Annotated in this window: 54 protein-coding genes and 2 pseudogenes (2 of these 56 running past the window's edge); 14 read left to right on the top strand and 42 right to left on the bottom strand. The window is 65.7% G+C overall.

All coding sequences use genetic code 11. The features are described 5' to 3' along the window. Both IPK20_11135 and IPK20_11130 read left to right on the top strand, forming a co-directional pair. A protein-coding gene (locus IPK20_11135) for a matrixin family metalloprotease (protein MBK8017207.1) crosses the window boundary here: on the top strand, positions 1-946 show its 3' portion. 299 nt of this gene lie to the left of the window's left edge; 946 of the gene's 1,245 nt are visible here — the last part of the coding sequence; the start codon falls outside the window, past its left edge; the stop codon is at positions 944-946. A gap of 117 nt (positions 947-1,063) precedes the next feature. Continuing rightward, a complete protein-coding gene (locus IPK20_11130) occupies positions 1,064-1,840 on the top strand; it encodes a M15 family metallopeptidase (GenBank protein MBK8017206.1) in 777 nt (258 codons plus the stop codon). Positions 1,841-1,861: 21 nt separating this feature from the next. Here the strand turns inward: IPK20_11130 and prsT are convergent, their stop codons facing one another. From prsT to IPK20_11075, 11 genes and pseudogenes are all read right to left on the bottom strand, one after another. Then, complete coding sequence (gene prsT / locus IPK20_11125; protein ID MBK8017205.1) at positions 1,862-4,633, bottom strand: PEP-CTERM system TPR-repeat protein PrsT; 2,772 nt, start codon at positions 4,631-4,633, stop codon at positions 1,862-1,864. Between the two features lie 131 nt (positions 4,634-4,764). Then, a complete protein-coding gene (clsB, locus tag IPK20_11120) occupies positions 4,765-5,934 on the bottom strand; it encodes a cardiolipin synthase ClsB (GenBank protein ID MBK8017204.1) in 1,170 nt (389 codons plus the stop codon). After that, the gene (locus tag IPK20_11115; GenBank protein ID MBK8017203.1) at positions 5,931-6,725 is read right to left on the bottom strand and encodes an endonuclease/exonuclease/phosphatase family protein; all 795 of its coding nucleotides are present in this window, start codon (positions 6,723-6,725) and stop codon (positions 5,931-5,933) included. The genes clsB and IPK20_11115 overlap by 4 nt, the downstream gene beginning before the upstream one ends. Positions 6,726-7,035: 310 nt before the next feature. Further along, positions 7,036-8,208 (bottom strand): polyphosphate kinase 2, encoded by a 1,173-nt coding sequence (gene ppk2 / locus IPK20_11110; protein ID MBK8017202.1) that lies wholly within the window; start codon positions 8,206-8,208, stop codon positions 7,036-7,038. Positions 8,209-8,338: 130 nt separating this feature from the next. Then, positions 8,339-8,800 (bottom strand): dihydroneopterin triphosphate diphosphatase, encoded by a 462-nt coding sequence (nudB, locus tag IPK20_11105; protein ID MBK8017201.1) that lies wholly within the window; start codon positions 8,798-8,800, stop codon positions 8,339-8,341. 6 nt (positions 8,801-8,806) lie between these two features. Next, positions 8,807-9,556 carry a hypothetical protein gene (locus IPK20_11100; GenBank protein MBK8017200.1) on the bottom strand — a complete coding sequence of 250 codons (750 nt, stop codon included), beginning with the start codon at positions 9,554-9,556 and terminating at the stop codon, positions 8,807-8,809. A gap of 138 nt (positions 9,557-9,694) precedes the next feature. After that, positions 9,695-11,605: a hypothetical protein gene (locus IPK20_11095; protein ID MBK8017199.1), complete on the bottom strand. Its 1,911-nt coding sequence runs from the start codon at positions 11,603-11,605 to the stop codon at positions 9,695-9,697. Then, positions 11,598-12,455 (bottom strand): hypothetical protein, encoded by an 858-nt coding sequence (locus IPK20_11090; GenBank protein ID MBK8017198.1) that lies wholly within the window; start codon positions 12,453-12,455, stop codon positions 11,598-11,600. Before IPK20_11090 ends, IPK20_11095 begins: the two co-directional genes overlap by 8 nt. A 200-nt stretch (positions 12,456-12,655) precedes the next feature. Further along, entirely contained in the window at positions 12,656-14,431 is a 1,776-nt protein-coding gene (gene aspS, locus IPK20_11085) for an aspartate--tRNA ligase (protein ID MBK8017197.1), read from the bottom strand. A 28-nt stretch (positions 14,432-14,459) separates the two neighbouring features. Next, positions 14,460-15,069, bottom strand: a pseudogene (locus IPK20_11080) (DUF502 domain-containing protein). A gap of 90 nt (positions 15,070-15,159) precedes the next feature. Beyond that, complete coding sequence (locus tag IPK20_11075) at positions 15,160-15,465, bottom strand: zinc ribbon domain-containing protein (protein ID MBK8017196.1); 306 nt, start codon at positions 15,463-15,465, stop codon at positions 15,160-15,162. A 94-nt stretch (positions 15,466-15,559) separates the two neighbouring features. Between IPK20_11075 and ugpQ the strand changes: the two genes are divergently transcribed. Beyond that, positions 15,560-16,333 (top strand): glycerophosphodiester phosphodiesterase, encoded by a 774-nt coding sequence (gene ugpQ / locus IPK20_11070; protein MBK8017195.1) that lies wholly within the window; start codon positions 15,560-15,562, stop codon positions 16,331-16,333. A gap of 15 nt (positions 16,334-16,348) precedes the next feature. On the opposite strand, the gene IPK20_11065 is transcribed toward ugpQ, so the two are convergent. The 14 genes from IPK20_11065 to urtA (IPK20_11000) form a co-directional block, all read right to left on the bottom strand. After that, the gene (locus IPK20_11065) at positions 16,349-18,637 is read right to left on the bottom strand and encodes a nitric oxide reductase activation protein NorD (protein MBK8017194.1); all 2,289 of its coding nucleotides are present in this window, start codon (positions 18,635-18,637) and stop codon (positions 16,349-16,351) included. Positions 18,638-18,698: 61 nt separating this feature from the next. After that, positions 18,699-19,529 carry a CbbQ/NirQ/NorQ/GpvN family protein gene (locus IPK20_11060; protein ID MBK8017193.1) on the bottom strand — a complete coding sequence of 277 codons (831 nt, stop codon included), beginning with the start codon at positions 19,527-19,529 and terminating at the stop codon, positions 18,699-18,701. An 18-nt stretch (positions 19,530-19,547) separates the two neighbouring features. Then, positions 19,548-20,393 (bottom strand): urease accessory protein UreD, encoded by an 846-nt coding sequence (locus tag IPK20_11055; GenBank protein MBK8017192.1) that lies wholly within the window; start codon positions 20,391-20,393, stop codon positions 19,548-19,550. 10 nt (positions 20,394-20,403) lie between these two features. After that, on the bottom strand, positions 20,404-21,063 hold the full coding sequence (gene ureG / locus IPK20_11050; GenBank protein MBK8017191.1) for an urease accessory protein UreG: 660 nt from the start codon (positions 21,061-21,063) through the stop codon (positions 20,404-20,406). Positions 21,064-21,157: 94 nt separating this feature from the next. Then, on the bottom strand, positions 21,158-22,870 hold the full coding sequence (gene ureC, locus IPK20_11045; GenBank protein MBK8017190.1) for an urease subunit alpha: 1,713 nt from the start codon (positions 22,868-22,870) through the stop codon (positions 21,158-21,160). Between the two features lie 4 nt (positions 22,871-22,874). Continuing rightward, positions 22,875-23,570, bottom strand: a complete 696-nt coding sequence (locus tag IPK20_11040; GenBank protein MBK8017189.1) for an urease subunit beta — start codon at positions 23,568-23,570, stop codon at positions 22,875-22,877. Positions 23,571-23,658: 88 nt separating this feature from the next. Beyond that, positions 23,659-24,339, bottom strand: coding sequence for an urease accessory protein UreF (locus tag IPK20_11035; protein ID MBK8017188.1), 681 nt, complete (start codon positions 24,337-24,339; stop codon positions 23,659-23,661). Further along, positions 24,336-24,779, bottom strand: coding sequence for an urease accessory protein UreE (gene ureE, locus IPK20_11030; protein MBK8017187.1), 444 nt, complete (start codon positions 24,777-24,779; stop codon positions 24,336-24,338). The genes IPK20_11035 and ureE overlap by 4 nt, the downstream gene beginning before the upstream one ends. A 115-nt stretch (positions 24,780-24,894) precedes the next feature. Beyond that, on the bottom strand, positions 24,895-25,935 hold the full coding sequence (locus IPK20_11025; protein MBK8017186.1) for an aliphatic amidase: 1,041 nt from the start codon (positions 25,933-25,935) through the stop codon (positions 24,895-24,897). 190 nt (positions 25,936-26,125) lie between these two features. Further along, positions 26,126-26,815 carry an urea ABC transporter ATP-binding subunit UrtE gene (gene urtE, locus IPK20_11020; GenBank protein MBK8017185.1) on the bottom strand — a complete coding sequence of 230 codons (690 nt, stop codon included), beginning with the start codon at positions 26,813-26,815 and terminating at the stop codon, positions 26,126-26,128. 10 nt (positions 26,816-26,825) lie between these two features. After that, complete coding sequence (urtD, locus tag IPK20_11015) at positions 26,826-27,563, bottom strand: urea ABC transporter ATP-binding protein UrtD (GenBank protein MBK8017184.1); 738 nt, start codon at positions 27,561-27,563, stop codon at positions 26,826-26,828. Further along, entirely contained in the window at positions 27,560-28,759 is a 1,200-nt protein-coding gene (urtC, locus tag IPK20_11010; GenBank protein ID MBK8017183.1) for an urea ABC transporter permease subunit UrtC, read from the bottom strand. The genes urtD (IPK20_11015) and urtC (IPK20_11010) overlap by 4 nt, the downstream gene beginning before the upstream one ends. Further along, positions 28,759-29,661, bottom strand: a complete 903-nt coding sequence (gene urtB, locus IPK20_11005; protein ID MBK8017182.1) for an urea ABC transporter permease subunit UrtB — start codon at positions 29,659-29,661, stop codon at positions 28,759-28,761. The genes urtC (IPK20_11010) and urtB (IPK20_11005) overlap by 1 nt, the downstream gene beginning before the upstream one ends. Before the next feature lie 174 nt (positions 29,662-29,835). Continuing rightward, positions 29,836-31,026, bottom strand: coding sequence for an urea ABC transporter substrate-binding protein (urtA, locus tag IPK20_11000; protein MBK8017181.1), 1,191 nt, complete (start codon positions 31,024-31,026; stop codon positions 29,836-29,838). Positions 31,027-31,666: 640 nt separating this feature from the next. On the opposite strand from urtA (IPK20_11000), the gene IPK20_10995 reads away from it, so the two are divergent. The 3 genes and pseudogenes from IPK20_10995 to IPK20_10985 all read left to right on the top strand — a co-directional run bounded on the left by IPK20_10995 (position 31,667) and on the right by IPK20_10985 (position 35,123). Continuing rightward, the gene (locus tag IPK20_10995) at positions 31,667-32,827 is read left to right on the top strand and encodes a transporter substrate-binding domain-containing protein (GenBank protein ID MBK8017180.1); all 1,161 of its coding nucleotides are present in this window, start codon (positions 31,667-31,669) and stop codon (positions 32,825-32,827) included. Next, positions 32,824-33,441, top strand: coding sequence for an ANTAR domain-containing protein (locus tag IPK20_10990; GenBank protein MBK8017179.1), 618 nt, complete (start codon positions 32,824-32,826; stop codon positions 33,439-33,441). The genes IPK20_10995 and IPK20_10990 overlap by 4 nt, the downstream gene beginning before the upstream one ends. Positions 33,442-33,513: 72 nt before the next feature. After that, positions 33,514-35,123 (top strand): annotated as a pseudogene (locus tag IPK20_10985) (cation:proton antiporter). 27 nt (positions 35,124-35,150) lie between these two features. On the opposite strand, the gene ureC (IPK20_10980) reads toward IPK20_10985, so the two are convergent. The 12 genes from ureC (IPK20_10980) to IPK20_10925 all read right to left on the bottom strand — a co-directional run bounded on the left by ureC (IPK20_10980) (position 35,151) and on the right by IPK20_10925 (position 45,695). Next, positions 35,151-36,857 (bottom strand): urease subunit alpha, encoded by a 1,707-nt coding sequence (gene ureC, locus IPK20_10980; protein ID MBK8017178.1) that lies wholly within the window; start codon positions 36,855-36,857, stop codon positions 35,151-35,153. Positions 36,858-36,860: 3 nt separating this feature from the next. After that, complete coding sequence (locus IPK20_10975) at positions 36,861-37,169, bottom strand: urease subunit beta (protein MBK8017177.1); 309 nt, start codon at positions 37,167-37,169, stop codon at positions 36,861-36,863. Between the two features lie 21 nt (positions 37,170-37,190). Next, the gene (ureA, locus tag IPK20_10970) at positions 37,191-37,493 is read right to left on the bottom strand and encodes an urease subunit gamma (GenBank protein ID MBK8017176.1); all 303 of its coding nucleotides are present in this window, start codon (positions 37,491-37,493) and stop codon (positions 37,191-37,193) included. A 138-nt stretch (positions 37,494-37,631) separates the two neighbouring features. Continuing rightward, positions 37,632-38,330: an urea ABC transporter ATP-binding subunit UrtE gene (gene urtE / locus IPK20_10965; GenBank protein MBK8017175.1), complete on the bottom strand. Its 699-nt coding sequence runs from the start codon at positions 38,328-38,330 to the stop codon at positions 37,632-37,634. Positions 38,331-38,405: 75 nt separating this feature from the next. Further along, on the bottom strand, positions 38,406-39,236 hold the full coding sequence (gene urtD, locus IPK20_10960) for an urea ABC transporter ATP-binding protein UrtD (protein MBK8017174.1): 831 nt from the start codon (positions 39,234-39,236) through the stop codon (positions 38,406-38,408). Next, entirely contained in the window at positions 39,233-40,336 is a 1,104-nt protein-coding gene (gene urtC, locus IPK20_10955; GenBank protein MBK8017173.1) for an urea ABC transporter permease subunit UrtC, read from the bottom strand. The genes urtD (IPK20_10960) and urtC (IPK20_10955) overlap by 4 nt, the downstream gene beginning before the upstream one ends. 1 nt (position 40,337) lies before the next feature. Further along, complete coding sequence (gene urtB, locus IPK20_10950) at positions 40,338-41,960, bottom strand: urea ABC transporter permease subunit UrtB (GenBank protein ID MBK8017172.1); 1,623 nt, start codon at positions 41,958-41,960, stop codon at positions 40,338-40,340. Positions 41,961-42,074: 114 nt separating this feature from the next. After that, entirely contained in the window at positions 42,075-43,331 is a 1,257-nt protein-coding gene (gene urtA, locus IPK20_10945) for an urea ABC transporter substrate-binding protein (GenBank protein ID MBK8017171.1), read from the bottom strand. Between the two features lie 571 nt (positions 43,332-43,902). After that, a complete protein-coding gene (locus IPK20_10940) occupies positions 43,903-44,178 on the bottom strand; it encodes a hypothetical protein (GenBank protein MBK8017170.1) in 276 nt (91 codons plus the stop codon). Between the two features lie 82 nt (positions 44,179-44,260). Further along, positions 44,261-44,593, bottom strand: coding sequence for a DUF3301 domain-containing protein (locus tag IPK20_10935; protein ID MBK8017169.1), 333 nt, complete (start codon positions 44,591-44,593; stop codon positions 44,261-44,263). Continuing rightward, a complete protein-coding gene (gene ybaK / locus IPK20_10930; protein ID MBK8017168.1) occupies positions 44,590-45,096 on the bottom strand; it encodes a Cys-tRNA(Pro) deacylase in 507 nt (168 codons plus the stop codon). Before ybaK ends, IPK20_10935 begins: the two co-directional genes overlap by 4 nt. Continuing rightward, positions 45,096-45,695 (bottom strand): CoA pyrophosphatase, encoded by a 600-nt coding sequence (locus tag IPK20_10925; protein ID MBK8017167.1) that lies wholly within the window; start codon positions 45,693-45,695, stop codon positions 45,096-45,098. The genes ybaK and IPK20_10925 overlap by 1 nt, the downstream gene beginning before the upstream one ends. Before the next feature lie 163 nt (positions 45,696-45,858). Between IPK20_10925 and IPK20_10920 the strand changes: the two genes are divergently transcribed. Both IPK20_10920 and IPK20_10915 read left to right on the top strand, forming a co-directional pair. Next, positions 45,859-46,104 (top strand): hypothetical protein, encoded by a 246-nt coding sequence (locus IPK20_10920; protein MBK8017166.1) that lies wholly within the window; start codon positions 45,859-45,861, stop codon positions 46,102-46,104. A gap of 45 nt (positions 46,105-46,149) precedes the next feature. Then, on the top strand, positions 46,150-46,425 hold the full coding sequence (locus IPK20_10915; protein MBK8017165.1) for a hypothetical protein: 276 nt from the start codon (positions 46,150-46,152) through the stop codon (positions 46,423-46,425). A 77-nt stretch (positions 46,426-46,502) separates the two neighbouring features. On the opposite strand, the gene IPK20_10910 is transcribed toward IPK20_10915, so the two are convergent. After that, a complete protein-coding gene (locus tag IPK20_10910) occupies positions 46,503-48,776 on the bottom strand; it encodes an NADP-dependent malic enzyme (protein ID MBK8017164.1) in 2,274 nt (757 codons plus the stop codon). A gap of 97 nt (positions 48,777-48,873) precedes the next feature. Here IPK20_10910 and IPK20_10905 point away from each other — a divergent pair, with 97 nt between their 5' ends. From IPK20_10905 to IPK20_10895, 3 genes are read left to right on the top strand one after another with little or no spacing between them, the layout of a single operon-like run. Then, positions 48,874-49,770 carry a TraB/GumN family protein gene (locus tag IPK20_10905; protein ID MBK8017163.1) on the top strand — a complete coding sequence of 299 codons (897 nt, stop codon included), beginning with the start codon at positions 48,874-48,876 and terminating at the stop codon, positions 49,768-49,770. Positions 49,771-49,821: 51 nt separating this feature from the next. Then, positions 49,822-50,796 (top strand): prolyl aminopeptidase, encoded by a 975-nt coding sequence (pip, locus tag IPK20_10900; protein ID MBK8017162.1) that lies wholly within the window; start codon positions 49,822-49,824, stop codon positions 50,794-50,796. Positions 50,797-50,804: 8 nt separating this feature from the next. After that, the gene (locus IPK20_10895; GenBank protein MBK8017161.1) at positions 50,805-51,245 is read left to right on the top strand and encodes a nuclear transport factor 2 family protein; all 441 of its coding nucleotides are present in this window, start codon (positions 50,805-50,807) and stop codon (positions 51,243-51,245) included. 405 nt (positions 51,246-51,650) lie between these two features. On the opposite strand, the gene IPK20_10890 is transcribed toward IPK20_10895, so the two are convergent. The 4 genes from IPK20_10890 to IPK20_10875 all read right to left on the bottom strand — a co-directional run bounded on the left by IPK20_10890 (position 51,651) and on the right by IPK20_10875 (position 54,293). Continuing rightward, the gene (locus IPK20_10890) at positions 51,651-51,950 is read right to left on the bottom strand and encodes a hypothetical protein (protein MBK8017160.1); all 300 of its coding nucleotides are present in this window, start codon (positions 51,948-51,950) and stop codon (positions 51,651-51,653) included. 64 nt (positions 51,951-52,014) lie between these two features. Next, positions 52,015-52,347 (bottom strand): hypothetical protein, encoded by a 333-nt coding sequence (locus IPK20_10885; protein ID MBK8017159.1) that lies wholly within the window; start codon positions 52,345-52,347, stop codon positions 52,015-52,017. Next, positions 52,344-52,607 (bottom strand): hypothetical protein, encoded by a 264-nt coding sequence (locus IPK20_10880; protein MBK8017158.1) that lies wholly within the window; start codon positions 52,605-52,607, stop codon positions 52,344-52,346. The genes IPK20_10885 and IPK20_10880 overlap by 4 nt, the downstream gene beginning before the upstream one ends. Positions 52,608-52,769: 162 nt before the next feature. After that, complete coding sequence (locus IPK20_10875) at positions 52,770-54,293, bottom strand: altronate dehydratase (GenBank protein ID MBK8017157.1); 1,524 nt, start codon at positions 54,291-54,293, stop codon at positions 52,770-52,772. A gap of 236 nt (positions 54,294-54,529) precedes the next feature. On the opposite strand from IPK20_10875, the gene IPK20_10870 reads away from it, so the two are divergent. The 3 genes in view from IPK20_10870 to IPK20_10860 are tightly spaced (at most 50 nt apart) and all read left to right on the top strand, a layout consistent with a single transcriptional unit that may run on beyond the window. After that, positions 54,530-55,270: an SDR family oxidoreductase gene (locus tag IPK20_10870; protein ID MBK8017156.1), complete on the top strand. Its 741-nt coding sequence runs from the start codon at positions 54,530-54,532 to the stop codon at positions 55,268-55,270. A gap of 26 nt (positions 55,271-55,296) precedes the next feature. Next, positions 55,297-56,142 carry a fumarylacetoacetate hydrolase family protein gene (locus IPK20_10865; protein MBK8017155.1) on the top strand — a complete coding sequence of 282 codons (846 nt, stop codon included), beginning with the start codon at positions 55,297-55,299 and terminating at the stop codon, positions 56,140-56,142. Between the two features lie 50 nt (positions 56,143-56,192). Then, positions 56,193-56,795, top strand: partial view of an ion transporter gene (locus IPK20_10860; protein MBK8017154.1) — the 5' portion only. Its footprint extends 300 nt past the window's final position; only the first 603 of its 903 coding nucleotides appear in the window; it begins with the start codon at positions 56,193-56,195; its stop codon lies beyond the right edge, outside the window.

Below are 56,795 nucleotides of genomic sequence, written 5' to 3'. Positions count from 1 at the left end.
TCGATACAACGCCGAGGTCACCCGCTACAACGCCGACCCCGCGCCGAAGCCGGCCGACTATCCGGAGATGGCCAAGCTGCAGGCGAAGCAGAACACGGTCAGCGTGTACTGGGACACCACCGAGAACATCGTCAGGAGACGCGGCGGGGAAAACACCGGTGCCATGGCTGCGAACGTCTGGGATCGGGATGCTTCAGGCAAGGCCGGCACGATCGATCTTTCCGACGTGTTCCTGCCCACCGATCCGAAAGGCGGAACCGAAGAGATTGCCCGGCTGATGATCCACAACCTCGCCATGCACGAGTTCGGCCACGTGGCAGGCCTGGATCACTACTCGCCCACGCAACAAGGCGAGGTCATGCGGCTCGATGCCACCCTGTCCACGGCACGTTTCACGCTGGGTGCGGAAGACATCAAGGGGCTGGACCGGATCTACGGAACGCCGCCGAGAGTCGACGCCCGGTCCGGCGCCTTTCTTCGCGAGGCCGACGAACTCTCTGCGGAAATTCGCAGCCTGCTGCCCGTGGGCACCGGTGAGGTGTGGGAGTACTCCTATGCGCTCGCGTTCCTGGGTGGACTGCCGGCAAGCTACGTTCAGGTGGAGGTCGGCAACGCCCCCATCTACGCAGCGCGAGGTTCGGCGGGGCTGTACGACTGGATCGCCGAGGACCGGGAAAGCGGCGACCGCTATCTCGCGTTTCACGCGGACTCGAACTACCTCGGGGAGCAGACACTGTCCGGCGTGCTGTCCTTCCTGTCCACGCAAGGACCTTCGAGCGGACTGATCGCGTACGCCGGCGGAGTCATCTCCACGGACTACGTACCCCGCTCCGTACCCGAACCTCGCGGGCCGCTCCTGCTGTGCGCGGCCGTGGTCGCATACCTGCTGGCAGCTGGACGCGGGATCGAAGCGCGACCGCATGGATCCCGCCGACGCGAGGCGTGACACGGGAGTCCGCGATGACCCGGCAGGCGTTTGCGTGCGGACCTATCTCCAAGCTCGTATGGCGATGTGCTGTGGCGTGGCGCACACTCGAAAGCAGCGTCCAATGAGAATCCCGTCATGAAAGTCCTCCGGCTCGGCTCCACCGGACCCATCGTCTCGCAGTGGCAGATGTTCCTGCGCGGTCAGGGCCACTTGATCAACGCCACGGGCACCTTCGATGCTGCGACGCGCGATGCCACCATTGCGTTCCAGAAAAGGCACAAGCTCTCGCCCGATGGCGTGGTCGGCAACCAGTCGTTCGGCAAGGCGGCAATGCTGGGTTTCGAACTGGTGGATTTCACGGAGATCGACCGGGAATTTCCTCCGGCGCCGGACTTTCAGCCGCTGGTGAGCACGGCACAGCGGCAGGAGCTCTTCGGGCCCATGCAGTTCCGGGCCGCTCCGGTGGCGGGCAACCCCGAGGCGATCCGGATCACCAACGGATGGGACCGGGAGAACGTGGTGAAGGTGTTCGTGCCGCAGCTGGCGGGCATCAAGGGCGCCCGGGCAGACGGTGCGATATGGATACACAAGGCCATGGCCGCGCCGATGCAGAAACTGTGGCGCGCATGGGAACAGAAGGGCGTTCTGCCGATGGTGCTCACCTTCGATGGCGCCTACAACCCGCGCTTCGTGCGCGGTCGCGCCCACGACCAGGTGCTGTCGAATCACGCGTTCGGCACGGCCTTCGACATCAACGCGAGATGGAATCCGCTGGGCGCGGAACCGGCTTCGCCGGACGCGCCGGGATGCGTCTATCGCCTGGTGCGCATCGCCCACCAGTGCGGGTTCTACTGGGGCGGCCATTTCGGCCGCCGGGACGGCATGCACTTCGAACTGGCGCGGGTCGCCTGAAGCTTCCGGCTCCGCGCTGCGTCAGATCGACTTGCGCAGTTCCTCGATCTCCCTCGCCAGCGGCTCGCCCACGCCGTACTTGGACGCGCTGTCCAGTTCCTTGAGGGCTTCTTCCTTCTTGCCGGCCTTGGCCAGCGCCCGGGCCAGGTTCACCCGGATCGACACCGCACGAGGCGACTGCGCCACGGCAGACTGAAGCTGGCGGATGCCTTCGTCGACCTTGCCGAACTGCACATTGAGCATGCCGACGGTGTCGAGCAGCGCGGCACTGCGCGGCGCCTTTTCCAGCGCCTTCCGCCCGAATTCGAGCGCCGACGGATCGTTGAGCTTGCCCAGCACCCACGCCATGTTGTTCAGCACCACCGGGTGATCGGGCTTGCGTTCGAGAACGCGCCTGTACCACTGCTCGGCGGGCTTGTATTCCTCCCGAGCGAGACGGGTGTCCGCCGCTGCCAGCATGGCGCGCAGGTCGCCGGGGTGCTTGCCCAGCCAGGCGTTCATCTCCTTTTCTGCCTCTTCCGCACGGCTCTGCGCCAGAAGATTGCGATAGAGCGCGCCGATCAGGTCCGCATCGGCGAGTTTCGCCATCGCCGCCCGCAGGATCTTCTCTCCGCCCATCGCATCCTTGCTGGCGGCCAGGACCTGCGCTTCGGCGACGTATCCCGTGGTTCTGTCCGGCCACTTCCTCTGGATGGCTCGCGCATCTTCGCGTGCGGCGTCGAAGTTGCCGGCACGCACGCTCACGTCGACCATGGCGAGATACGCAGGAAGGTGCTCCGGCTTGATTTCGATGGCCTTGCGCAGTGACGTTCGAGCCGCCTCCCAGTTCTTGTCCGCGACCTGCACTTCGGCCAGCCCCATGTGTGGCACGACCGAATCGCCGCTCAGGCTGGCCAGCTTGTTGTAGGTCACGGTGGCCTGGCGCAGTTCGCCCGCCATCTGCTGCGCCCGGGCGAGGGCGAAGACGACCGTCGTGTCGTCCGTGATGGACGCCTGCGCTGCGGTGGCTGCCTCCAGCGCGGCCTTGTTGTCCCCCGTGGCCATGAGGTAGTCGATCTTGGCCATGCGCAGTGGCACGGAGGTGAGATTGATCGCGATGGAATCGTCGAGGGTCTTCAGGACGTCCGCGGCCGGGGACCCGGTGCGCTGCATGACGGCCGCCAGCAGCAGCGCTGCTTCGGCCTGCTTCGGATCGCGGGACAGCACGGCCCGATAACGTTCCTTGGCAGCGTCGGGCTTGCCTTCTTCCAGATCCATCGCCGCCAGATTCTTGGCGGCGGGAAAGAAAGCGGGAGCGACGCTCAGCGCCTTCTCGAAGGCGGCACGTGCCTCGCGCATCTGGCGGGACGCCAGGTGCGCGAGTCCCAGGGCGTTGTGACCCTGGGGCTGCTCCGGCTGTCTTTGCGACAACGATGCCGCGGTGGAGCGTGCACGGTCCGGCTTGCCCTGCTTGATGAAGTACTCGACGAGGAGCAGATCCGGCGTCGGGTCGGTGGGGTTCGCCTTGCTTGCCGCCTCCAGGTCCGCGATGCCCTGTTCGGCCCGTCCCATGCGAATCCGGGCGCGCCCCAGCGCGATGCGGGACGCCACGTTCTTCTGATCCAGCGAGGCTGCCTTCTCGAGGTACGCGAGAGCCTTCTGCGGCTCGCGCAAGGCCTCGGCGATCTCGGCGGCGAGCAGCAGCACGCCCGGATCGTTCGGCGCGGCGTCGAGCAACGGACCCAGGGTCTGCTTTGCACGCGCGGCCTGTCCCGCCCGAAGCTGCGCGGAGGCGAGCAGACGGCGAAGTTGCTGCTCCGAAAGCGCGGCATTGACGACGGCACTCAGGAGCTTCTCGGCCATGGCGTAGTTGCCCAGATCGTGTTCGATGGATCCGCCGAGGAGTTGTGCGCGGATGTCGTCCGGGACGGCCTTGAGGGCGAGCTGGATCGAACCGCGCGCGCGCAGCTTGTCACCCTTGGCGAAGGACACCAGTGCGTCGAGATAGGCAGTCGCCGGAGTGGTAGGTGCCGCCTTGGCGAGGCGCGCCAGGACTTTTCCTGAGGCCTCCGGGCCATCCAGGCTGAGGATGATCGGCACGAGCCCGGTGAACGCCCTGACGTCGGCCGGCCGCAGTGCGATGACCTTCTCGTAGGCTTCCGCCGCCTCGCGCATCTTCCCCTGCCGGGTGAGGATGCCCGCCTTGAGCGCCCAACCGTCCGCCGTGTCGGGCCTCGACGAGAGGACCTCGTCGAGCGCCGCCTCGGCCTGCGCGGTGTCGTTCCCCACCAGGGCAAGGCGTGCCATGCCGACCTTCGCCACCGGATTGCCGGCTTCCAGGGCAAGGGCTTCCTGGTACGCCGCCCGTGCCTCCTCGATCTTTCCCTTGCCGGCCAGGGCCTCGCCCTTGAGGGCGGTCAGTTCCGCCTTGACCTTGGCATCGGTGATCGAAGCCCCTTCGATCTCCTGCATCGCCTTGTCGTACTGGCCCATTTCCAGGAGGACATGGGAAAGATGCGGGAGCACCGCATTCGCGTCGTACCCCAGCGCCAGCGCCTTCCTGAGCTCGATCTCCGCGGCGGATGGATCGGAGGCATCCCGCAGCGCCGCGCCGAGCAGGTAACGCACTTCGGCACTCTCGGGCTGTTCGCGCACAGCGTTCTTGAGCTGGATGATGGCCGCTGCGTTGTCCTTCCGCCCCAGATAGTCCCGGGCCGACTGCAGGTAATCCTGAGCGGGCTCCTTGCTGCAGGCGGCGATCGACAGGGCGATGACCAGGGCGGCGACCGGGAAGCGATGGCGGATCATGGGCATGAAGGGGGTTCCGTGAGATGTTCCGCGATGCCGCCGGCAACAGCGCAAGCCGAAGGCGGAGGAGGGTGATTTTCTGCGTTCGGGGCGAGCAAAAGCGAGCCCTGTGCCCGGACCGGCAGATCGGCGGCCGGTCAGAGGTCCTCCCGACGGGCGTAACCGGTGAAGCCGATGAACAGGCGGCCGAGTTGCAGCGCGAGCCAGGACTTCACCTGTTCGAGCCAGGGGCGGTGAACGAGATCGCCCGCCTGGATCGCGACCGCCCCTGCGGCCAGAGCCCGTTCCAGACTCCTTCTCAGTTCCCGCCCGAAATCCGCGTCCCTGACGATGACGTTGGCTTCGCGCGAGAGCATCAGGCTGAAGGGGTCCAGGTTGGACGATCCGACCGTCGCCCAGTGCTCGTCCACGACCGCGACCTTGGCGTGGAGGAACGTCGCGCGGTACTCGTGCACCTCCACGCCGGCATCGAGAAAACCCTGATAGAAGGCGCGCATCGCGTACAGCACGAATGGATACTCCGGCAGGCCCTGCAGCAGCAGCCGCACCTGCACGCCACGGGACACCGCGTCGCGCAACGCTTCCCGGAAACGGCGGCTGGGAAGGAAGTAGGCATTGGCGATGAAGATTTCCCTTCGCGCCCGGCCGAACGCGCGGAGGTAGGCCTCCTCGATGGCCCTGCGGTTGCGCAGGCTGTCACGAGTCACGAACTCGATGTGCCCGTTGCTTTCTTCCGGACGGGTCGAAGGCGACCGGACTTCGACCGGGGCCTTCTTGCGGCCACCGAAGGTCGTCCAGCGGACCAGCATCCAGAGCCGGTGGACGGCGTGGTGCATCTGCGCCACCACCGGACCGGTCACGCGCACCGCATAGTCGAAGCGCGGCGGCCCCTCGGAGCGGCCGTCCCGGTCGTCCAGCACGTTGATGCCTCCGCAGAAGCCGACATTCCCGTCGATGACCGCCAGCTTTCGATGCATCCTGCGCAGGCGGTGGCGGCGCAGCCGGAAACGGGCATATTCGGGCCGGTAGACAAGGATCTGGACGCCCGCCGGTTCGAGGACGGCCCGGATGGACGGCAGGAGATTCGCGGCGCCGAAGCCATCCACGAGCACGCGCACGCGCACGCCCCGGGTGGCGGCGGCCGCAAGCGCCTGGGCGACACGCTGGCCGGTGGGGTCGTCCGCGAAGATGTAGGTCTCGAGATGGATCTCGCTCGCGGCGCTTCCGATGGCTTCCAGCAGTGCCGGAAAGTATTCGTCACCCGTCTCGAGCAGCGTGACGTCGTGGCCATCGGCGAACGACGTCATGAACCGGCGGCCACCTCGTCCTCGGCGGACTCTTCCCGGAGGGCCGCCGGCGCGAGCAGTGCCGACAGGGCCACGTGATCGGAAAGCCGGTGCGAGTGCCGGTTGTGGTGCACGTGCGCGAGTTTCACCCGGAATCCGCGGATGTAGATGCGATCGAGGTTCAACATCGGCAAGGCGGCCGGATAGCTCCGCGCCGGCCGGCCGTGCGTGTGCTCGAAGACCTCGGTGAGGCCCAGTGTCTCGCGCAACGGCAGACCGGCACGGCGCGTCCAGTCGTTGAAGTCCCCGGCCACGATGAGCGGGGCCTCCGGCGGCACCAGTCTTTCGATGCGCTCCTTCAGACGCGCCACCTGGCGATGACGCCACATCGCGATCAGGCCGAGGTGGACGTTGATGCAATGCAGGCGGCTCGGCCAGCCCGGCACGTCGATCTCGCAGTGGAGCATCCCGCGGCTCTCGAAGCGAGACTGCGAGATGTCCTCGTTGTCCCACTTCAGGATGGGAAACCGCGACAGGATGGCATTGCCGTGATGACCTTCCTCGTACACGGCATTGCGGCCATAGGCGAAATCCGACCACAGCGTGTCGGCGAGGAATTCGTACTGCGGCGCCTCGGGCCAGTTGCGATGCCGCAGCGCATGCCGGTGCGACAGTCCCTGGACTTCCTGCAGAAAGACCAGATCCGCCCCCACCGCCCGAAGCGCGTCGCGCAACTCGTGCACGGCGATTCGTCCGTTCAGCGGCGAGAAGCCCTTGCGGATGTTGTAGGTGACGACGTGCAGAGTGTTCATGCGGGTACGGTCAGCCCGAGTGATCATGTGAGGACGCTCTGGGTGACGGGCCATGTCGCAGGGCGGACGTGCGCCAGCTTGGCATACCGGCGGATGGCTCGCATCCCAGAATCTCCCCGGGCGTCCTTTTTACCGTGAATCGCGCTGGCGGGCCACCTTTCCCGCAGGCGTCCGGTCCGGCACGCGCACGAGCCTCGAACGCCACGATCGCGACGCTGCAGGCAAACGCCTTGCCCGCCCCGCCGATGAGCGTCCGGGACTGCCGGAAGCGGCGGAGAGCGACCGCCCGCGCCCGGCATGCACTCCCGAATCAGAGGATGGCCGTCACCTGCCGTTCTCCATGCTCGAACACCACATGTGCCCGGCCGACGATGAGCGGGTCGAGCGCACCGATCTGCTCGGCGTCCTTCGACCGATACGGCAATTTATGCAGGATGTACCGCATGGCGTTGAGACGCGCCCTCTTCTTGCAATCCGACTTGATCACGGTCCATGGAGAATCAGCGGTGTCGGTGTGGAAGAACATCGCTTCCTTGGCCTTGGTGTAGTCGTCCCACTTGTCGAGGGACGCCATGTCGATGGGCGACAGCTTCCACTGCTTGAGCGGATGGATCTCGCGTTCCTTGAACCGCCGGCGTTGCTCCTTGCGGCTCACGGAGAACCAGAACTTGATGAGGAAGATGCCGCTTCGTACCAGATTGCGCTCGAACTCAGGCGCCTGGCGCATGAACTCGTCGTACTCCTGCGAAGAACAGAAGCCCATGACGTTCTCCACGCCGGCACGGTTGTACCAGGACCGGTCGAACATCACGATCTCGCCCACGCTCGGCAGATGCTGCACGTACCGCTGGAAATACCACTGCCCGCGTTCCTGCTCGGTGGGCTTCTCCAGGGCAACCACGCGCGCGCCGCGCGGATTCAGGTGTTCCATGAATCGCTTGATGGTGCCCCCCTTGCCCGCGGCATCTCGACCTTCGAAGAGGATCACGACGCGCTGGCCGGTCTCCTTCACCCACGCCTGAAGCTTCAGCAGTTCCACCTGCAGGCGGTACTTCTGCTTCTCGTAGGTGCGGCGCTGCATGAGGTTGCGGTACGGATACCCGCCCGTGCGCCAGTCCTCCGACAGCTCGTCGTCGGGGCTCACGGGCAGGCGATCGACCGGACCTTCCCGTTTCAGAAGCACTTCGCGCAGGGCCTTCACGTCGTCCGCCGAAGCCCCGGACACGACCGCTTCGAGACGGGAGACGAGGCCGTCGGGATCGTTGGAGGCTCCTTGAGCGAGGATGTCCTGCAGCGCCTCGACCTTGGACATCTCGGCCGCCTTCACCGCCTCGGATACTGTAAAGCGCTCGATGGAGTCGGCGGTATGGGACGGCGCGACGTCCCCAGCCGAAGCACGCCGGGATGGGGCAGGTCGAGACCCCCGGGGAACCAGGGCCTTCTTCGCTCCACCACTGCCTGTGCGTCTCGCAGACTTTTCCATCACCCGCTCCCGTAGTCCGAAAAGAATCTACTGTAAGGAGCCTGCAACACGGCCGATCTGACGCAAGTCAAGTCAAGGCAAGCCAGGACCCGGAGGTGTCACCCCTGGGGTCTGCCGACGACAAGGGGATTCAGGGAGCCGTCCGCCGGAAGGGCAGCTTTTCGATGGCCGCGGCGTTGCTGGGGGAGAAACACAGTTCGGCCGCCTGCCGCCACGGCAGCCACTGATGGGCGGTGTGCTCGCGAGGCGAGAGCCGCGGTGTCACCCGCTGCGGGATCTCCAGACCGAACACGTGTTCGGTGTTGCGGGTCACGCCGGGTTCGTAGCGCCAAAGCCACTGGGGATAGATGTCGTAAACGTTCTGCATGTGCCAGTCGGTGAGCACATGGGAGGCGGCATCGATGCCGGTTTCCTCCAGGACCTCCCGGCGGGCGGCATCCGCCGGGTCCTCGTCCCTTCGATCCAGGCTTCCGGTCACGGACTGCCAGTAACCTGCCCGGTCGGCACGTTCTATGAGCAACACGTCCAGTTCCGGCGTGTGGATCACGACCAGAACGGAAACGGGAATCTTGTAGGGACGGGGCGCGGGCATCCGGATTCAGAAAGACTGGATGAGAACCGCTCCTGCGCCCCAGTCGGAGCTCGAGTCGGAGAATCCTCGGACCGCGTAGATCTGGACCTTGGTGGAGTCACCCAGCTTCACGGCGATGAACGGCGTGAGTTCGCGGATGGGATCGCGTCCCGAAATGATCGGCTGCCGATAGTCGAACGACGCGCCGGCAGACACGCGCGGACCGAACTTGTAGACCCCCCCTGCGCTGGCGAAAGCGACGTTGCGCAGATCGGAACCGGGGGGGTCGCCGTACCAGCGATAGCCGATTCCGGCGAAGACCGTGAATGCACCAAGAGGCTTGTAGACATCGGTCTGCAACGCATAGTCATTCTTGCCGGTACCGAGCCCCACGGATTCGTCCGCGGTCCCCCATTTGATCTTCGCTGTCAGATCGAGGAACAGACGGGAAGTCGCGATGGCACTGTAGGTCACCGATGTCCCGACGTCGCCCAGGCCCGATTCCGTGCGTCGCTGCGGGCTTCCCCCCGCGTCGATCACGATGGGCCGGTCGCCCCCGACCACCGTTCCCGGGCCGGTGATGCGAACGTAAGGCACGGTGAGCTTGACCAGCCAGCGGTCCGTCTCGTAGCGCGCCATCACGGGAAAGTACGCGACATCGGTGGACTGCGTGCCGCCGTACTTGCCGGTGCTGTAGTCCGCCCCCAGGGCGATGCCGAACCGGCCCGGCGGTGAACCCTCATCCGCCAAAGATGGACAGGCAACAAGCACCAACATCGTCGCTGCTGTTCCTCGAACAAGCATTCCGAACATGAATCCGTACTCCCCGCATCCGGATTTCGGGGCGTTCTGCCACACCGGAACCCGCTTTCGCCCTACTTCGCCTTTTCGATCTTCTCGGGCTTCTCGACTTTTTCAGGCTTCTCGACTTTCTCGGGCTTCTCGACTTTCTCGGGCTTCTCGACTTTCTCGGGCTTCTCGACTTTCTCGGGCTTCTCGACCTTCTCGACCTTCTCGACTTTCTCGGGCTTCTCGACCTTCTCGACCTTCTCGACTTTCTCGGGCTTCTCGGGCTTCTCGACCTTCTCGACCTTCTCGACCTTCTCGACCTTCTCGACCTTCTCGACCTTCTCGACCTTCTCGACCTTCTCGACTTTCGACCTTCTCGACCTTCTCGACCTTCTCGACCTTCTCGACTTTCTCGACCTTTTCCGGCCGGGCCGAGATCCCCATCTTCTCCACGCGCTCCGTCTTGCTGCCGTCCGGATACTCCACCTTTTCCGCGCGCTCTGTCTCGGTCCTTCCGTTCTCCGTCTCGACCTTCTGCGTCACTACGCCGATGGAGGACAAGGAACCCTCCTCCTTTTCGGAATCCGAACCCTCGTCGTCCTCACGGACCGAGGACTCGGCACGACCGGTCGTCGGCGACGACGTCCCGCGCTCCGCATCGGATTCGGATTCCTCTGCAGCCTCTGACCGATCCAGGCCGCTGCCGGTCCGCGAGGAGGAAGACGCCCCCCCGGCGTTTCCAGCTGACGCGTTGCCCGTTGCCTTGCCGCCAGGCCGGGCAGCAGAGCCCGACGAACCGCCGGGACTCTGCGGTCCTGCGGGCGCCTTGCGCAGGACATCGACCTTCTCGGCACGCAGGGTAGCGCCCTGCCTGGTGGCGACGACTACGACCCGCTCTCCTAGTGCCAGTCCCTTCGGAGATCCGGCCGCCACCACGGTGGCCGCCTCCACCTGCACTTCCTGGGCGCCCACGCGCACACGACCGTTCGACTTGCTTCCGACGAACCCCTCCAGCACGTAGCGCTGCGGTTTGCCGAAGAAGGGGATCTCCGGACGCACGACCAGAGCGTCCGCACGCAGGACGGCACCGTCGGCAAGGCCGCGCACGTCGATCTCCTGGCCCACGCGCACCGAAGCGCGTCCCAGCCCTCGAAGATCGACGGGCTGGCCGTTGATTTCCGCCCCGCCTTTGAAGACCCGTGTCACCGATCCGGCCAGGCGTGCCGGTTCGTTGGCCGAGGCCTGCTCCAACCTTGTGGCCATCACCTCCCCGTTCGGCAGGCGAAGACCGCTCACGCGAACGGCCTGACCGCCCTTGACCGCGCCATCGATGACCGCCCGCTGGCCCGGCGGAATGGCAATCTTCTGACCCAGAATCGTTGCCCGGCCGGCCGCCCGGTCGAACTTCTGCACGGGGCCGACCGCGACATGGAGCAGTTCCACGCGGCGGGCCACGACCCGGTCGACGTGCCCCACGGCGTCCACCGCCACGACGTGGCCGACCGCGAGATGGCTGTGGTGCAGGGGCTGCCCGCCGACGCTCATCGGGGTCGAATCGTCGTATTCGATCTCCACCCCTCCCACGCAGATGGAACCGAATCCGGTCACCATGCCGACGATGCCCGTCCCGCCGACGCCGCTGTCCGCCGATTTTCCCGTCCCGCCGATTCCCTTGTCTGCCGATTTGCCGGTCCCGCCTATGCCACCTTCGGCCGACTTTCCTGTGCCGCCGACACCCCCTTCGGCCGACTTTCCTGTGCCGCCGACACCCCCTTCGGCCGACTTTCCTGTGCCGCCGATGCCGCCTTCGGCCGACTTGCCCGTACCGCCAATGCCGCCTTCGGCCGACTTGCCCGTACCGCCGATGCCGCCTTCGGCCGACTTTCCTGTGCCCCCTACACCTCCGTCCACCCGCGGTGAACCGGTGCCTCCGACGCCCCCTTCGCTCAACTGGGCGATGCAGGGATTCGCCTGCGCCTGTGCCGCGGCGGCGCACAGGGCGAGTGCGATCAGGCAGGCACTCAGCCGCTCAAGCATCTTTGTCCGAGGGGTCCATGGATTCGGCGAAGAAGTACACGCCGAACGTGATGCGCATGCGGGCATCGGCCGAAGCGGCGTCCTCGTCCCCGAGTTGCGCTGCGCGACGGTTCGCGGTCTTGAGCGCCTGCATGCCCGCCTTCTCGGCCAGCGCCGCGAGTTCCCGCGCCGACTCGGGAGTCAGCGTGTCGTAGTGGACGCTGCGTTCGAGAAACGGGGCGCGACCGCCGATCACGTTGGAAGCCGCTGCCGCCAGGTGATCGTGCACGTTCTGGCCGAAGTAGTGCACCTTCTCCTCGAACCCCTGCGCCGGAACAAAGGCATCCACGTTCAGCGCGACCCGTTCATCCTCGTCCAGCCTGACGACGCCCAGACGCAACCACTCGTCGAGCACCGCGCGCGCGCGGATGTCCTTGCTGACACTCGCGACCAGCGCATCAAAAGACAGATCGCCGCCCTTGCTGGCCAGCCGGGGAAGCGGAAGAGGATTGCCTCCGGCGTCTTGAAATCGGGAGTCCGACAGCCACCGGCCCACCAGTTGCGCGCCCAGCGAAACCGAGGGCGGTGCCGGTTCGCGCGTGGCGGCCGCGACGGACCGCAGGCGGCGGACGTCCTTCCGGTGAACGCCCGTGAGCAGGCTGATGCGGCTGTCCGTCTGGCGTTTCCGGTCGAGCTGGAATTCCTTGTCCGCGACCTCCACGAAGATTTCCTTGAGGAGATCGGAGAGCCACGGATAGGTGAGGCCATGCGAGAGCAGCAGGCGGATGAGGGGCCGGAGAACCCGGCGTACCGCGGCGACCAGTTTTTCCGGTGCCGCAACCGAGGAGGGGATCTGCTCTGAGTCGTTCATGGCAGTGACTTATAGCACGTGACCCGCGCTGCGTGGGAAACGTTTCCACCTCAACGATCGCTCCAGGGCTCCGCTGGTCCCCGCTCATCCGGGCTGACCGTGGCCCCCAGGGGAAGACGGGGCACCGCGCGCCGCCCGGCCGGCCGCCACTCGGCCCGGCACAGGGCAGTCCAGGCCCCGGACCGGAACCGCGGCAAGCGTCAGCGCACCTTGATGTGCAGTTCCCGCAACTGCTTCTCGTCGACGGGACTGGGCGCGCTGGTGAGCAGGCACTGCGCGCGCTGGGTCTTGGGGAAAGCGATCACGTCGCGGATGGATTCGGCGCCGGTCATCATGGTGACGATGCGGTCCAGGCCAAACGCGATGCCTCCGTGGGGAGGCGCGCCGTACTGCAACGCATCGAGCAGGAAACCGAACTTGAGCCGGGCCTCCTCCTCGCCGATCTTGAGGGCACGGAACACCTTGCTCTGGACGGCTTCACGGTGGATCCGCACGGAGCCGCCGCCCATCTCCCAACCGTTCAACACCATGTCGTAGGCCTTGGCGAGCGCGGCGCCCGGATCGGTTTCCAGGAGATCCTCGTGACCATCCTTGGGACTTGTGAACGGATGGTGCATGGCGGCCCAGCGATCGTTTTCCTCGTCGTATTCGAACATGGGGAAGTCCACGACCCACAGCGGCTTCCATGTGCCGTCGATGAAGCCGTGCGCCTTGCCGAACTCGGAGTGGCCGATCTTCGCCCGCAGGGCGCCCATCGCGTCGTTGACGACCTTGGCCTTGTCCGCGCCGAAGAACACGGCGTCGCCGGTCTGCGCACCGGTACGCTCGAGAATGGCTTCGAGCGCGCGGTCGTGAAGGTTCTTGACGATGGGCGACTGCAGCCCCTCGCGCCCCTTCGAGCGGTCGTTCACCTTGATGTAGGCCAGTCCCTTCGCGCCATAGACCCCGACGAATTCCGTGAATCCGTCGATCTCGCCCCGCGAGAGCTCGGCGCCGCCGGGCACCCGCAGCGCAGCGACACGTCCGCCGGCGGAATTCGCGGGACCGGAGAACACCTTGAAATCGACGTCCTTGACCAGGTCGGTCACTTCGGTCAGCTCCAGCTTCACTCGCAGGTCGGGCTTGTCCGAACCGAAGCGGTGCATGGCCTCACCGAAGGTCATGACGGGGAACGGATCGGCCAGCTCCACGTCGATGGCGCTCTTGAACACCTTGCGGATCATGTCCTCGAAGATGCCGCGGATCTCCTGCTCGGTGAGGAAACTCGTCTCGCAGTCGATCTGCGTGAACTCGGGCTGCCGGTCGGCGCGGAGGTCTTCGTCGCGGAAGCACTTGGTGATCTGGTAGTACCGGTCGAAGCCGGACATCATCAGCATCTGCTTGAACAGCTGGGGCGATTGCGGAAGCGCGAAGAACTCGCCGTGATGAACGCGCGAAGGCACCAGGTAATCCCGCGCGCCCTCGGGCGTGGATTTCGTGAGCATCGGCGTCTCGATGTCGATGAAGCCCTGCGCGTCGAGAAAGCGGCGCACGTCCATCGCCACGCGATAGCGCAGCATCAGATTCTTCTGCATCTGCGGGCGGCGCAGGTCGATCACGCGATGCTGCAGACGGACGGTCTCGGAAAGGTTGTCGTCGTCCAGCTGGAAAGGCGGCGTGAGGGCCGCGTTGAGCAGCTCGATCTCCTTGGCAAGCACCTCGATCTCGCCGCTCCTGAGATTGGAGTTGAGCGTGCCTTCGACGCGCCCGCGGACCCTGCCCGTCACCCGCACCACGAATTCGTTGCGCAGGCGGTCGGCCGTCGTGAAGGCCTCCGGGGTGTCCGGATCGATGACGATCTGGACGATGCCTTCACGGTCGCGGAGATCCAGGAAGATCACGCCGCCATGGTCGCGGCGCCGGTGCACCCAGCCGTACAACGTGACCGTCTGGTCCAGGTAGTTCTTGTCGATGAGTCCGCAGTAGTTGGTGCGCATGATGTGTTCGAAGCGATGAAATCGGTGATCAGGGACGCCGCGTCGCGGGGCTTCCCGGCGGCGCCACGCCCATGGAGATGATGTACTTGAGCGCCTCGTCCACGCTCATCTCCAGTTCGATGACCGAAGAACGCGGCAGCATGACGAAATAGCCGCCGGTGGGGTTGGGCGTGGTCGGGACGTAGACGCTGATGTAGTCGCCCTTCAGATGGCTGGAAACGTCGCCGCCCGGGGCGCCCGTGAGAAAGGCGATGGTCCACATGCCGGGACGGGGGCCACTCCACGAGCAGCGCCTTGCGAAAGGCCTGCCCGCTCGAGGAGAACAGCGTGTCGGACACCTGCTTCACGCTGTTGTAGATGGACTTCACGACGGGGATGCGGCCGAGCAGCGATTCCCAACCCTGCACGAGCCGCTGGCCCAGGACGTTCGCCGCGAAGAGGCCGGTGACGAAGACGATCAGGAAAGTGAGCAGGACGCCCAGACCAGGAACGTCGAATCCCAGCAGCTCGCGCGGGCGCCAGGACGCGGGCAGCAGCACGAGGCTCTGGTCCATGGTCGTCACGATGGCCTTGAGCACCCAGAAGGTGATACCCAGGGGCACCCAGATCAGCAGGCCGGTGATGAGATAGCGTCGCACGGATAAAACGAAGCGGACCGCACCCTGCGGTGCGGTCCGCAATCCTGTCCCTGTTCAAGTGCGGCCGTCAGGCCGCGGATTCGATCGTGTTCAGCTGCAAGCCGGGCACGGGCCGTTGGCGCAGCCCCCGCCCGCCGTGGCGGTCGCAGTGTCTCCCGAGCTTTTCGATTCCCCGCCGCCACTGTCTTCCTTCTTGGCGGCCGCCTTGGCGCCGCTGTTCTTGAAGTCCGTGGCGTACCAGCCACTGCCTTTCAACTGGAAGCCTGCGGCGGAGATGAGCTTGGTCATGGACGTCTCGCCGCAGGACGGGCAAACCGTGATCGGGGCGTCGCTCACCTTCTGCAGGAATTCCTTCTCGAGGCCGCACTTGTCGCAGCGATACTCGTAAATCGGCATGATATCCCTCGAAAATCGAAACGGAATTATACGCCCGCAACCTGCGCGAGCCACGCTCGAAAATGGTGTTCGCGCCCTGATTTCTCAAGATCCCATGCTCACGAAGACCCGTTGGCCCTATCCGCGCATCCTCGCCCACCGCGGCGCAGGCGTGCTGGCTCCCGAAAACACCCTCGTCGCGCTCAGGCTTTCCGCTTCCCTGGGCTTCGGCGGCGTCGAAGTCGATGCCCAGGTCGCCGCGTGCGGCACGCCTTTTCTCCTGCACGACGACACCCTCGACCGCACCACTGACGGCAGCGGTCCGGCGATCCGGTCGACGCTCGAGGCGTTGCGCGTGCTGGATGCTGGCGTCTGGTTCGGCAACGAGTTCGCCGGTGAGCGCGTACCAACCCTGGAAGCGGCCTGTGCCCTGAGCCGATCCCAGGGCCAGTGGATGAACATCGAGATCAAGGTGGCTGCGGATGCCGACCCGGCCAGGACCGGCGCGGTCGTCGCGGCCGAGACGGCGCGGCGCTGGGCGGACGCGAGCCCGCCGCCACTGCTCTCGTCATTTTCGGACCTGGCCCTGGCCGCCGCCGCCCGCAATGCCCCCGGATTGCCCCGTGGCCTGCTGGTGGACGCCATCCCGCCGGATTGGCTCGAACGGGTCCGGACGCTCGGATGCCGCTCCGTTCATGTGGCCCAGCAGCACCTCACGGCCGAATGGGTGGAGACGATCCACGGGGAAGGCATCGCGGTGCTGGCCTACACGGTCAACGAACCGGGGCGCGCGATCACGCTGTTCGAGTGGGGAGTGGACGCCATCGTGACCGACGAGCTGCGCGAGATCCGGCCGGATTTCCTGGCGGTCTACGGCTTGGGCCGCTGAAACGATCGGGGAGAATCAGCGGGTGAGGCGCAGGTAGAGCCCCGGGAGCTTCTCGGGCAGCCGGTTGATGTGGTCGACGACCATGTAGTTGCGGGCACCGAAGATGCGCGAGACGTACTCGTCGGCTTTGGGGTCGAGGCTCATGCAGTAGGTGTAGATGCCGGCGCGGCTCGCTTCCTCCACGGCCTTCTTGGCGTCGAACTGAAGATATTTGGGATCGTGGACGTCGATGTCGTGCGGCTCGCCGTCGGTCACGAGCAGGATGAGCTTCTTGTCGCAGGCACGGTAGCGCAGCCAGTTGGTGGCATGCCGCAAGGCCCCGCCCATGCGGGTGGAAAGCTGTCCCTTCATGCCCGACAGCCGGGCCTTCACGTGGTCGTCGAAGGGCCAGCCGAAGTCCTTGAAGCGGTAGTACTGCACTTCCGACCGGCCGTTGGAGCAGAAGCCGTGGATCGCGAACTGATCGCCGATGCGTTCCATCGCGGCCGCAAGCAGCACGGTCGCCTCGCGGGCCAGCGCCAGAACGGTCTTGCCGCTCGCCTTCACCACGTCGTTGGTGGATTCGGAAAGATCCAGCAGCACGAGCACGGACAGATCCCGCTCGCGTCTGTCCACCCGGATGTGGAACCGCGGATCGGGCGTACGGTGCGAACGCACGTCGATCATGGCATTCACCACCTGATCAAGATCGAAGCGGTCGCCGTCCATCTGCTTCTTGAGCCGCACCGGCTTGCGCAGTTCGCTTCCGCGGATCAGCGAATCGATGCGGTCGAGCAGGTCCTGGTTGCGATGCATGATCTCCGCGACCGTTGCCGGGTCGGCCATGTCCGGCCGTTTCTCCTGCACGGTGCACCACTGCGGCCGGACCATGCCGATGAGGTAGTCCCACTCCGGATACTGGACGATGCGCAGCAGATCGCCCGCCATCTGCAACTCCTCGTCCTCCTCTGCGCTTCCCGCGCCCACCGGTTTGACGCCTTCCACCTGCTCGGCATCCGGATCCTCCAGCGTGTCCCCGGTGCTGCTCTCGACGGTTTCGGGCTGAACGAGCATCACCTCCTCTTCCATCATGAGGCCCTTCTCGTTCTTGTCGGGCTCCCACAGGACGGTGTTGTCGTCGCGGTAGAGCGGCTCGATCACCCAGGTCTTCGCATTGAACTGCAGTCGCATCTGTCCGATGTCGTTTCCCAGCAGAGAGCCAAGGGGCCGGACGAACGAGGGATCCGTGAGGTCGTTCTCGAAGAACAGGCGCCGGGCCTTCTGCACCCAGGGGCTGTCGTCGGGATGTCCCGGGTCCAGCAGCGCATGCGCAAGCCGCACGGCGAGCCCCGCGAACGTGACGGCACCGCCCGACGACCCTTCATGGAACTGCAACCATAGCCGCCTCAGCCCCGGCATCTCGCGGCAGGCCAGGGCCTCGACGCGCGCATCTTCGAGCAGGCCCACCAGCACAATCTGGATCGGCTTGAGGCCGGAACGGGGCTGTGGCGCGGGCGAGAACGCAAGATGCGCGGCTGCATGCGCGCAGGCGGCGCGATAGAGCGCGACCGCCGAAGCGCCTTGCACCGCCCGGTAGGCATCGGGAAGATGGATGCCCAGCGGCGTGACGAACGGGCGGCTCTGCTGCAAAGTGGACGAGAAGCTGCGAAGCTCCGTGCCCCGCGCCCACAGCGCGCGCAGGTAGAAGCCCAGACGCTTGCGCACGTCCGTGAACATGACGCCCGTCCGGTCTGAGCGCAGAAAGGCGCGCGATTCCGTCGTGCGCAGATCGAAGTAGCTCTCCTGGTCAAGCGGATCGGCGCTGTGCGATTGCACGCCCAGCAGCGCCCAGTTGCGCAGGTCCTCGATGGCGAGATGCTCCAGCAGCGCGTCCGTGTGCTGCAGCATGGGACCCACGCCACGCGGCGCGCGCTCGGCAAGGTCGGTGACGAGCGCGAAGAACGTCCGCACCCGGCGTGGTTCGCGCAATCGCCTCGCGGCGATGGGAGCCGCCGAGAACAAGGCATCCATCGACTTCTGCTGGGTGCGCGCATAGACCTTGAACGCCGCCTCGAGCATCTCCGCCACGGCCTGTTCGCCCACCTCGCGCGCCAGACGCGGCGCCTCGCGCAGAAAGGTGACCACCGTCGACCACGTGACGCCCGCGGCCTCCAGGTTCCGGATCGCCCGCAGATACCGGACGAGCCCTTCGTCCGAAAAGACCTTCCGCGCCTCCGGCCAGCCTGCCCGCAGAAGCGCGAGCCGCTCCCGTGGCATGCCCGCGACGAGGTCGGCGTATCGATCGAGGTCGTCGGCGTTGGACATGGAAGCGCTTACCGGAGAAGGCCGCTGTGACGATTCGCGCTCAGGCGGGGATGCCCGGTGCTCAGAAGTAGGTCGTCACGACAGCATCCAGTGCGTCGCGCATGTCCTGATCGTCCGTGATCGGCCGCACCAGAGTGACTTCGCACGCCGCGACGGGGTCGATGCCGCGCGCGATGAGGTGGCCCGCATGGATCAGCATCCGGGTGGACACGCCTTCCTCCAGTCCGTGGCCCTTGAGGTTGCGCGTCTTCTCGCCGATGGACACCAGGCGGCCGGCGATCTCCCCGGAGACACCGGCCTCGTGCGCCACGATCTCGATCTCGATGTCGCGTGCCGGATAGTGGAAGTCCAGCGCCCCGAAGCGCTGCTTCGTGGACTGCTTCAGGTCCTTGAGGATGCTCTGGTACCCGGGGTTGTAAGAGATCACGAGCTGGAAGTCCGGGTGCGCCTGCACCAGTTCGTTCTTCTTCTCCAGCGGCAGGCAACGGCGCGCGTCGGTAAGCGGATGGATCACGACGGCGGTGTCCTGCCGCGCCTCGACCACCTCGTCCAGATAGCAGATCGCGCCGTGGCGGGCAGCGAGCGTCAGCGGCCCGTCCTGCCAGCGCGTGCCCTCCGCATCCAGCAGGAAGCGTCCCACCAGGTCCGAGGCCGTCATGTCCTCGTTGCACGCGAGCGTCACGAGCGGCTTGCCCAGACGCCAGGCCATGTACTCGATGAAGCGGGTCTTGCCGCATCCCGTGGGCCCCTTGAGCATCATCGGCAGCCGGGCGGCGTACGCGGCCTCGTACAGCGCGATCTCGTTGCCGACCGCACGGTAGTAGGGCTCGGACGCGAGTCTGTACTGGTCGATGACCCCGGCAGTGCCGGCGGTCGCGGTGGAATCGTTCATGACCTCATCTCCGTGAAACTATTTGCGCCGTGTGCCCGGCTTCGCTCCGGTGAACCGCTCGCGGGCGGCGCTCCAGGCATCCTTGAGCGTCTGCCTCAGGGCCACGGCGTCGGCGGACAGCAAGCGGACCCAGGCTCCGGCATCCCCCGGCAGGAGCGACGCGCCGGCGTAGACCGGGCCGTCCGCGGGAAGTGCGGATCGCAACGCTTCCAACGCAGCCGCGGGATCGGCGCGATGAATGACCATGAGCGATGCCTGGATCGTGTGCGGACCATGAATTCCCTCGCGCGGCTCCAGCAGTTGCCGACCCTCGATCGCGAAGCGGTCCACGGCCAGCAGTCTTCCGCCTTCGTCCTCGATCCGCGTTTCGGTACGCAGCCAGCCGAAGGGCCGCCGTTTCGCCTCGGGATCGTGCGCGAGAAAGGCATCGCACACCATGACCGTGGATTCGCGGTGCGCCCTGACGGTGAGCGTGTTGCGCAGCCGCGAATCCGGAAACAGGATGAGCGGATCGGGCAGGTATTCCACCAGCGCATCCCGGTCCGCACGGATGAGCACGTGCTGTTCCGCATGCCCGTCCGGCATCGAGTGGACCACTGTGGAGGCGGCGGTCGTGACGTGTGCCCTCGCGCCGGACGCGCCGGTCAGCGCGATGCCGAGACGGTCCTTCTGGAACAGGCCCCCGGAGCAGGACTGCAGATAGACGGTGCAGAGCTCCGCCGGGTCGCCCGGCAGATAGAGTGCGCGCCCCACGTGAAACGGATACGCCACCCGCTGTCGGCGAAGAAAGGTCCGCGTCCCGGCGGCGCCGGCGAACGCGATCTCGACCTGCCGTTCCGCAGCCGCCGCGGCGGCGGTCTCCACGAGAAGACGGTCACCGGTCAAACAGCACCTCGCGCGCGATGTGATCGACGATGGCATCCACGCCTTCGCCTGTCTGGCAGTTGGTGAGCAGCACCGGCCGGCCGCCGCGGACTTCGTTCGCTTCCCGGATCATGCGCGGCAAGTCGCAGCGGACATGAGGCGCGAGATCGGTCTTGTTGATCACCAGCAGGTCGCAGGACAGCACGCCGAGCCCGCGCTTGCGCGGAATGTCGTCGCCACCGGCCACATCGATCACGAACATCCAGTAGTCGACGAGATCCAGCGAGAACGACGAGGCCAGGTTGTCGCCCCCGGATTCGATCAGGATCAGTTCGAGGCCGGGAAACCTGCGATCGAGGTCGTCCGCCGACTGCATGTTGAGCGTGGGATCCTCGCGGATGGCCGAGTGAGGGCAGGCGCCCGTCTCCACGGCCAGCACTCGCTCGGGGGCGATGAGCCCGCTGCGGCGGACGCGCTCGGCATCCTCTTTGGTCGCGATGTCGTTGGTGATGACGGCGATGTTCGTTCCGCGCGCGATGAAGCGCGGGATGAGCTGTTCCAGCAGGGCCGTCTTGCCCGAGCCGACGGGGCCGCCGATTCCCACGCGAGCCGCACTTGTGGGGCGGGCCGAGCCGGCCACTTCCGGGAATCCCGGCACGATCTCGTTCATGTCAATTCATCCTCGAGTGACCGCGCGGCACGGGCCGGGGCGTCCCCGGGGCAGCGGCCCTTCCGGACCGCCGGACGCGCAGTGCATTTGACGTTCAGCGAAGCATATACCGCTGTGCGAGCGGTACCACCTTCGCCGGCTCGCAGGTGATCACGTTGCCGTCGATCATCACGTCGAACGTCTGCGGATTCACCGTGATGTTCGGACACGCCCAGTTGTGCAGCATGTGCGACTTGTTGAGCTTGCGCGTCCCCTTCGCCCCCAGGATCTGTTTCTTGAGACCCAACTGGCCGGCGATGTCCGCGGCGAGGGCCGCCTGGTTCACGAAGCACGCCGACAACGGCTTCTTCGCTTCGCCGAACGCGCCCCATTGCGGCCGCATCATCAGCGGCTCGCAGGTCATGAGCGACGCTGCGGAATCGCCCATGGCCGACCAGACGATGAAGCCGCCCTTGACCACCAGTTCCGGCTTCACGCCGAAGAACGCCGGACGCCACAGCACGATGTCCGCGAGCTTGCCCTTCTCGAGGGAACCGAAGTGCGCATCGATGCCGAAGGTGCGCGCGGCGTTGATCGTGTACTTGGCCACATAGCGCTTGATGCGCTCGTTGTCGCCGATGCGGGTGGTCTCGGTCGACAGGCGCCCGAACTGGTCCTTCATCTTGGACGCGAGCTGCCAGGTGCGGCAGATCACCTCGTTGATGCGCCCCATGCCCTGGCTGTCGGAGCCCAGCATGGAGATGGCCCCCATGTCGTGCAGCACGTCCTCGGCCGCGATGGTCTGCGCCCGGATGCGGCTTTCCGCGAAGGCCACGTCCTCCGGCACGGCCGGATTCAGGTGGTGGCACACCATGATCATGTCGAGGTGCTCGTCGAACGTATTCACCGTGTAGGGGTTGGTCGGATTCGTCGACGAGGGCAGACAGTTCATCTGGCCCGCCACGCTGATGATGTCCGGCGCGTGGCCACCGCCTGCGCCTTCCGTGTGATACATGTGGATGGTGCGGCCGCGGATCGCCGCCAGCGTGTCTTCCAGAAAGCCGGACTCGTTCAGCGTGTCGGTGTGGAGCTGCACCTGGAAATCGAGATCGTCCGCCACCGCGAGGCAGGTGTCGATCACGGACGGCATGGCGCCCCAGTCCTCGTGGATCTTGAGGCCCAGGCAGCCGCCTGCCATCTGATCGAGCAGCGAGCGCGGCTTGGACGAATTGCCGCGGCCGAGAAAGCCGAAGTTCATGGGCCACTGCTCGGCCGCCTGCAGCATCTTGCCCACGTTCCAGGCGCCACCGCAGTCGATGCCGACCGTGATCGGTCCGAGCGAACCGCCGATCATCGTGGTGAGCCCGGAAGCGATGGCGTGCTCCACGAGCTGCGCGGAGTCGAAGTGCACGTGCACGTCGATGCCGCCCGGCGTGGCGATCAGGCCTTCGCCGTCGCGGACGGTGGTCGCCGCGCCGCATACGAGGTCCGGGTGCACGCCATCCATGATCGCGGGGTTGCCGGCCTTGCCGATGCCCACGATCTTGCCGTCCTTGATGCCGATGTCGCCCTTCACGATGCCGATCACCGGATCGATGATGACGACGTTCGAGATCAGCATGTCCAGGGCGCCGGCCGCGCTGTCGTATCCGGGCACCAGGCCGATGCCGTCGCGCAGCGTCTTGCCGCCGCCGTGCAGGCATTCGTCGCCGGGAACCGCATAGTCGTGTTCGATTTCCGCAATCAGTGACGTGTCCCCCAGGCGTACGCCGTCGCCCTTGGTCGGTCCGTACAGCTGCGCGTATTCCTTGCGGGTGATCCTGGCCATCGCCTTACGCTCCCTTGTAGCCGCGGCTGCGCGCAAGCTGCAGCGCCTGTTCCCGGATGATGTCGCTGCGGGTGGATCCGTTGGTGAGCCCGTTCAGGCCGTGGATCTCCCCGGTGCCGCCGAACGACACGAGATGGACCTCCTTCTCCTCGCCCGGCTCGAAGCGCACGGCCGTGCCGGCCGGGATGTCCAGGTGCATGCCGAACGCGGTCCCCCGGTCGAACTCGAGCGCCCGGTTGGCTTCGAAGAAGTGATAGTGGCTGCCGATCTGGATCGGCCGGTCGCCTGTGTTACGAGCCCTCAGAGTCGCGCGTCGCCGGCCCGCGTTGATCTCGATGTCGCCGTCGGCGGGAATGATCTCGCCGGGCACATGGGCGAGTTCCGCCGGCTTCCTGCCGGGCCGGATCGGATCGTGAACGGTCACGAGCTTCGTTCCGTCCGGAAATGTCGCTTCCACCTGCAGCACCGGCATCATGTCGCCGACACCGGGCATGACGTCATCGGTGGACAGGAGCGTGGAGCCGAAGCCGATGAGGTCGGCGACGGAACGGCCCTCGCGCGCGCCTTCGAGTATCTCGTCGGCGATGATCGCCGTCGCTTCCGGGTGGTTGAGCCTCAGCCCCTTCGCCCTCCGCTTGCGCGCAAGCTCCGCCGCGGTGTAGATGGTCAGTCTCTCGAGTTCGGTCGGTGTCAGCAGCATCTTCCCTTTCTCCTCGTTTCGTCTGCCGGCGCGACGTCGCGGCGCGCGAACCGCGCGCGCCGGACACAGCTGTCGGCAGGCCGCACGCTCAATTCGCGAACAGCCGTCCGCTTCCGGTTTCGTGTCGCATCATCGCGATCTCGGTCATGGGCACATAGGCGTGCAAACCGTCTTCTTCCGCCGTTGCCGACGATGCGAGACCGTCCGCCCGGTCGCGCTGTGCGGCCAGGATTCTCTGCGCATCCATGTGGCCGATCAGGCCGACGCGCAGCGCAGCGCTCACGATTCCGACGGCCACTCCGTAGGCAGACAGCGCACACACAGCCGGTCCGCTCAAGCCCGTGGCACGCCCGATCAGTCCCTGCATGGCGGCCATCTGGCCCGGCACCTCGCCACGCTGCACGCGTTCGCGGTAGGCGGCCGCTCCTGGCGTGCCCAGCTCGGCGTGAACCTTGAGCAGCGCGGCGCCGATCCGCCGGCCGCCTTCGCGGGCTTCACGCGCGAGCGTGCCGGCCTCTACCTCTTGATCCACGGCCGCGACGCGGTCGAGATCGCCGTTCGCGCGATAGGCGGCCATTACGGCCGGCCGGTCGAAGGTCGACCAGCGTTGATCGATCTGCCCGGCCACGAATCCGGCAACGTCCTGCGCGTTGCGCAGACGGCCATCTGCCCGCAGCGTCTCGAGCCCCCACGAGAACGACGCAGCGCCGGTGGGGAAGAAACTGTCCCCCCATTGCAGCAGCGCGAACGCCTCGGCCATTCCCGTCATCGGATCTCCGCGACGCGACCGTCGGCCAGCAGATGGTCGAGGCGGGTCAGGTAGTCTTGACGGGGGCCTTCCATGGACACGTGCAGATATTCGCCGACGAAGCGCACCTTCCAGTGCATGTTGCCGCAGAAGTAACCGAGTTCCAGCGCGGCGGCGGCGTCCCGTGGTGCGAGCGCGAGCCATTGCGGCTCGTCCAGCCGCACGACGATCGCTCGATCTTCCTCCAGCAACAGCACGGCGCCGTTCGACAGGGCTTCGGAACGGTCCAGCATGATGCCGACTTCCGTGCCCCCACTGGTGAACGCGTGCAGCCGCTTGCGCGCGATGTCGGCCCGCTTCAGCACGAGTGTCTCGACCTTGCCCGAATGCTCGAGCCGGTGCAGCGCCTCCGCCAGCTTCCCGTCGCTCGCATTGCCAAGTACCTGCGTGAGACGCAGCATCTGGAGCAGATCCTTCCTGTTCGTTGACGGCAGCACCCTGCGTGAACCGGATGCTCCCGTCAAGGCACACGGGCACAACGGCAGGCCCGCCCGCCGTTGTGCCTTCCGTCCGCTGTTACTTGTGGACCGTCGTCTTCGGATTGGGAATGCCGTCCATCGGACATTCCTCGGTACCCACGGTCGAGCGGGTGATCGCCTCGACCATCTCCCTCGTGCCTTCCGGATCCGTGATCCACTTCTTGTAGAAGTCGTAAGGGCACTGCGCCACGCCCTCGTCGCCTTCGCGCGAGTTGATCTTGCCGGTGTAGCCGCGATGCAGGAGCTTGAAGAGGTGGTTCTCGGACTGGCCGTTCTTGCGCGCGTCCCGGATCAGGCTCTTGGACAGCGCCGCGTACTGGATTCCGTACTCCTCCTCGCCGCACTCGCCGAGTGTCCGGCCATCGAAACCGATGATCGCCGAGTGACCGAAGTACGAGTACACGCCGTCGAAGCCGGCCGCATTGGCCACGGCCACGTAGGAGTTGTTGGCCCAGGCCATGGCTTTGGCCATGATCACCTGCTGATCCTTGGCGGGATACATGTAGCCCTGGCAACGCACGATCAGTTCCGCGCCCTTCATGGCGCAGTCCCGCCAGATCTCGGGATAGTTGCCGTCGTCGCAGATGATGAGCGAGATCTTGAGACCCTTGGGTCCTTCCGACACGTACGTGCAGTTGCCCGGATACCAGCCCTCGATGGGCACCCAGGGCATGATCTTGCGGTACTTCTGCACGACCTCGCCCTTGTCGTTCATGAGGATCAGCGTGTTGTAGGGCGCCTTGTTCGGATGCTCCTCGTGGCGTTCGCCCGTCAGGGAGAACACGCCCCACACCTTGGCCTTGCGGCACGCGTCGGCGAAGATGGCCGTCTCCTCGCCGGGGCAGGTCGAGGCGGTCTCGTACATCTCCTTGCTGTCGTACATGATCCCGTGCGTGCTGTACTCGGGGAAGATCACGAGATCCATCCCGGGCAGGCCGACCTTCATGCCCACGATCATGTCGGCGATCTTGCGCGCGTTGTCGAGCACTTCTGCCTTGGTGTGCAGCCGAGGCATCTTGTAGTTGACGACTGCCACGCCGACGGCGTCGTTACTGCTGGAAATATCTCCGTGCATCATTTCGCATACTCCTCAAACGTCGTTGGTCGGAACCGGAGAACCCCTCCCCCGGTCACATCGCGCTTCACCTTTCGCCACCCGGCCGCGCGAGGCCGGCCTGCCGCTCACCGGCAGGGGCGCTGCTCCTTGAAACCGGTCGAGCCGCCGCGTCTCGCGGCTCCCGGCACCGCCGCCATCGCAGGTGGCGTCTTCAGACCGTGAGATAGCGGTGGATCTTGTCCTGGTCCGCCGTCTCCTTCGTTTCCTCGTAGACGAACTCGCCCTTCTCGATGATGAGGAACCTGTCGGCCACCTCCATGGCGAAGGACAGCACCTGTTCGGACACCACCAGCGAGAAGCCCCGATCGCCCTTGAGCTTGTTCAGCGCGCGTGCGATGTCCTTGATGATCGAAGGCTGGATGCCTTCGGTGGGCTCGTCGAGGATCAGCACCTTGGGGTTGCTGACGAGAGCCCGCGCGATGGCGAGTTGCTGCTGCTGGCCGCCGGACAGGTTGCCTCCCCGGCGGCCCTTCATCTCGTCCAGCACCGGAAACACTTCGTAGATGTACTTCGGCACGCGTTTGTCTGCGACGTTCTCCATGCCGGTGAGGATGTTCTCCTCCACCGTCAGGTACGGAAAGATCATCCGGCCCTGCGGCACGAAGCCCATGCCGGCGGCCACGCGGCCGTAGCTGGGAAGACGCGAGACATCGCTTCCGGACAGGGTGACCCTCCCGGCACGCGCAGGGAGCATGCCGATCAGCGACTTGAGCAGCGTGCTCTTGCCCATGCCGTTGCGGCCCATGATCGCGACGGTCTCGCCGTCCTTCACCCCGAACGAGACGTTGCGGATGACATGGCTTTCGCCGTAGTAGACGTTCAATGCTTCGACGTTCAGCACGGCAAGCCTCTCAATGGCCCAGATAGACTTCTTTCACCCGCTCGTGGGCCTGGACCTGGTCCATGCTTCCTTCGGCGAGCAGCTTGCCCTGGTGCAGCACCGTGACCTTGTGGGCGATCATGCGGACGAATGCCATGTCGTGCTCGATGACGACGATGGACCGGCCCTTGGAGATTCCGTTCAGCAACTCCGCGGTCTGCTCGCGCTCCCTGGGGCTCATGCCCGCCACCGGTTCGTCGAGCAGCAACAGCTCCGGGTCCTGCATGAGGAGCATGCCGATCTCCAGCCACTGCTTCTGTCCGTGGCTCAGCTGGCCCGCCTTGTGGCGCAGAACCTCGTGCAGGAAGATCTGCTCGGCCACCTGATCGATCTTGGCCATGAGGTCGCCGTCGCGCCTGAAGAAGAGCGAACCCATCAGGCCCCGCTTCTTCGGGTACGAGATCTCCAGGTTCTCGAAGACGGTGAGGTCCTCGTACACGCTCGGGTTCTGGAACTTGCGGCCGACGCCCACGCGGGTGATCTGGTACTCGATCATGTGGGTCAGGTCCAGATTCTTGAACTTGACCGTCCCGCCGGTCGGTTTCGTCTTGCCGCAGATCATGTCGAGCAGGGTCGTCTTGCCTGCGCCGTTGGGGCCGATGACACAGCGAAGCTCATCCTTCTCCACGTAGAAGTTGAGCCCATCCACGGCCTTGAAGCCGTCGAACGAAACGGTCAGGTCCTCGACCGCGAGAATGTTCTCGCTCATTTGCCGCTCCCTGTCTGGTCAGCCAGCGCCGCTCCGGTCGCAGGCGTGGCCGCGATGTCGCCGTGAAGCGCGGGGGCGGCCTGCTTGTGCTTGCCCCGGATGCGGTCGAGCAGCCCCGCCAGTCCGTCGGGCAGGAACATGACGATGATCACGAAGAGCAGCCCGATGAAGTACATCCAGTACTCCACGAAGTTCTCCGAGAAGAAGGTCTTCGCCGACCCCACCAGCACGGCGCCGTACACCGCCCCCACGAGGGAAAGGCGCCCGCCGACCGCGGCGTAGATCACCATCTCCACCGAGGGCACGATCCCCACGAGAGACGGCGACGCGAGCCCGACCTGGATGGTGAACATGGCGCCACCCAGCGACGAGAACATCGCGGCCACGGCGAAGATGAACGCCTTGAACAGGGCCGGGTCGTAGCCGGAGAAGCGCACGCGGTCCTCGCGGTCGCGAATGGCCACCAGCACCTTTCCAAGGCGGCTGCGGAGGATGAAAGTCCCCACGATCACGCACAGGAGCAGCAGGACGCAGGTGATGTAGTACATCGCCACCTTCACCTTGTCCTCGTCCAGGTTGACTCCCATGAAGGTGCGGAAATCGTTGATGCCGTTCACGCCGCCTGTCACGCCCTGCTGTCCGATGATGACGATCGCCAGGATGGCGGACAGCGCCAGCGTCACGATGGAGAAGTACACGTCGCCGATGCGGCGCCGGAAGTTGGCATAGGCCAGCACGAAGGCGAGCAACGGCGGGAGGAGCACGATCGCCGGGATCGTGAACCACACGTGATGGAACGGCTCCCACCACCACGGCAGCGATTCCACGCTGTTCCACACCATGAAGTCGGGCAGGTTCGATCCGAAGAACGCCGAGAGCGCCTGAGCCGAACTGTCCGCCGATGTGGACTCGAGCTTGAGGAACATGGCCATCATGTAGCTCCCCAGCCCGAAGAACACGCCCTGGCCCAGGCTCAGGATCCCGCCGTAGCCCCAGATGAGCACGATCCCCACGGCACAGAACGACAGCGACAGATACTTGGCCGCCAGGCCGAGCCGGAAGATGTCGAGGGACAGTGGAACCACGGCCAGCAGCAGCACGGCCAGGATGAGAATGGCGTACTTGTCGAGAAAGCCGCGGCTGACCGGCGCGGTGGCCGCGGCGAACGCGGCACCCTTGTCGATGGACGGTCTCATCAGCGTCTCACCTTGGTGGCGAAGAGTCCGTTCGGACGGAAGTACAGCACGACGATCACCAGCAGCAGAATGCTCGCTCGTGCCATGGATCCGCTGATCCCGTATTCGAACCAGGACTGCATCTGGCCGATGATGAAGGCCGAGGAAATGGTGCCGAGCAGGCTCTCCACGCCGCCGAACACCACGACGATGAACGTGTCGACGATGTACTGCTGGCCGGTGGTGGGCCCGGTGGAGGCCAGCATGGTGAAGGAGCTGCCGGCAATGCCTGCCAGTCCGCAACCCAGGGCGAACGTGTAGGCGTCCACCTTGGTCGTGTTGATGCCCGCTGCGCCCGCCATCGCGCGGTTCTGCGTCACCGCACGGATGCGCAGGCCCTGCCGCGTGCGGAACAGGAGCCAATACACGGCAGCTGCGGTGACGATGGCCAGTCCGATGATGAACATCCGCGACAGCGGAAGCGCGATGCCTTCGCTCGCCTGCCACGCGCCCTGCAGCCAGGACACCGTGGGCACCTCCACCTCCTTGGAGTTGATGAACTGCCGGTAGATCTGCTGCAGGATGAGGCTCAGCCCCCAAGTGGCCAGCAGCGTGTCCAGCGGCCGCTTGTACAGGAAGCGTATGAGGCCCCGCTCCAGAACGAAGCCGAAAATGCTGGTGACGACGAAGGCCAGGACAATTCCGACGAAGATGTAGATGCCCATGAGTTCCGGCATGTACCGCTGGAAGAACAGGGACACGCCATAGCTCACGTATGCCCCCATGGCCATCAACTCGCCGTGCGCCATGTTGATGACGCCCATGAGACCGAAGACGATCGCGAGCCCCAGCGCCATCAGCATGAGGATCGTGAAGATGGACAGGCCGGTGAATGCCTGCATGGCCAGCATGTCGAGATTCATGACGTCAGTCTTCCCCGAAGCGATCCGGTGCCGCTCAGTCATATGCGTTCGGTGGGTCGGTGAGTCGCGCACGCCGGACGAACGTCTGGCGTACGCAGCCACCGCCGTTCACTACCGCCGCGGACGCACCCGTCGGGTTGCGTCCGCGGCACTGCCTTTACAGCAAGACCGGCATTACAGCTTGGGGAACGGGTTCGGCTCGATGAGCGGCGATTCGTAGATCATGTCCACCTGGCCGTCGGGACGGAACGCACCGATGCGTGCGTGCTTCCACAGGTGGTGGTTGGAGGCGTGGAACTTGATCTTGCCTTCCGGACCATCGAACTCGAGGTTCGACGAGGCGGCGACGACCTTCTCCACCTCGAAGCTCTTCGCCTTCTCGGCAGCCATCTTCCACAGGTACACGGAGGTGTAGCCGCAGGACAGCGTGTCGCCCGTCACGCGGCCGGCGCCGTACTTGGCCTTGAAGGCCTTCACGAACTTCTCGTTCGCGGGATTCTTCAGGCTCTGGAAGTAGCCCATGCAGGTGAGCGTGCCGGCCGTGTTGTCGGCGCCGATGCCGGAGACTTCCTCCTCGGACACGGCAAGCGACAGGATCGTCTGGTTCTTGCCCGTGATGCCCGCGGCGGTGAGCTGCTTGAAGAACGCCACGTTCGAACCGCCCACGACGCAGTTCAGGATGACGTCAGGCTTGGCCGCCTTGATCTTGTTGATCTCGGACGAGAACTCGATGTGGCCGAGCGGGTAGTAACCTTCGCCGGCGAGCTTGCCGCCCAGGCGAGCGAGTGTCGCCTTGGCGATCTTGATCGTGGTGCGCGGCCAGATGTAGTCCGACCCGATCATGTAGAAGCTCTTGCCCTTGTTCTTGGTCAGCCATTCCATGGCGGCGATCACGGACTGTGTCGCTTCCTGGGCCGTGTACATGATGTTGGGCGACTGCTCCAGGCCCTCGTAGTACGTCGGGTAGTACAGCAGACCCTTCAGCTTCTCGAACACCGGCAGCACGGCCTTGCGCGATGCGGACGTATAGCAGCCCATCACCGACGCGACCTTGTCCTTCTCCAGCAGCTTGCGCGCCTTCTCCGCGAACGTCGGCCAGTCGCTGGCGCCGTCCTCGACGACTGCCTCGATCTTCGCGCCCATCACGCCGCCCGCCTTGTTGATCTCCTCGATCGCCAGCATTTCGGCATCGACCACCGACTTCTCGGCAATCGCGATGGTGCCCGTCAGCGAGTGGAGGATACCCACCTTCACGCTGTCTGCCGCACCGGCCGACCGGATGTTGATCATCGGGAATGGCAACGCGCTCGCGGCCGCGATCGCGGTGGACGTCTTGATGAACTTCCGCCTGTTCAGATTGCTCACCGTTCTTCCCCTTTCCTGGTTGGATGGATGAAACACTTGCCTGCTTGCCTGCCTGCAACGCACGGAACCGGATTGCCCACCCGCCGGACCGCAAAAAAACCCGCACACCGAACGCGTCGGTGTGCGGGCTTTGCCGGTGCGCCGACCAGACACCTTTGTCTCGATCAGCACGAATTCCAAACTGCATACAGACTTTCATGGCACGTAAACCTTGTCAAGCTTCGTGCCTTCCGACGCACTTCCATTGCAAGAGGCGGACCTGCAGTTGCTGCGACGCGACGAAATTCCGGACAGCCCCGGGGCAACGGCAGGCGCGCGCTCGCAATGCGTTATGCCGAGGGCACTTTCGTCTCGGAGCGTCCGGCATGGCTGTTCCCGCGGCTCTCCTGCTCAGCTCTTTTGTGCGGCACGTCATTGGTGCATCATCCCGTTCGAACGCCCCACGATCGAGCCGCGGCGCGGGGAGAGGACGAGTGCGCGAGACCCGCCACGAACGATTCGCCGGCACGTTCGGCAACTCGACAAACGGACCGGCTCTTGCTAACAATTGCGGCACGCACGGACACCATTGCCCACCCGCCCGCCCTGCGCAAAGACGCGCATCGGGCACATGCCGCGAGACTCCAATGAACAACGGCACATGACTTCATCCCATCACGACCCGATTCGCATCGGTGTCCTGTTCTCGGAAACCGGGGTCACCTCGGTCATCGAGACCTCCCAGCGGATCGGTACGATGCTCGCCGTGGAAGAGATCAACGCGGCGGGCGGCGTTCAGGGCCGCGAACTCCAGGTGCGGTCCTACGATCCGCAGTCGCGTCCGTCGCTCTACCGGGCGCTCGCCGAAAAGCTGATCATCGACGACGGCATCCGCGTCATCGCCGGCTGCTACATGTCCAGCACGCGCAAGGCCGTCATTCCGGTGCTGGAGCGCTGGAATGCACTGCTGCTCTATCCCACGCTGTACGAAGGCTTCGAGTATTCGCGCAACGTCTTCTACACCGGTGCCGCGCCCAATCAGAACAGCGTCCAGCTCGCCGAGTACATGACGCGCAAGTTCGGTTCGCGCGTCTTCATGGTCGGCTCGGACTACGTGTATCCCTACGAATCCAACCGCATCATGAGCGACCTCGTGCTGGAGCGCGGCGGAGAGAAGATCTCGGAGCACTATCTTCCGCTCGAGGCGACGCAGGCCGACTACGACGCAATGATCCGGCTGGTGAAGAATGCCGGTCCGGACTTCATCTTCTCGACGGTCGTCGGCGAGGGCACCGCCATGCTCTATCGGGCGTATCGCGAGGCGAAGCTGGATCCCTCGCGCATGCCCATCGCGAGCCTCACGACGTGCGAGGCGGAGGTCCGGCAGATGGGTGCCGCGCTCGCCGAAGGCCACATCACGTCCGCGCCGTACTTCCACAGTCTGGAGACGCCTGCGAATCAGCGCACGACGGGGGCGCTGCAGCGGCGGTTCGGGGGCGAACAGATGGCGAACCAGTGCCTGGAAGCAGCGTACTTCCAGATCCATCTGCTGGCCGATGCCATGAGCCGCGCGGATCCCGACGACATCGACTCGCTGCAGCGAGCGTTGCCCGGTTCCGAGTTCGACGCTCCGCAAGGCCGCGTGCGCATCGACGAGCAGAACCATCACACGCATCTGTATCCGCGCATCGGACGCGTCAACGCCAGAGGGCAGTTCGACATTCTGGAAGAGACCAGGGAGCGTGTCCGACCCGATCCATATCTCGTTTCCCACACGCTGCAGGACTGGTCGGTCAGAACCGGCCTGAGATCGAGCGCATGAAGACGCCTCCGACCGGCACCTCCCGTCTGCTGCGGGATCTGCGGTCGCTGAATGTCGTGGTGTTCCACCCCGACGATACGGACGGGCAGGAACTCATTGCCCAGCTGCGCCGCATCGGCTGCCGGGTGAAGGCCTTCTGGCCTCCCCGGGAGCGGCTTCCCGAGGACGCGGATCTCGTGTTCCTGGCCGTGCGTCCCGAGGTGGCTTCGTTCGAGCCCGGCTGGGTCAAGCGCGAGGACTCGCCCCCGGTCATCGTGGTGGTCAACTACGAGAACCCCACCATGGTGGAAAGCGTGCTGCGGATGAACGCCTCCGGCGTCGTCGCCTCGCCCGTGAAGTCCTTCGGCCTGCTTACCGCCATCGTCGTCGCGCGCAGCCAGGCGGAACGGGAACGCGATCGTCTGCGCTACATCTCCAAGCTCGAGCAGCGCCTGGCGAGCCAGCGCAAGCTCGCGAAAGCCAAGACCATCCTCATGCAGACCCGTGCCGTGAGCGAGGAAGAAGCCTACCGGCTCATCCGGGAGCAGGCCATGACCAAGCGCGTCACGACCGAGGAGATCGCGGACGCCATCATCAACGCCAACGACATTCTCTCCTTCGAAGGCAAGGCTTGACCGGCGCCCTGCCGGCCGCAGAACACTTGTGCAACGTCCGCCGCCGCGTCGAATGCGGACTGCGCCGGTTCCATTCTTGACCGTCCCGCCGTCCCCTCCCGTTTTCGCGGGCAGCCAGGCGGGCCCGGATCTCCTCCCATCGCCACGATTCTCCGTTTCCCTTGCGGGCGGCCCCGCGGCGTTCGCGAACGGTGTGCCATTCCCGCGGATTGCGATGGAAACTGCCAGGAACATCGAGGGGGCTCGGCAGTCGAACGCGGGCTCACCGCGTTGGGTGCCGTCACGGCGCTGTGGTGGGGATGGACCAGTGGCGGAGCGCTGGTCTTCGGCCTGGCCCTGTCGGTCGCCAGCACGGTGGTGCTGCTTCGCGCGCTCGAGTCGCGCGGACAGATCGATTCCGTCAACGGGCGCATCGCCGTCGGCTGGCTGGTGGTCGAGGATCTCGTGATGGTGCTGGTGCTGGTGCTGCTGCCCTCCGTTGCAGCCATGACATCGCCGGGCGAGTCCACCGGCAGCGTGGAAGACGGTGAGCCCTGTGGCTCCTTCTGGCGATCACTCTCGGCAAGGTGGCGGCCTTCGTCGTCCTCATGCTGGTGGCGGGCAAGCGTCTGCTGCCGCGTCTGCTGTGGATCATCGCGAAGACCGGTTCGCGCGAGCTCTTCACGCTGTGCGTGATCGCCGCTGCCGTGGGGGTGGCCTATGGTTCGGCGCATATGTTCGGCGTTTCGTTCGCGCTCGGCGCGTTCTTCGCCGGCATGATGATGCGCGAATCCGAGCTGAGCCACCGCGCTGCGGAGGAGTCGCTGCCGTTGCGGGATGCGTTCTCCGTCCTGTTCTTCGTCTCCGTCGGCATGCTGTTCGATCCGATGATTCTCCTGGACGAACCGCTCCGCGTGCTGGCCGTCGTGGCGATCATCGTCATAGGCAAGACACTGGCTGCCATCGCACTCGTTCTGGCCTTCCGCTATCCGCTCACGACGGCGCTTACCGTGGGGGCGAGCCTGGCGCAGATCGGCGAGTTCTCGTTCATCCTCGCGGGGCTCGGTACCACGCTCGGATGGTTGCCCCCCGAGGGCAACAGCCTGATCCTGGCAGGCGCCCTGATCTCGATGTCGCTGAACCCCTTCCTCTTCTCGGCGGTGGAGCCGGTGCAGGCCTTCATCCGCCGCAATTCCGCGTTCGCGCGCAGACTGGAGCAGCCTGACGATCCGCTCGCGACACTGCCTTACACCGTGGACGAGCGGCAATTGACGGGTCAGGTGGTCCTCGTGGGCTACGGTCGAATCGGCCGGCGTGTCGCGAGACTGCTGGACGAGGCTCGCGTTCCGCACGTCATCGCCGAGCAGAAGCGCGACGCCGTGGAGGAACTGCGCAAGGCCGGAAAGCCGGCGGTGGCAGGAGATGCTGCCGAAGCCGGGGTGCTCATCCAGGCCCACATCGCGCGCGCGGCGGTGCTGATCATCACCACGCCGGACACTCTCGCGTCACGCCGCATGGTGGACACGGCCCGGGCACTCAATCCGGGCATCGAGGTGGCGCTGGTCGTGCCAAACGGAGAGGAAGCGCGCAGGATCTCCCGCGACGGCACCGGGGAAGTCTTTCTCGCCGAGGAGACACAGGCGCGCGCGATGACGGATCACGTACTCGCGCGCATGGGGATCGCCGCAGACGCTCGGGCATGACGCACGAGCGCCGCGGACATATCGGCCTCAGAAGAGGAAGTACCGCTGCGCCATGGGCAGCACCTTGGCGGGTTCGCACGTGAGCAGCTGCCCGTCCGCGCGCACTTCGTAGGTCTGCGTGTTCACTTCCATGCGGGGCATGGCACCGTTGAAGGGCAGGTCGCGCTTGCCGATCGCCCGCGTGCCGCGGACGGCGACGAGCCGCTTGCCCAGACCCAGCTGCCGTCCCACGTCCGCCGCCAGCGCGGCGCCCGAGACGAAGGTCACGCTGGTCGTGTTCAGCGCCCGGCCGAAGGCGGCGAACATCGGCCGGAAATGCACGGGCTGTGGCGTGGGAATGGAGGCATTTGGGTCGCCCATGGCCGCGGCGGCAATGGCGCCACCCTTCAGCACCATGCTGGGCTTCACGCCGAAGAACGCGGGCTTCCACAACACGAGATCCGCGAGCTTGCCCGGCTCCACGGAACCGACTTCGTGCGCGATGCCGTGCGTCAGGGCTGGATTGATCGTGTACTTCGCCACGTAGCGCTTGATGCGCACGTTGTCGTTGCCGCCCGTTTCCTCCGGCAACGCGCCGCGTTGCGCCTTCATCTTGTGCGCGGTCTGCCAGGTGCGGATGATGACCTCGCCCACGCGGCCCATCGCCTGCGAGTCCGACGACATCATGCTGATCGCGCCCATGTCGTGGAGGATGTCCTCCGCCGCGATGGTCTGCGCCCGGATCCGCGATTCGGCAAAGGCGACGTCTTCCGGAATGCCTGCGTCCAGGTGATGGCACACCATGAGCATGTCGAGGTGTTCCTCGAGCGTGTTCACGGTGAACGGGCGCGTCGGATTGGTGGACGAGGGCAGGACGTTGCCCTCCCTCACCACCTTGATGATGTCCGGCGCGTGACCGCCTCCGGCGCCTTCGGTGTGGAACGTGTGGATCGTGCGCCCCTTGAACGCGGCGATGGTCGTCTCGACGAAGCCCGATTCGTTCAACGTATCGGTATGGATCGCCACCTGCACGTCGGTCCGGTCCGCCACGGCCAGACACGCATCGATGGCCGCCGGGGTGGTGCCCCAGTCCTCGTGCAGCTTGAGCCCCATGGCACCCGCCGCGACCTGCTCTTCCAGGGGGCCTGGGAGGCTGACGTTCCCCTTGCCCATGAAGCCCAGGTTCATGGGGAACGCCTCGGCCGCCTCCAGCATGCGGTGGATATGCCACGGTCCGGGTGTGCACGTCGTCGCGTTCGTGCCCGTGGCAGGCCCCGTGCCTCCGCCAAGCATGGATGTCACGCCCGACATCAGCGCTTCTTCGATCTGTTGCGGGCAGATGAAGTGGATGTGCGTATCGATACCGCCCGCCGTGACGATCATGCCTTCGCCGGCGATGACTTCCGTCGCGCCGCCCACGGGAATCGTCACGCCGGGCTGCACGTCGGGATTGCCCGCCTTGCCGATCTTCCAGATGCGCCCACCCTTCAGGCCGACGTCCGCCTTGACGATGCCCGTGTGATCGACGATGAGCGCGTTGGTGATGACCGTGTCCGCCACCTCCGCGGCGCCACGCTGACCCTGACCCATGCCGTCGCGGATGACCTTGCCGCCGCCGAATTTGACTTCCTCGCCGTAGATCGTGAGGTCCTTCTCCACCTCGAGCCAGAGATCGGTGTCGGCAAGGCGCACCCTGTCGCCCACCGTGGGACCGTACATGCCCGCATACGCGGCGCGATCGATTCTGTTGGCCATGGCTTACGCGAGCCTCCCCTGCACCTTGCCCTGGAATCCGTAGACCATGCGGTCACCGGCGAACGCGACGAGCGTCACCTCGCGGGTCTGGCCCGGCTCGAAGCGCACCGCCGTGCCCGCCGGGATGTCGAGGCGCATGCCGTACGCCTTCTGGCGATCGAACGCGAGCGCTTCGTTGGTCTCGAAGAAGTGATAGTGCGAACCCACCTGCACCGGACGGTCGCCGGCGTTGGTGACGGTCAGCGTGACGGTGGGCCGGCCGGCGTTCAGTTCGATATGGCCGGGGGCGGTCTGGATCTCTCCGGGAATCATGGCGTGGCCTCGGGCGGTTTGTCAGGCGATGGGATTGTGGACGGTGACGAGTTTGGTGCCGTCCGGAAACGTGGCCTCGACCTGGATTTCCGGAATCATCTCGGCCACGCCGTCCATCACGTCGCCACGGGCCAGCAGCGACGCCCCGTAGCTCATGAGTTCGGCCACGGACCTGCCGTCCCGTGCGCCTTCCATGACGGCGGCGGTGATGAAGGCGACCGCCTCGGGATAGTTGAGCTTGAGACCGCGGGCCTTGCGCCTTTCGGCGAGCAGCGCGGCGGTGAAGACGAGAAGCTTGTCCTTCTCGCGAGGCGTCAGATCCATGGAAAACGCTCCTGGCTTGGTTCTCGGAGGCTGCGAGGAATCAGGCGGTCATGCTGGCGGTCATGCACACGGGGCACACGCAAGCAACCACCGACAGGGAACCCGATGCGTGAAGATCGTGCGCGAATCGTGCGGCGCTCAGACCGCGACCTGCGCCCTGACGTTGTCGCGATCCATGTCCTCCCCTCTCCCGCTTTTTACCACAACACCGCGGTTCAGCACCACGTAATGGTCCGCGAGATCGCGGGCGAAGTCGTAGTATTGCTCGACCAGCAGAATCGCCATGTCGCCGCGTCGCGCCAGGGCACGGATGGCGCGCTCGATGTCCTTGATGATGGACGGCTGGATGCCTTCTGTGGGCTCGTCGAGGATGAGCACCTTGGGTCGCATCGCGAGCGCACGGCCGATCGCGAGCTGCTGCTGCTGACCTCCCGACAGATCGCCGCCGCGCCGGTTGCGCATCTGGTCCAGCACGGGAAACATCTCCCAGATCTCGCCCGGAAGATCCTTGAGCGCCCCGGTTCTCTTGGATGCAAGCCCCATCAGAAGATTCTCTTCCACGGTCAGGCGGGGAAAGATCTCGCGGCCCTGTGGCACGTAGCCGATGCCGGCGGCGGCGCGCTCGAACGGCGTGGCACGCGTGATGTCCCTGCCGTCCAAGGTGATCGTGCCGGCGCGGACTTTCTCGACGCCCATGGCGCACTTCAGCAGCGTCGTCTTGCCGACCCCGTTGCGGCCCAGCAGCGTCGTGCACGCGCCGGTCGGCACTTCGAGCGAGACGTCGCGAAGCGTGTGACTGCTGCCGTAGAAATGATCCAGGTGTTGAATGCTCAGCATGGCGTTCGCCTTTGGGAGTTCAGGGAAGGCGCGATCGACGTGCGCGGTCGCGACGAGTCGGTCGAACCTGCCCTGTCAGCTGCCGAGGTAGACCTCGATCACGCGCTCGTCGTTCTTGACGACATCCATGGGGCCCTCTGCAAGCACGCTGCCCGCGTGCAACACGGTCACCGTGCGGGCGATGGACGCAATGAAGTCCATGTCGTGCTCCACGACCACGAGGGTGTGCGTGCCGGCGAGCTGGTTGAACAGTTCTGCCGTGCGGGCGGTCTCCTCGTCCGTCATGCCGGCCGCGGGTTCGTCCAGCAGCAGCAGTCTGGGCTCCTGCATGAGCAGCATGCCGATCTCCAGCAACTGCTTCTGCCCGTGCGACAGTGTTCCCGCCAGCCGGTGCGCTTCGGACTCCAGCCGGATCAGCGCGAGTGTTTCGCCGATGCGCTGCAGATCGCTCTGCGACAGCCGTGCCCGGAGGCTCGCGCGCACCCGCTTGTCGGTCTTCATCGCGAGCTCGAGGTTCTCGAACACGCTATGGTTCTCGAAGACCGTGGGCTTCTGGAACTTGCGCCCGATGCCCATGTGGGCGATCTCCGCCTCGGTGAAGCGGGTGAGGTCGAGCGTCTGGCCGAAGTACGCCGTGCCGGAGTCCGGCCGGGTCTTGCCCGTGATGACGTCCATCATGGTCGTCTTGCCGGCTCCGTTGGGCCCGATGATGCAGCGCAGTTCGCCGGTCTCGACCGTTAGCGTGAGCTGGTTGAGGGCGCGGAAGCCGTCGAAGCTCACGGTGATGTCCTCGAGATAGAGGATGGGACCGTGGCTGACATCGACACCTTCTTCCAGGATGTGCCCCAGACCCGAGACCTGTCCGGCCTTGAGATCCGTGTGGTTCGTTTCGATGGTCGTGCTCATGCCTTGGCCTCCTGACGCCTGGCGATCCATCCCGCCACGCCCTTGGGCAGGAACAGGGTCACTGCGACGAACAGCACGCCGAGGAAGAACAGCCAGTATTCGGGAAACGATTGGGTGAAGAAGCTCTTCGCGCCGTTGACGACCGCCGCGCCGATGATCGGTCCCAGCAGCGTGCCGCGCCCGCCCACCGCCACCCATATCGCGATCTCGATGGAGTTCGCCGGCGACATTTCGCTGGGGTTGATGATGCCCACCTGAGGGACGTAGAGGGCGCCCGCGATGCCGCACAAGACCGCCGAGAGCGTCCAGATCGACAGCTTGTACCAGAGCGGGTTGTAACCCGAGAACATCAGCCGGCTCTCGGAGTCCCGGATCGCCGTCAGCACGCGGCCGTACTTCGAACGCATGATGGCGCGGGTGAGCAGCAGACAGGCGGCAAGATAGACACCGGTGATCGCGAACAGGAATGCGCGGGTGTCGGGCTCGGCGATGCGGTAGCCGAGAACGCGCTTGAAGTCCGTGAAGCCGTTGTTGCCGCCGAAGCCGGTGTCGTTGCGGAAGAAGAGCAGCATCAGGGCGAACGTGAGCGCCTGGGTGATGATGGAAAAGTAGACGCCCTTGATGCGCGAACGGAAGGCGAAGAACCCGAACACGAAGGCGAGGATCCCGGGCACCAGCACCACGAGAGCAGCGGCGTACCAGAAGTGATCGGTGAACGACCAGTACCAGGGATAGGCCTTCCAGTCGAGGAACACCATGAAGTCCGGCAGGTCGCTCTGATACTGCCCTTCGCGCCCGATCATCCGCATGAGATACATGCCGAAGGCGTAGCCGCCGAGCGCGAAGAACGCTCCGTGGCCCAGGCTCAGGATGCCCGTGTAGCCCCAGATGAGGTTCATCGCCACGGCCACCACGCAGTAGCACATGATCTTGCCGATCAGCGTGACGAAGTAGGCGGACAGGTGGAACGGGCTGGATTCGGGCACCACGAGGAACATCACGGGCACCATCACCACGACGGCGATCACGAATGCGGCCAGCGCGGCCCAGCCCTTCGGCCCGAACAGAGGTTCGCGGCCGGGAATGGCGTAGGTCGTCATGTCAGTTCTCCACGGCACGCCCCTTGAGGGCGAACAGCCCCTGGGGACGCTTCTGGATGAAGGCGATGATCAGCACCAGGATGAGGATCTTGGTCGGTACGGCGCCGATGTACGGCTCCAGCATCTTGGACACCACACCCAGCCCGAGGGCCGCATAGACGGTGCCGAGCAGTTGCCCGACCCCGCCCAGCACCACGACCATGAACGAGTCGATGATGTAGCTCTGACCGAGATCCGGTCCGACGTTGCCGATCTGGGAGAGGGCGCATCCGGCCAGTCCGCCGATGCCCGAGCCGAGCCCGAAGGCCATCAGGTCCACGCGCCCCGTCGGCACACCCACGCAGGAAGCCATGGTCCGGTTCTGCGTGACGCCGCGGATGAACAGGCCCAGGCGGGTCTTCGAGAGCATCGCCCACACGAGCAGCATGACGGCGATGGAAAAACCGATGATCACGATGCGGTTGTACGGCAGCACCAGGTTGGTGAGCTCGATGCCGCCGCTCATCCACGTGGGGTTGGCGACTTCCACGTTCTGTGCGCCGAAGATCTGGCGCACGGCCTGGATGAGGAACAGGCTGATCCCCCAGGTGGCGAGCAGCGTCTCGAGCGGCCGGCCGTACAGCCAGCGGATCACCGTGCGCTCGAGGATCATGCCCACGATGGCCGCGGACAGGAATGCGACGGGCAGCGCGCAGACGAGATACCAGTCGACGCTTCCGGGCAGATGATTGCGGAACACCTGCTGCGTCGCGTAGGTGGCATAGGCCCCGATCATCAGCATCTCGCCGTGCGCCATGTTGATGACGCCCAGCAGGCCGTACGTGATCGCAAGACCCAGCGCGACGAGGAGGAGGATGCTGCCCAGGCTCACGCCGGTGAAGATCCGCCCGGCGAAGTCGTAGAACAGCAGCCGGCGTTCGATCGCGCTGAATGCCTCGATGGCGGCCTCGCGCACCGCGGCATCCGCTTCGTTGAAGTGGCCCGAGGCGTTCTTCTCGGTCAGCGGCTGGAGGAGATTCTTCGCCTTCCCGTCCCTGTTCTCCGCCAGAACGGCGATCGCTTCCAGGCGCTGCTTGGGATCGCTGCTTGCGAGCTTGGCTGCGGCTTCCGACTGCCGAAGAATCTCGCGGATCTCCGGCACGGTCTCGGCCGCGAGCGCTTTCGACAGAAGCGGCAGCGTTTGCTGCGTCGGTTCGACGCCCTTGGCCGCTTCCAGCCTTTCCTTGGGATCCCTGGAGAGAATCCTCAAGCCGGCCACGGCGGACTCGACCTTGGTACGAAGCCGGTTGTTGATGGTGACCTTCTCCATCTCGTCGGGCTCGTTCTCGAGCGCCTGACCGGTCACCGCATCCACGAGCTTGCCGCGGTCCTTGATCACGAACTGCTTCGCGGGCTTGACGCGCACCATGCCGTCGCGCAAGGCCGTGAGCAAAGCGAGCGAGAGCTCATCGCCCTGGGCGGCGATGGCATCGACGGCAGCCGCCTTGTCCGAGGCCTCTTCCGAAGCGAGACTTGCGACAGTCTGGGCGTCGAGCGCCAGCGCGAAGTGGCCCGTCAGAGCCCACAGCGCCAGCACCGCAACCCAGGCGCGCAGGACGCGGCCACCCCTGAGGTTCAACCTCATGGTCCAAAATCCCCTTGTCGAAAGACCCGGGCCGGACGGCCCGGGCGATTCACACGTGACGGTGTGCGGCACGGGCGGTCTTCTCCGGACCGCCCCGCCAGGTACTGCCCCGGATTACAGCTTCTGTTTGTTCTCGTTGCCGGCGATGAAGGGGCTCCACGGTTGCGCGCGGATCGGTCCCTTCGTCTTCCAGACGACGTCGAACTGACCGTCACCCTGCACTTCGCCGATCATGACGGGCTTGTGCAGGTGGTGGTTGGTCTCGTCCATCTTCAGCGTGAAGCCCGACGGTGCCTTGAACGTCTGGCCGGACATCGCCTTGCGGACCTTGTCCACTTCCACGGACTTGGCCTTCTCGACGGCCTGCTTCCACATGTGGATGCCGACGTAGGTGGCTTCCATCGGGTCGTTCGTCACCACGGTGTCGAGGTTGGGGACGTTGTTCTTCTTCGCCCACTCCTTGTACATCTTGATGAAGGCGGTGTTCTCGGAGTTCTTCACCGACATGAAGTAGTTCCATGCGGCCAGGTGGCCCACCAGCGGCTTGGTGTCCACGCCGCGCAGTTCTTCCTCACCCACCGAGAACGCGACGACCGGCACGTCCGTGGCCTTCAGGCCCTGGTTGCCCAGTTCCTTGTAGAAGGGTACGTTGGAGTCGCCGTTGATGGTCGAGATCACGGCCGTCTTCTTGCCTTCGGACGCGAACTTCTTGATCTTGGCGATGATCGTCTGGTAGTCGCTGTGACCGAACGGGGTGTAGTCCTCCATGATGTCGGCTTCGGCCACGCCCTTGCTCTTCAGGAAGGCGCGCAGGATCTTGTTGGTGGTGCGGGGATACACGTAGTCGGTGCCCAGCAGGACGAAGCGCTTGGCGCCACCGCCGTCGGCGCTCATCAGATACTCGACCGCCGGAATCGCCTGCTGGTTCGGCGCCGCACCGGTGTAGAACACGTTCTGCGAAAGCTCTTCACCCTCGTACTGCACGGGATAGAACAGCAGACCGTTCAGTTCCTCGAAGACGGGGAGCACGGACTTGCGGGACACGGACGTCCAGCAGCCGAAGACCACCGACACCTTGTCCTGCGTGATGAGCTGACGCGCCTTCTCGGCGAACAGAGGCCAGTTGGAGGCCGGGTCGACGACCACCGCCTCGAGCTTCTTGCCGAGGACGCCACCCTTCGCATTGATCTGCTCGATGGTCATCAATACGGTGTTCTTCAGCGCGGTCTCGCTGATCGCCATCGTGCCCGAGAGCGAGTGCAGCACACCCACCTTGATGGTGTCCGCTGCGGCGGCGATGCCCGCCGTGGAAAGCACCCAGGCTCCGGCAACGGCTGCAGCCGCTGCCTTCAATACGTGACGACGTTTCATGAATGAACGCTCCATTGAGGTTGTTGAGGTGCGAAAGAAGAATCGTGGCAGCCGTTCCCCCTGACGTCCCGGAGAGTTCCGAAGATTCATCCGACCGCATGAACCGGCTCTATCCGACGACATCGGCGACCGCGCGCCCCTCCTTCCGCAATGGCTGTGCCAAATTTCGATAGCCGCCTGTAAACCCGTGTGAACACTGGGTTTCGTGGTGAATGAGGCGCAACGGCCACGACGTTCATGCACCACCATGCACAGGCTCCCGCACCGTTGCAGCGCGTCGCCGGAGCGCGCCTGCACCGCAAACGTGCATGACGAAATCGCCATGGGTCTGGCCCGCGCCGAAGGCAGGCGCGGTGCGCCGGAATGCTCAGGGTGGAAGGTGCGAACGAGGTGTGGGCGTCACGCGAACGCCATGGGAGGATGGGCCGTCCGGATCAGAAAGGGGCCACCGGATGGGCACCGGGAAGCCGCCGCAGCGGCACCGTTCAATGTGGCGCGAGCCCTGGACGGGCTCGTGCGGAACAACAGGAAGCGGGACGAACGATCCGGAGAGCGGATCGTGCCGGCGGGATCAGGCGGAGCGATCCTGCGCCTTGTCGAGGTCCTTCTCCACCAGGGGCCGGACAAGCTCCAGCGCCTCGCGCAGCGTTTCCTCGGGCAGCGTATCCAGGCACTTGGCCAGGACATCCGCGGCGTCGTACGCGGCTTCCGGCAATTCGTCCGCGCTCAGGTTCGCGAAGAAGACGGAGGCGGCTCCGATCGTCCGCAGAAGGCTCTCGCGCTCGCTCATGAGCATCTCGATCTCCGCGCGCAACATCTCGGCGTCATTGCTCTGGGATCGGGCCATGGTTCACTCCGGTATCTGCGGGGAAAGAAGCAATGGTGCCACAGGTTCGTGACCGCCATCCGGCGCCGCCCCTCGAGGAAGGTCACTGCAGCGGAATGACGTTGTCCGCGTAGCCGGGTGGCGTGGCAAGGTGCACCGACAGGACGTCATGCCCCAGAAGGGTGACCCCGCCTTCCAGCCGGTTGTTGCCCGTATCGCTGTACTCGAAACCGTACACCCGCAGCAGTCGCAACCGGCCATCCTCGTCCCGCTGCAGACGCATCCGGCGCTGCGCCACGGTCCAGTCCAGGAACTGCAGCCCCTCGGCCGCGCATGCGCGCTCTCCCGCCACCAGGGCGACGTCCCGCGCCTTGAGGGAATCGAGCCAGTACCAGCCGAGGGCCACGGCGACGAGCAGAGCGAGGAATTCGATCATGGGGCGAGTCTACCCTGCTCCTTCACCCCCACCTTCACCAGCACCGGCTTCAGCACCCGCTGCGCATCCTTCGGGTCGATCCCCACCAGATATCCTCTGCGGCCGCCGTTGATGTAGATGCGCGGGAGCGCCAGGATCGTCTCCTCCATGTAGACAGGCATCTCCTTGCGTGTCCCGAAGGGACTCGTGCCGCCCACCATGTAGCCCGAATGCCGGTTCGCCGTCTCGGGCGCGCACGGGGAGATGGTCTTCACCTTGATGGCGCGCGCCAGTTCCTTGGTCGAGACCATGAGATCGCCGTGCATCAGGACGACGAGGGGACGCTTCGAGTCGTCCTCCATGATCAGCGTCTTCACGACCGCGTGCTCGTCCACGCCCAGCTCGCGCGCGGACACCGCCGTGCCGCCGCGGTCCTCGTAGTCGTACGGATGATCGGTGAAGGTCACGCCGTGCGCCCGCAGGACGCGCATGGCCGGCGTGACCGGAAAGTTGTCCTTCGCCATCAGAGCTCCGTGGTGAGGATGCGATACAGGCTGTGCAGCATCCCGGCGGTGGCACCCCAGATGTTGCGGCCCTCGTAAGGCATGGCGTAGTAGTGGCGCAGCAGGCCATTGCGCATCGCACTGCCCGTCTGGTGGTTCGCCGGATCGAGCAGGAAGGCAAGCGGCACTTCGAAGATCTCCTCCACCTCGAACGGATCCGGCGACAGTTCGAAGGGCGGCTCGATCCACCCGACGACAGGGGTCACGCGAAATCCGGTCGGGATGTCGTATTCGGGAAGCAGCCCCAGCGCCTCGATCCGGTCCCGGGGAAGACCCGTTTCCTCCAGCGTTTCGCGCAAAGCCGTGTCGATCCGGTCGATGTCGCCCGGATCCACCCGGCCACCGGGAAAGCTGATCTGGCCGGCATGGGCCGACAGGTGCGCCGTACGCTGCGTGAGCATCACCGTCGCACCGCCGGGACGGTTCACAAGGGGCACCAGAACCGCGGCGGCGATCGGCGTGCCGTCTTCGGAGTGCCGATACAGCGGGATGGACTCCGCGAGAGGCGGCAAACCTCCGGCAGCGGCGAGGAGCCGCTGGACTATCCAGTCGCGCGTGATGCAGTGCAGTTGCGGGGCCACGTCGGTGAAGGTCGGGATTCTGCGCGGAAGAAGCGGCGGACCGCCATGGATTCTACCGGGCGCCGGGCCGGCGGAGCGGACTTATACTGGACCGGCGTGCGGAAATCCCTGATCCGTTCGCAGCCACCGACAGGAGGTGTCCATGAATGTCCGAACCACGATCGCGGCGGTGATGCTGTCCGCCTTTTCCACCGGTGTCTGGGCCAACCACTGCCCGCTCGACATGAAGGCCATCGACGAGGCGCTCGCCGCCAAGCCGGTCCTCACGACCGCCCAGATGGACGAAGTCACGCGGTTGCGCGCCGAGGGCGAGACGCTGCACAAGGCGGGCAAGCACAAGGAGTCCGTCCAGGCGCTCGGCAAGGCGCGCAAGATACTCGGCATCTGAACCGGGAATGCGGCGAGGGCATGCGCCTTCGCCGCCTCGAGGAACATGCGAACTCTTCTCGCGGCACTGCTGATTCTCCCGGCCGCGTGCGCCCGCGCGGACTGTTTTCTCGAACTCGAACTCATCGGCACGGACCTGAAAGGCGTGAAGCTCACGGAATCCCAGAAACTGGCGGTGGCTCCGCTCATCGACGAGGGCCAGAAGCGCTGCCGGCTCGGAAGAAACGCCGCGGCCATGGCCTGCATCGAGAAGGCACGCCGGATCGCCGGCATCGTGCGTCCTGCGGACGACGACGAACCGCCGGATACGTCCGCCCGCTGACGGCGAATCCGCCGCGCCGTGCCATGACTCGGCGGGCAGGCGCGGCCGCGACGGAGTTCCGGAACGTTCCCTCCCGCTCAACGCAGCGACGCTGCGTCCACCACGGCAAGTGCGGTCATGTTCACCAGCCTGCGGACCGTCGCCGTGGGCGTCACGATGTGCACCGGCTTCGCCGCCCCCAGCAGGATCGGACCCACCGTGATGCCTTCGCCGCTCACCACCTTGAGCAGGTTGAAGGAGATGTTCGCGGCATCGAGCGTAGGCATGATCAGGAGATTGGCCTCGCCCTTCAGCCGCGAGTTGGGAAAGAGCTGCAGGCGGATCTTCTCGTCCAGCGCGGCATCGCCGTGCATCTCGCCCTCGACCTCCAGTCCCGGATCGCGCTGCTCGATCAACTCGCGGGCACGGCTCATCTTCTCCGATGAAGGGGAAGGCGAAGCACCGAAGTTGGAGTGCGAGCACAGCGCCACCTTGGGCACCAGGCCGAAACGTCTGACTTCCTCGGCCGCCAGGAACGTCATGTCGGCGATTTCCTCGGCCGTGGGATCGCGGTTCACGTACGTGTCGCAGATGAACAGCGTCCGCTTGGGCAGCATCAGCATGTTCATGGCGGCGAAACGCTTGACCCCGGCCCGCAGTCCGATCACGTTGGAAATGGTCTCGAGATGCTGCTGGTGCTGGGCGTAGGTGCCGCACAGCATCGCGTCGGCGTCCCCGAGCCTCACCATGAGCGCGCCGATCAGCGTCATCCGGCGCATGACCTCCCGCTTGGCGAGTTCCACCGACACGCCCTTGCGCTGCATGAGCGAGTGGTACGTCTGCCAGTAGGTGCGGTAGCGCGGATCGGAGTTCGGATTCACCAGTTCGAAGTCGGTCCCCGGACGGATGCGCAGGCCGTTGCGTTCCAGGCGCGGCAGCACGACCTCCGGACGTCCGATGAGGATGGGCCTGGCGAGGCCTTCGTCGACCACCACTTGCACGGCCCGCAGCACCCGCTCGTCCTCGCCCTCCGCATACACCACGCGCCTGGACGACTTCTTCGCCGCCGTGAAGACGGGCTTCATGATGAGACCCGACTGATAGACGAAGCTGGTGAGCTGATCCCGGTACGCCTGGAAATCGGCGATGGGCCGCGTCGCGACGCCGCTCTCCATGGCGGCCTTGGCGACCGCCGGGGCAATCTGCACGATGAGCCGCGGATCGAACGGCTTGGGAATGAGATATTCGGGGCCGAACGTGAGGTCCTCCTGGCCATAGGCGGAGGCGACGACGTCCGACTGCTCCGCCATGGCGAGTTCCGCGATCGCGTTCACGGCAGCGAGCTTCATCTCCTCCGTGATCGTGGTGGCCCCGACGTCGAGCGCGCCGCGGAAGATGAACGGAAAGCACAGGACATTGTTCACCTGGTTCGGGTAGTCCGACCGGCCGGTGGCGATCACCGCATCCGGCCGCGCCTGCTTCGCGAGGTCCGGCATGATCTCGGGCGTCGGATTGGCCAGCGCCAGGATGAGCGGCTTGTCGGCCATGGTGGCGACCATCTCCGGCTTCAGTACGCCTCCGGCCGACAAGCCCAGGAACACGTCGGCGCCGGGGATGACCTCGGCGAGCGTCCGCGCCTTCGTCTCCCTGGCGTAGCGCGCCTTGTTGTCGTCCATCTCCTCCGTGCGCCCCGCGTACACCACACCCTTGATGTCCGTGACGAGGATGTTCTCCATGCGCACGCCCAGCTGCACGAGCAGGTCCAGACACGCGAGTGCGGCTGCGCCCGCACCCGAGCAGACCAGCTTCACTTCCTCGATGCGCTTTCCCACCACCTTGAGACCGTTGCGCAGCGCCGCCCCGACGATGATCGCCGTACCGTGCTGATCGTCGTGGAAGACCGGGATCTTCATCCGGCCGCGCAACTGCCGCTCCACGTGGAAGCACTCCGGCGCCTTGATGTCTTCGAGATTGATGCCGCCGAAGGTCGGTTCGAGAGACGCGATGATCTCGACCAGCTTGTCCGGATCGCGCTCGTTGATCTCGATGTCGAACACGTCGATGCCCGCGAACTTCTTGAACAGGACGGCCTTGCCTTCCATCACCGGCTTGGCGGCCAGCGGCCCGATGTTGCCCAGCCCCAGCACTGCGGTGCCGTTGGTGATGACGCCGATGAGATTGGCGCGCGACGTGTAGCTGTGAACGGTGGCGGGGTCCGCGACGATCTCGTTGCAGGCGGCAGCCACACCGGGGGAATACGCGAGCGCGAGGTCGCGCTGGTTGATGAGGCCCTTGGTGGGCAGGATCGAGATCTTCCCGGGGGTGGGAAGCCGGTGGTAGTCGAGTGCTGCCTTCTTCAGGGAGTCGTCCATGGAACTGACCGTTATAGGAAGGCAATGGATTATACGCGGCGCATACCGGGCGGTTTGCTAGACTCCGCCGGGTCCCAGCGTCAACGGAAATTTCCCTGTGCTGATTCGCATCGCCGCACTGCTGACCGCAGTCTTCCTCGCCATCGCGGCCCCGCCCGAGGTCCGGGCGCAGTCGGGCAATCGCGGATTGCTGTGGGAGGTCACGTCCAGCCGCACGACCGTGTATCTGCTCGGTACCATTCACGTGGGCGACAGCAGGATGTATCCCCTGCCGCCGCACGTGGAGAAAGCCTACGCCTCCGCCTCGGCGATCGCGCTGGAGGCCGACCTGTCCACCGGCGAGGCCATGCTCGCCGCCGCAATGGGCGCCATGTACGTCTCGCCGGACTCCCTGGACCAGCACGTCCCGCCCGAGCTTTTCAGGAACGTGACCGAATTGCTGCGTTCGTACGGTCTCCCCGTGGAACTCGGCAGAAGCCTCAAACCGCACATGCTCGCCATGGCGCTCACCATGATGGAAGTCGGTCGCGCGGGCCTCGATGCCTCCCTGGGCCTGGACCTGCATCTCGCGCAACGGGCACACCGGGATGGCAAGAAGGTGATGGAACTGGAATCGATCGGCCAGCAGATGCAGATGCTGGACGGCCTGCCGGCCGACGCTCAGGTGGCGATGCTGGAGGCCACGGTACAGGGCATACGGGCCGGAACGTTGTCCGCGGACATGACCTCCCTGGTGGAGGCCTGGCGCAAGGGCGAAGCCGAGAAGCTGGACGAGGTCGCCATGCGCGACCTGCAGCACATGCCGCCCGCCACCGCGCGATCGCTCAAGTCGAGGCTCTACGACGATCGCAACCGCGCCATGGCGGACAGGATCGCGCAGATGCTCGACGCCAGCGAAGTGGTCCTCGTCGCGGTCGGCGCGGGCCACATGACGGGGCCGGAGGGGCTCGTGGCACTTCTCAAGGCCCGCGGGTTCGCCGTCCGGCGGCTCTGAACGGACGGACCGCACCTCCCTGCGTTCCCATCACTTCGTCCCGCGGAATCCATGAACGAGATCTTTCCCAGCCTGCTCCGGACCGAGTTGTATCCCGAGATCGAACCGCATCGCACCGGCTGGCTGCCCCTCGACGAACGCCACACGATGTACTGGGAGGAAAGCGGCAATCCGCAGGGCACGCCGGTGCTGTTCCTCCATGGCGGTCCGGGCGCGGGCGCCAGCGCGGCCCACCGGCGCTTCTTCGATCCGGGCCACTACCGCATCGTCATCTTCGATCAGCGCGGCGCGGGCCGTTCGAGCCCGCTGGGAAGCGTGGAGGACAACACCACGCCGCATCTCGTCGGGGACATCGAGAAGCTCCGAACAGCTCTGGGCATCGACCGCTGGGTCGTCTTCGGCGGATCCTGGGGGTCGACGCTGGCGCTCGCCTACGGCGAAGCGCATCCTGAACGCTGCCTCGGATTCATTCTCCGCGGGATCTTCCTCTGCCGGCCGCAGGAGATCGACTGGTTCCTGTACGGAATGCGGTCGGTATTTCCGGACGTGTGGGACCGCTTCGCCGGATTCATCCCGGCCGGAGAACGCAACGACCTGCTCACAGCCTATCGCCGCAGACTGCAGGATCCCGATCCTGCGGTGCACATGCCGGCCGCGCGCCACTGGAGCCTCTACGAAGGGGCCTGCTCCACGCTGCTGCCCAGCGAGGACGCCCTCAGGCACTTCGGCGACGACGTCGTGGCCCTGGGGCTCGCGCGCATCGAGGCGCACTACTTCGCGCACGAGATCTTCCTGCCGCCCGACAGCCTGCTCGCCAACGTGCACCGCATCCGGCACCGGCCCTGCGTTATCGTGCAGGGCCGCTACGACATGGTATGTCCTGCCATCACGGCCTTCGATCTCAGGACCGCCTGGCCGGAGGCGGAATTCAGGCTGGTTCCGGATGCCGGCCATTCGGCATGGGAGCCGGGCATCCGCGCCTGCCTCATGAGCGCGACGGAAAAATTCAAACGGGAACTGGAGTGAATGTCACGATGGATACCGCACTGCCCGCCGTACTTGCCCGGTACATGGCCGGCCTCAAGGCTCACGACGTCCCCGCCATCCTCGACACGGTGGCCGACGACATCCGGTTCGAGTCCGTGGGGCGCACCCTCGACAAGACGTCCTTCGGCGCGATGCTGACGGCCCTCTACACGGGGTTTCCCGACTGGAACTACGACCACGACGCACCGGCCCTGGAAGACGGCTGGTGGTACGTGGTGTGGCGCCAGAGCGGCACCCACGGCGGGACGTTCGCGCTGCCGGGAATGGACCCCGTTCCGGCGACCGGCAAGTTCGTGCGCATTCCACCGCAGCGTTTCTGGTACCGGGTGGAAGGCGACCGCATCACCGTGATCCGCCCCGAACCGATCGAAGGGGGCGCCCCCATCGGCATCCTGCAGCAGATCGGCGTGGCGAAACCACCTCTCTAGCCAAGATCAGGAGACGCCGCACGCATCGTGCCCGAGAAGGGCTTCGTGGCGGTCGCGCGATCCGCCATGACGTGCCGGGAGGAAAAAAGGTAGGGGCCGCACCAAGGGAGACCATGCGTGTGTCGAGGGCCATCGAGAGGCCCTCAGGCGGTGCAGCCCCGCACATCGAGCCGCCCTGGAAAAGGACGGCAGCGTTGAGCGTGCGCAGTGTCTCGCGGGAGGCTTACAGGAAGCTTTCCGGGAACACCGGCCCCCGGCTCTCCGTCCCGACAGCGTCGGGCGGACTGCGGCGGCCGATGCCGATGGTCCGCGGCTCGCAGCATCCGGGACGCGCATTCCACTCGGGTCCATCACGCGGAATTCGCTGCCCGCTCCAGGGACGCGACCCTCCCGCGTGCCCCCGGCCTACCTTTCCGGTATCGCCGCCAGCGTGTCCTCGTCCGACGCGTCGTCGTAGAGCACCCAGGCATCGCAGTCGGCGGGCGACACGCGGGGCGCCCATTCGGGCGCGGGCAGATCGCAGTAGAGAGAATCGGAAAGTTCGTGCAGCGAATGGCGGCGGGCATGAGCGAGCAGTGCCCGGCTCACGTCGCTGGCACGCAACCGCAGCAACCGGTCGTACCATGCACCGCGCAACAAGGTGTCGTTCCAGACGACGATGTACGGCTTGGAGAAGCGGGCCTGGGCGAGATACGAAACCGTCATGGCAGTTCCGCCGTTCGGCAGTCGTTGGGAACGCGGCTCCGGGGGCGTGTTCCCGGCGGGGGCCTCAGGCCTTGACGTCCACGCCCGCGGGAGGCGATTCGTCTTCCTCCCGGCGCGCGATCGCGCGGCGATCCCGGCCCGACCGGGTGTCGATCAGCACAGGCAACTGACGCTTGCGGCGGTCCTTCGCCCGTCTGTCGTCTTCGTTGCGCCGTTCTTCGGTGACCGCCTCCTCGACGGCTGGCGCCGGGCTCGAAGCCGCGGTCTCCTGTCCGGGCCAGCGCCGTCGCGGCTCATCCTCCGAGATCGGATTCACCGGGCCGACGGTGCCCACATCGGCGACCGGCACCGTGTCCGGCACCGTGAACACGGGCGGACTGGGCGCGTTGATCCTCATGGCCTGGTCTTGCCGCCACCCGCCGTGTCGTTGATCGCGTCGAGCGTGCTCTTCTGCATTTCGAGGGTCTTGATCGTCATCTGCAGGAACGTCAGATTCATCCTGAGCCAGTTCTCGACCGCCTGCAGTTCCGCGATCTTCTTCTGCACATCCTCCACGTTCATGGTCGGCTGGAACATGCCGGGCAAGGGAAACGACATGGGGTTCCACATCTTGCGGAAGAACTCCAGCGGATCTCCGGATTCGGTTCCTTCGGCCATCAGCGTCTCCTCGTTCCAGCGTTGTACCGCAGGGGCCGCCGCGAAACGGTCAGGCCCACCCACCGTGGCGGCACAGCCCATCCCGGCCGTGCCGTCCGGCTTCCGTTCCGGCAATCGGCGGGCACCCGGCAGGCCGGGAACGGCCCGCCGGCACGCGCACGTTCACATCGTGGGGCCCAGCACCCAGGGCGCGAACTCGTCTTCGCCATAGCCCCATTGTTCGCTCTTGGAAGGCGCACCGGACGCGGTCTTCACGATCAGGTCGAAGAACTGCTGGCCGACTTCCTCGATGCTCGCCTTGCCGTCGACGATCACGCCGCAGTTGATGTCCATGTCTTCTTCCTGGCGGGCGTAGAGCGCGGAGTTCGTCGCGAGCTTGAGCGACGGCGACGGCTTGCAGCCGTAGGCCGAGCCGCGGCCCGTCGTGAAACAGATCATGTTGGCACCGCCTGCCACCTGACCGGTCGCGGACACGGGGTCGTATCCCGGGGTGTCCATGAAGACGAAACCCTTGGCCGTGACACGTTGCGCGTATTCGTACACGTCCACCAGTGCCGACGTGCCGCCCTTGGCCACTGCGCCGAGCGACTTCTCGAGGATGGTGGTGAGGCCGCCGGCCTTGTTGCCGGGAGAGGGATTGTTGTTCATCTCGCCGCCCAGCCGCTCGGTGTAGTCCTCCCACCACTTGATGCGCTTGACCAGCTTCTCGCCGACATCGCGCGAGACGGCGCGGCGGGTCAACAGGTGCTCGGCGCCGTAGATCTCGGGCGTCTCGGACAGGATCGCCGTGCCTCCGTGCCGGACCAGCATGTCGACGGCGGCCCCCAGAGCCGGGTTGGCGCTGATGCCGGAGTAGCCGTCCGAACCGCCGCACTGCAGTCCCAGGGTGATGTGGCTCACCGGCGCGACGGACCGGCCGACCTTGTTCGCTTCGGGCAGCAATTCCAGCACCCGCGCGATGCCTTCCTTGACGGTCTTGCCGGTGCCACCCGATTCCTGGATGGTGTACGTGGAGAGCTGATCGGACCGCTTCAGCCCCTGCGATGCCAGCAGATCGTTGATCTGGTTCGCCTCGCAACCCAGACCCACGAGCAGCGTGGAGTGGAAGTTCGCATGCGTGGCGTAGCCGCCCAGGACACGTCGCAGCAGTTCGACGGGCTCGCCGGTGGCGCCCATGCCGCAGCCGGAACCGTGCGTGATGGGCACGACGCCGTCCACGTTGGGATACTTGGCGAGGATCTCCGGGGTGAAGTGCTTGGCGATCATGCGGGTCACGTGCGCGGAGCAGTTCACGCTGGAGACCACGCCGATGTAGTTGCGGGTGGCCACACGGCCGTCGGCCCGGTGGTAGCCCATGAACGTGGCCGGATTCGCGACGTAGTCGGTCTTCCTGCAGTCCTCCCCGAAGGCGTAATCGCGTTCGAAGCTGCCCATCCCGATGTTGTGCACGTGCACGTGCTCGCCCGTCTTGATGGGCCGGGTGGCGAATCCGATGATCTGGTTGTAGCGGCGCACCGGCTTGCCGGTGTCGATGTCGTGTGTCGCGATCTTGTGTCCGGCGGGGATCCGCCCGACGGTACGGATCTTCTCCTTGGCGATTTCCGTCCCCTCCGGCAGATCGACGCGGGCGATGACCACGTCGTCGTTAGCATTGAGGCGGATGGTGAGGTCGGCGGCTTGAAGCATGGATTCCTCCGGATACGTGGCGGGTGGGACCCACCCGGCGCGGGTCGGTTCGCCCGCGGCAGATGAAATGTGCAAAGCAAGGATTATCCTGCAAACAAGGGCATGGCGCACCGTGGGGCCGCACCGGGGACGCCCCCGCGCAACACGCCCGGCCGTGACGATCGCCATGCGGCACCCGGACTCGGCCCTCTGGCATACTTCGGCCCTTTCTTCGAGACGAAGGAAGGGAGGCAGACGTGGGAACGAGACTCGCCGGCAAGACCGCGGTCGTCACTGCGGCGGCACAGGGCATCGGACGGGCGACGGCACTGGCCTTCGCGCGCGAAGGGGCCAGCGTCTGGGCCACCGACATCAACGAAGAGAAGCTGCAGGAGATCGCGGCCACCCCCAACATCCAGGTGCGCAGACTCGACGTCCTGAAGGACGGGGAGATCGCAGCCTTCGCCCGGGAGATCGGGGCGCCTCAGGTCCTCTTCAACTGCGCGGGGTTCGTCCATCACGGCACGGTGCTCGAGTGCAGCGACAAGGATTGGGACTTCTCCTTCAACCTCAACGTGCGCAGCCACTACATCATGATCCGCAGCTTCCTGCCCGGCATGCTGGACGCCGGCGGCGGATCCATCATCAACGTGGCGTCGGTCGCCGGCAGCATCAAGGGCATCGCCAACCGTTTCGTCTACGGTGCCACCAAGGCCGCCGTCATCGGACTCACCAAGTCCGTCGCCATCGACTACGTGCGCCGCGGGATCCGCTGCAACGCCATCTGCCCCGGCACCGTGGACACGCCCTCTCTGGGCGATCGCATCAACGCGTTTGCCGATCCGGAGCAGGCGCGCAAGGACTTCATCGCGCGCCAGCCCATGGGCCGTCTGGCGACCGCCGATGAGATCACCGGCGCGGCGATCTATCTCGCGTCCGACGATTCCGTGTTCATGACCGGCCAGACGATGATCGTCGACGGCGGAATCACCATCTAACCAGTCTTTTCGAGGGAGGAGTACACATGAAACTTGTTCGCTACGGTGAAGCGGGGAGCGAGAAGCCGGGGCTGATCGACGCCAGTGGCGCGATCCGCGACCTGTCGGGCGTCGTCAAGGACATCGACGGCAGCGTGCTGGGCGATGACAGCCTGGCCAGGCTGCGGGCCATCGATCCCAACACGCTGCCGAAGGTGGAGGGGAATCCGCGCTTCGGCGCGCCGGTCGCGGGCGCCAGCAAGTTCATCGCCATCGGCCTCAACTATTCCGACCACGCCAAGGAATCGAACATGCCGATTCCCAAGGAGCCCGTGGTGTTCAACAAGGCCACATCCTGCATCGCAGGTCCCAACGACACCGTCGTTCTGCCCAAGGGTTCGGTCAAGGGCGACTGGGAAGTGGAACTCGCCTTCGTGATCGGCAAGACCGCCAAGGCCGTCTCCGAAGCCGACGCGCTCAACTACGTGGCCGGCTACATGATCTGCAACGACGTCTCCGAGCGCGAGTGGCAGCTCGAGCGCGGCCAGACGTGGGACAAGGGCAAGGGCTTCGACACCTTCGGCCCGGTCGGCCCCTGGCTGGTGACGCGCGACGAGATCGCCGATCCGCAGAATCTCGCCATGTGGCTGGATGTGAACGGCAAGCGCATGCAGACGGGCAACACGAACACGATGATCTTCAACGTGAGACAGCTCGTGGCCTACGTGAGCTTCCTCTGCACGTTGAAGCCCGGCGACATCATCACCACCGGCACCCCTCCCGGCGTGGGCATGGGCATGAAGCCCAGCGCGGTGTTCCTCAAGGCCGGCGACGTCATGCGCGTGGGCATCGATGGATTGGGCGAGCAGCGCCAGGAAGTCACGGGCGGCTGATCGCCTTTCCGGACAGCGGGATGCGGCGCGCGCCGCGTCCGGCCCTGCAAGTGCTCCGAGCGCCGGCGTCCCGTCCGGCGTTTCGGTTTCCAGGCCCCTGCGCACCAGATGATCGAATACGCCCGCCGCCTCACCGCCTCCAGCGCGTTCGACCGCATCATCGTGCTGGTGATCGTGTTCAACGCCGTGATCATCGGTCTCGAGACCCAGCCGGATATCGCGGAGGACTTCGGTCCGGCGCTGCACGCGTCAACACGGCCATCCTGGGCATCTTCATCGCCGAGGCGCTGCTCAAGATCGCGGCCGCCTGGCCCCGTCCCCAGGATTACTTCTCCAGCGGCTGGAACCTGTTCGATTTCGGCATCATCGTCCTGTCGCTCATCCCGGCCACGGGGGAGTTCGCCACCGTCGCCAGGCTCATCCGGATCCTGCGCGTGCTCCGGCTTGTCACGGCCATGCCCAAACTCCGGCTGATGGTGGCAACGCTCGTGCGCTGCATCCCGGGGATGGGGCACGTGCTGTCCCTCATGGGCATCCTGTTCTACGTGTACGGCGTGGCCGGATTCCACCTCTATGGCGCACACGACCCCGCTCATTGGGGCACGCTGGGACGCGCCCTGCTCACGCTGTTCCAGATTGCGACGCTCGAAGCA

The sequence above is a fragment of the Betaproteobacteria bacterium genome, from assembly GCA_016713305.1.
Classification (GTDB): Bacteria; Pseudomonadota; Gammaproteobacteria; order Burkholderiales.
Note: the sequence above shows the minus strand (reverse complement) of the source record. Positions and strands in the feature narration are given on the sequence as shown.

Bases quoted from the DNA above. Each gene is read 5' to 3' on its own strand.
- urtC (MBK8017183.1), bottom strand. From the start codon at position 28,759: ATGAGACCGTCCATCGACAAGGGTGCCGCGTTCGCCGCGGCCACCGCG.
- IPK20_10910 (MBK8017164.1), bottom strand. From the start codon at position 48,776: ATGGACGACTCCCTGAAGAAGGCAGCACTCGACTACCACCGGCTTCCC.
- urtB (MBK8017172.1), bottom strand. From the start codon at position 41,960: ATGAGGTTGAACCTCAGGGGTGGCCGCGTCCTGCGCGCCTGGGTTGCG.
- IPK20_10915 (MBK8017165.1), top strand. From the start codon at position 46,150: ATGCGAACTCTTCTCGCGGCACTGCTGATTCTCCCGGCCGCGTGCGCC.
- IPK20_11035 (MBK8017188.1), bottom strand. From the start codon at position 24,339: ATGACGGGAATGGCCGAGGCGTTCGCGCTGCTGCAATGGGGGGACAGT.
- IPK20_11025 (MBK8017186.1), bottom strand. From the start codon at position 25,935: ATGATGCACGGAGATATTTCCAGCAGTAACGACGCCGTCGGCGTGGCA.
- IPK20_10920 (MBK8017166.1), top strand. From the start codon at position 45,859: ATGAATGTCCGAACCACGATCGCGGCGGTGATGCTGTCCGCCTTTTCC.
- IPK20_10880 (MBK8017158.1), bottom strand. From the start codon at position 52,607: ATGGCCGAAGGAACCGAATCCGGAGATCCGCTGGAGTTCTTCCGCAAG.
- urtB (MBK8017182.1), bottom strand. From the start codon at position 29,661: ATGAATCTCGACATGCTGGCCATGCAGGCATTCACCGGCCTGTCCATC.
- ureE (MBK8017187.1), bottom strand. From the start codon at position 24,779: ATGCTGCGTCTCACGCAGGTACTTGGCAATGCGAGCGACGGGAAGCTG.
- urtD (MBK8017184.1), bottom strand. From the start codon at position 27,563: ATGAGCGAGAACATTCTCGCGGTCGAGGACCTGACCGTTTCGTTCGAC.
- IPK20_11130 (MBK8017206.1), top strand. From the start codon at position 1,064: ATGAAAGTCCTCCGGCTCGGCTCCACCGGACCCATCGTCTCGCAGTGG.
- IPK20_10935 (MBK8017169.1), bottom strand. From the start codon at position 44,593: ATGATCGAATTCCTCGCTCTGCTCGTCGCCGTGGCCCTCGGCTGGTAC.
- ureA (MBK8017176.1), bottom strand. From the start codon at position 37,493: ATGGATCTGACGCCTCGCGAGAAGGACAAGCTTCTCGTCTTCACCGCC.
- IPK20_11040 (MBK8017189.1), bottom strand. From the start codon at position 23,570: ATGCTGCTGACACCGACCGAACTCGAGAGACTGACCATCTACACCGCG.
- IPK20_10865 (MBK8017155.1), top strand. From the start codon at position 55,297: ATGAAACTTGTTCGCTACGGTGAAGCGGGGAGCGAGAAGCCGGGGCTG.
- IPK20_10885 (MBK8017159.1), bottom strand. From the start codon at position 52,347: ATGAGGATCAACGCGCCCAGTCCGCCCGTGTTCACGGTGCCGGACACG.
- IPK20_10875 (MBK8017157.1), bottom strand. From the start codon at position 54,293: ATGCTTCAAGCCGCCGACCTCACCATCCGCCTCAATGCTAACGACGAC.
- urtE (MBK8017175.1), bottom strand. From the start codon at position 38,330: ATGCTGAGCATTCAACACCTGGATCATTTCTACGGCAGCAGTCACACG.
- clsB (MBK8017204.1), bottom strand. From the start codon at position 5,934: ATGACGTCGTTCGCCGATGGCCACGACGTCACGCTGCTCGAGACGGGT.
- pip (MBK8017162.1), top strand. From the start codon at position 49,822: ATGAACGAGATCTTTCCCAGCCTGCTCCGGACCGAGTTGTATCCCGAG.
- IPK20_11095 (MBK8017199.1), bottom strand. From the start codon at position 11,605: ATGCTTGAGCGGCTGAGTGCCTGCCTGATCGCACTCGCCCTGTGCGCC.
- nudB (MBK8017201.1), bottom strand. From the start codon at position 8,800: ATGCCCGCGCCCCGTCCCTACAAGATTCCCGTTTCCGTTCTGGTCGTG.
- ureG (MBK8017191.1), bottom strand. From the start codon at position 21,063: ATGAACGAGATCGTGCCGGGATTCCCGGAAGTGGCCGGCTCGGCCCGC.
- IPK20_10975 (MBK8017177.1), bottom strand. From the start codon at position 37,169: ATGATTCCCGGAGAGATCCAGACCGCCCCCGGCCATATCGAACTGAAC.
- IPK20_10895 (MBK8017161.1), top strand. From the start codon at position 50,805: ATGGATACCGCACTGCCCGCCGTACTTGCCCGGTACATGGCCGGCCTC.
- IPK20_10940 (MBK8017170.1), bottom strand. From the start codon at position 44,178: ATGGCCCGATCCCAGAGCAATGACGCCGAGATGTTGCGCGCGGAGATC.
- ureC (MBK8017178.1), bottom strand. From the start codon at position 36,857: ATGGCCAACAGAATCGATCGCGCCGCGTATGCGGGCATGTACGGTCCC.
- IPK20_11065 (MBK8017194.1), bottom strand. From the start codon at position 18,637: ATGTCCAACGCCGACGACCTCGATCGATACGCCGACCTCGTCGCGGGC.
- IPK20_11060 (MBK8017193.1), bottom strand. From the start codon at position 19,529: ATGAACGATTCCACCGCGACCGCCGGCACTGCCGGGGTCATCGACCAG.
- prsT (MBK8017205.1), bottom strand. From the start codon at position 4,633: ATGCCCATGATCCGCCATCGCTTCCCGGTCGCCGCCCTGGTCATCGCC.
- urtA (MBK8017171.1), bottom strand. From the start codon at position 43,331: ATGAAACGTCGTCACGTATTGAAGGCAGCGGCTGCAGCCGTTGCCGGA.
- IPK20_11115 (MBK8017203.1), bottom strand. From the start codon at position 6,725: ATGAACACTCTGCACGTCGTCACCTACAACATCCGCAAGGGCTTCTCG.
- IPK20_11090 (MBK8017198.1), bottom strand. From the start codon at position 12,455: ATGAACGACTCAGAGCAGATCCCCTCCTCGGTTGCGGCACCGGAAAAA.
- ureC (MBK8017190.1), bottom strand. From the start codon at position 22,870: ATGGCCAGGATCACCCGCAAGGAATACGCGCAGCTGTACGGACCGACC.
- ugpQ (MBK8017195.1), top strand. From the start codon at position 15,560: ATGCTCACGAAGACCCGTTGGCCCTATCCGCGCATCCTCGCCCACCGC.
- aspS (MBK8017197.1), bottom strand. From the start codon at position 14,431: ATGCGCACCAACTACTGCGGACTCATCGACAAGAACTACCTGGACCAG.
- ppk2 (MBK8017202.1), bottom strand. From the start codon at position 8,208: ATGGAAAAGTCTGCGAGACGCACAGGCAGTGGTGGAGCGAAGAAGGCC.
- urtD (MBK8017174.1), bottom strand. From the start codon at position 39,236: ATGAGCACGACCATCGAAACGAACCACACGGATCTCAAGGCCGGACAG.
- IPK20_10990 (MBK8017179.1), top strand. From the start codon at position 32,824: ATGAAGACGCCTCCGACCGGCACCTCCCGTCTGCTGCGGGATCTGCGG.
- ybaK (MBK8017168.1), bottom strand. From the start codon at position 45,096: ATGGCGAAGGACAACTTTCCGGTCACGCCGGCCATGCGCGTCCTGCGG.
- urtC (MBK8017173.1), bottom strand. From the start codon at position 40,336: ATGACGACCTACGCCATTCCCGGCCGCGAACCTCTGTTCGGGCCGAAG.
- IPK20_11075 (MBK8017196.1), bottom strand. From the start codon at position 15,465: ATGCCGATTTACGAGTATCGCTGCGACAAGTGCGGCCTCGAGAAGGAA.
- IPK20_10890 (MBK8017160.1), bottom strand. From the start codon at position 51,950: ATGACGGTTTCGTATCTCGCCCAGGCCCGCTTCTCCAAGCCGTACATC.
- IPK20_11100 (MBK8017200.1), bottom strand. From the start codon at position 9,556: ATGTTGGTGCTTGTTGCCTGTCCATCTTTGGCGGATGAGGGTTCACCG.
- IPK20_10995 (MBK8017180.1), top strand. From the start codon at position 31,667: ATGACTTCATCCCATCACGACCCGATTCGCATCGGTGTCCTGTTCTCG.